At 42.1% G+C, this 57,671-nt stretch carries 51 protein-coding genes and 1 other RNA gene (1 of these 52 running past the window's edge); 35 read left to right on the top strand and 17 right to left on the bottom strand.

Annotated elements, in window-relative coordinates; translation table 11 throughout:
* Nucleotides 1-199, bottom strand: the 5' end (the start) of a protein-coding gene (locus tag ACW689_RS12225) for a patatin-like phospholipase family protein (protein ID WP_476291709.1). It extends 956 nt beyond the left edge of the window; 199 of the gene's 1,155 nt are visible here — the first part of the coding sequence; it begins with the start codon at nucleotides 197-199; the stop codon falls past the left edge of the window.
* Between the two features lie 158 nt (nucleotides 200-357).
* Between ACW689_RS12225 and ACW689_RS12220 the strand changes: the two genes are divergently transcribed.
* Both ACW689_RS12220 and ffs read left to right on the top strand, forming a co-directional pair.
* A complete protein-coding gene (locus ACW689_RS12220) occupies nucleotides 358-1,260 on the top strand; it encodes a DUF3014 domain-containing protein (RefSeq protein ID WP_476291707.1) in 903 nt (300 codons plus the stop codon).
* A 128-nt stretch (nucleotides 1,261-1,388) separates the two neighbouring features.
* Nucleotides 1,389-1,485: signal recognition particle sRNA small type (ffs, locus tag ACW689_RS12215), an RNA gene on the top strand.
* A 144-nt stretch (nucleotides 1,486-1,629) separates the two neighbouring features.
* On the opposite strand, the gene ACW689_RS12210 is transcribed toward ffs, so the two are convergent.
* The gene (locus ACW689_RS12210; protein ID WP_476291705.1) at nucleotides 1,630-1,752 is read right to left on the bottom strand and encodes a recombinase family protein; all 123 of its coding nucleotides are present in this window, start codon (nucleotides 1,750-1,752) and stop codon (nucleotides 1,630-1,632) included.
* A 159-nt stretch (nucleotides 1,753-1,911) separates the two neighbouring features.
* Between ACW689_RS12210 and ACW689_RS12205 the strand changes: the two genes are divergently transcribed.
* Both ACW689_RS12205 and ACW689_RS12200 read left to right on the top strand, forming a co-directional pair.
* On the top strand, nucleotides 1,912-2,463 hold the full coding sequence (locus ACW689_RS12205) for a hypothetical protein (RefSeq protein WP_476291703.1): 552 nt from the start codon (nucleotides 1,912-1,914) through the stop codon (nucleotides 2,461-2,463).
* Nucleotides 2,464-2,465: 2 nt separating this feature from the next.
* Entirely contained in the window at nucleotides 2,466-4,124 is a 1,659-nt protein-coding gene (locus tag ACW689_RS12200; protein WP_476291701.1) for a hypothetical protein, read from the top strand.
* Nucleotides 4,125-4,353: 229 nt separating this feature from the next.
* Here the strand turns inward: ACW689_RS12200 and ACW689_RS12195 are convergent, their stop codons facing one another.
* On the bottom strand, nucleotides 4,354-4,722 hold the full coding sequence (locus ACW689_RS12195; RefSeq protein ID WP_476291699.1) for a VOC family protein: 369 nt from the start codon (nucleotides 4,720-4,722) through the stop codon (nucleotides 4,354-4,356).
* A 175-nt stretch (nucleotides 4,723-4,897) separates the two neighbouring features.
* Here ACW689_RS12195 and ACW689_RS12190 point away from each other — a divergent pair, with 175 nt between their 5' ends.
* Nucleotides 4,898-5,767 (top strand): LysR family transcriptional regulator, encoded by an 870-nt coding sequence (locus ACW689_RS12190; RefSeq protein WP_476291697.1) that lies wholly within the window; start codon nucleotides 4,898-4,900, stop codon nucleotides 5,765-5,767.
* 58 nt (nucleotides 5,768-5,825) lie between these two features.
* Nucleotides 5,826-6,935, top strand: a complete 1,110-nt coding sequence (locus tag ACW689_RS12185) for a GGDEF domain-containing protein (RefSeq protein WP_476291695.1) — start codon at nucleotides 5,826-5,828, stop codon at nucleotides 6,933-6,935.
* 330 nt (nucleotides 6,936-7,265) lie between these two features.
* Here the strand turns inward: ACW689_RS12185 and ACW689_RS12180 are convergent, their stop codons facing one another.
* On the bottom strand, nucleotides 7,266-8,231 hold the full coding sequence (locus ACW689_RS12180) for a helix-turn-helix domain-containing protein (RefSeq protein WP_476291693.1): 966 nt from the start codon (nucleotides 8,229-8,231) through the stop codon (nucleotides 7,266-7,268).
* 227 nt (nucleotides 8,232-8,458) lie between these two features.
* On the opposite strand from ACW689_RS12180, the gene ACW689_RS12175 reads away from it, so the two are divergent.
* Together ACW689_RS12175 and ACW689_RS12170 are read left to right on the top strand one after the other, a co-directional pair.
* A complete protein-coding gene (locus ACW689_RS12175) occupies nucleotides 8,459-9,580 on the top strand; it encodes an efflux RND transporter periplasmic adaptor subunit (protein ID WP_476291691.1) in 1,122 nt (373 codons plus the stop codon).
* Complete coding sequence (locus ACW689_RS12170; RefSeq protein ID WP_476291689.1) at nucleotides 9,577-12,663, top strand: efflux RND transporter permease subunit; 3,087 nt, start codon at nucleotides 9,577-9,579, stop codon at nucleotides 12,661-12,663. Before ACW689_RS12175 ends, ACW689_RS12170 begins: the two co-directional genes overlap by 4 nt.
* A 355-nt stretch (nucleotides 12,664-13,018) precedes the next feature.
* On the opposite strand, the gene ACW689_RS12165 is transcribed toward ACW689_RS12170, so the two are convergent.
* Nucleotides 13,019-13,477: a hypothetical protein gene (locus tag ACW689_RS12165; protein ID WP_476291687.1), complete on the bottom strand. Its 459-nt coding sequence runs from the start codon at nucleotides 13,475-13,477 to the stop codon at nucleotides 13,019-13,021.
* Between the two features lie 434 nt (nucleotides 13,478-13,911).
* On the opposite strand from ACW689_RS12165, the gene ACW689_RS12160 reads away from it, so the two are divergent.
* The 7 genes from ACW689_RS12160 (at nucleotide 13,912) to ACW689_RS12130 (ending at nucleotide 21,189) form a co-directional block, all read left to right on the top strand.
* Nucleotides 13,912-14,637 (top strand): hypothetical protein, encoded by a 726-nt coding sequence (locus tag ACW689_RS12160; protein WP_476291685.1) that lies wholly within the window; start codon nucleotides 13,912-13,914, stop codon nucleotides 14,635-14,637.
* 337 nt (nucleotides 14,638-14,974) lie between these two features.
* Complete coding sequence (locus tag ACW689_RS12155) at nucleotides 14,975-16,801, top strand: motility associated factor glycosyltransferase family protein (protein ID WP_476291683.1); 1,827 nt, start codon at nucleotides 14,975-14,977, stop codon at nucleotides 16,799-16,801.
* A 27-nt stretch (nucleotides 16,802-16,828) separates the two neighbouring features.
* Nucleotides 16,829-17,722 (top strand): hypothetical protein, encoded by an 894-nt coding sequence (locus ACW689_RS12150; protein ID WP_476291681.1) that lies wholly within the window; start codon nucleotides 16,829-16,831, stop codon nucleotides 17,720-17,722.
* Between the two features lie 343 nt (nucleotides 17,723-18,065).
* Nucleotides 18,066-18,674: a hypothetical protein gene (locus ACW689_RS12145; protein ID WP_476291679.1), complete on the top strand. Its 609-nt coding sequence runs from the start codon at nucleotides 18,066-18,068 to the stop codon at nucleotides 18,672-18,674.
* A gap of 382 nt (nucleotides 18,675-19,056) precedes the next feature.
* Nucleotides 19,057-19,353, top strand: a complete 297-nt coding sequence (locus ACW689_RS12140; protein ID WP_476291677.1) for a serine hydrolase — start codon at nucleotides 19,057-19,059, stop codon at nucleotides 19,351-19,353.
* 434 nt (nucleotides 19,354-19,787) lie between these two features.
* The gene (locus ACW689_RS12135) at nucleotides 19,788-20,798 is read left to right on the top strand and encodes a sphingomyelin phosphodiesterase (RefSeq protein ID WP_476291675.1); all 1,011 of its coding nucleotides are present in this window, start codon (nucleotides 19,788-19,790) and stop codon (nucleotides 20,796-20,798) included.
* Between the two features lie 130 nt (nucleotides 20,799-20,928).
* A complete protein-coding gene (locus tag ACW689_RS12130; protein WP_476291673.1) occupies nucleotides 20,929-21,189 on the top strand; it encodes a hypothetical protein in 261 nt (86 codons plus the stop codon).
* Between the two features lie 55 nt (nucleotides 21,190-21,244).
* On the opposite strand, the gene ACW689_RS12125 is transcribed toward ACW689_RS12130, so the two are convergent.
* On the bottom strand, nucleotides 21,245-22,618 hold the full coding sequence (locus ACW689_RS12125) for a hypothetical protein (protein WP_476291671.1): 1,374 nt from the start codon (nucleotides 22,616-22,618) through the stop codon (nucleotides 21,245-21,247).
* Between the two features lie 168 nt (nucleotides 22,619-22,786).
* Here ACW689_RS12125 and ACW689_RS12120 point away from each other — a divergent pair, with 168 nt between their 5' ends.
* From ACW689_RS12120 to ACW689_RS12110, 3 genes are all read left to right on the top strand, one after another.
* A complete protein-coding gene (locus ACW689_RS12120; protein ID WP_476291669.1) occupies nucleotides 22,787-23,167 on the top strand; it encodes a HopJ type III effector protein in 381 nt (126 codons plus the stop codon).
* Nucleotides 23,168-23,316: 149 nt separating this feature from the next.
* Nucleotides 23,317-23,613 (top strand): hypothetical protein, encoded by a 297-nt coding sequence (locus ACW689_RS12115; RefSeq protein WP_476291667.1) that lies wholly within the window; start codon nucleotides 23,317-23,319, stop codon nucleotides 23,611-23,613.
* A gap of 119 nt (nucleotides 23,614-23,732) precedes the next feature.
* Nucleotides 23,733-24,224: a DUF1579 domain-containing protein gene (locus tag ACW689_RS12110; RefSeq protein ID WP_476291666.1), complete on the top strand. Its 492-nt coding sequence runs from the start codon at nucleotides 23,733-23,735 to the stop codon at nucleotides 24,222-24,224.
* Between the two features lie 48 nt (nucleotides 24,225-24,272).
* On the opposite strand, the gene ACW689_RS12105 is transcribed toward ACW689_RS12110, so the two are convergent.
* Entirely contained in the window at nucleotides 24,273-26,288 is a 2,016-nt protein-coding gene (locus tag ACW689_RS12105; protein ID WP_476291664.1) for a spermidine synthase, read from the bottom strand.
* 128 nt (nucleotides 26,289-26,416) lie between these two features.
* Between ACW689_RS12105 and ACW689_RS12100 the strand changes: the two genes are divergently transcribed.
* From ACW689_RS12100 to ACW689_RS12085, 4 genes are all read left to right on the top strand, one after another.
* Nucleotides 26,417-28,420 carry a winged helix-turn-helix domain-containing protein gene (locus tag ACW689_RS12100; protein WP_476291663.1) on the top strand — a complete coding sequence of 668 codons (2,004 nt, stop codon included), beginning with the start codon at nucleotides 26,417-26,419 and terminating at the stop codon, nucleotides 28,418-28,420.
* 237 nt (nucleotides 28,421-28,657) lie between these two features.
* Complete coding sequence (locus ACW689_RS12095) at nucleotides 28,658-28,969, top strand: cupin domain-containing protein (RefSeq protein ID WP_476291661.1); 312 nt, start codon at nucleotides 28,658-28,660, stop codon at nucleotides 28,967-28,969.
* A gap of 450 nt (nucleotides 28,970-29,419) precedes the next feature.
* The gene (locus tag ACW689_RS12090) at nucleotides 29,420-29,560 is read left to right on the top strand and encodes a hypothetical protein (RefSeq protein ID WP_476291660.1); all 141 of its coding nucleotides are present in this window, start codon (nucleotides 29,420-29,422) and stop codon (nucleotides 29,558-29,560) included.
* Nucleotides 29,561-29,771: 211 nt separating this feature from the next.
* On the top strand, nucleotides 29,772-29,945 hold the full coding sequence (locus tag ACW689_RS12085; protein ID WP_476291658.1) for a hypothetical protein: 174 nt from the start codon (nucleotides 29,772-29,774) through the stop codon (nucleotides 29,943-29,945).
* A 28-nt stretch (nucleotides 29,946-29,973) separates the two neighbouring features.
* Here the strand turns inward: ACW689_RS12085 and ACW689_RS12080 are convergent, their stop codons facing one another.
* Nucleotides 29,974-30,264, bottom strand: coding sequence for a hypothetical protein (locus tag ACW689_RS12080; RefSeq protein ID WP_476291657.1), 291 nt, complete (start codon nucleotides 30,262-30,264; stop codon nucleotides 29,974-29,976).
* Nucleotides 30,265-30,624: 360 nt separating this feature from the next.
* On the opposite strand from ACW689_RS12080, the gene ACW689_RS12075 reads away from it, so the two are divergent.
* Entirely contained in the window at nucleotides 30,625-32,646 is a 2,022-nt protein-coding gene (locus ACW689_RS12075) for a hypothetical protein (RefSeq protein WP_476291655.1), read from the top strand.
* A 74-nt stretch (nucleotides 32,647-32,720) separates the two neighbouring features.
* On the top strand, nucleotides 32,721-33,350 hold the full coding sequence (locus ACW689_RS12070) for a cohesin domain-containing protein (protein ID WP_476291654.1): 630 nt from the start codon (nucleotides 32,721-32,723) through the stop codon (nucleotides 33,348-33,350).
* An 82-nt stretch (nucleotides 33,351-33,432) separates the two neighbouring features.
* On the opposite strand, the gene ACW689_RS12065 is transcribed toward ACW689_RS12070, so the two are convergent.
* Nucleotides 33,433-34,548, bottom strand: coding sequence for an FAD-dependent monooxygenase (locus ACW689_RS12065; protein WP_476291652.1), 1,116 nt, complete (start codon nucleotides 34,546-34,548; stop codon nucleotides 33,433-33,435).
* A gap of 364 nt (nucleotides 34,549-34,912) precedes the next feature.
* Between ACW689_RS12065 and ACW689_RS12060 the strand changes: the two genes are divergently transcribed.
* The 6 genes from ACW689_RS12060 (at nucleotide 34,913) to ACW689_RS12035 (ending at nucleotide 38,971) form a co-directional block, all read left to right on the top strand.
* Nucleotides 34,913-35,857 carry an alpha/beta fold hydrolase gene (locus tag ACW689_RS12060; RefSeq protein ID WP_476291651.1) on the top strand — a complete coding sequence of 315 codons (945 nt, stop codon included), beginning with the start codon at nucleotides 34,913-34,915 and terminating at the stop codon, nucleotides 35,855-35,857.
* A 198-nt stretch (nucleotides 35,858-36,055) separates the two neighbouring features.
* The gene (locus tag ACW689_RS12055) at nucleotides 36,056-36,247 is read left to right on the top strand and encodes a hypothetical protein (RefSeq protein ID WP_476291649.1); all 192 of its coding nucleotides are present in this window, start codon (nucleotides 36,056-36,058) and stop codon (nucleotides 36,245-36,247) included.
* Between the two features lie 79 nt (nucleotides 36,248-36,326).
* The gene (locus tag ACW689_RS12050) at nucleotides 36,327-36,731 is read left to right on the top strand and encodes an ACT domain-containing protein (RefSeq protein WP_476291648.1); all 405 of its coding nucleotides are present in this window, start codon (nucleotides 36,327-36,329) and stop codon (nucleotides 36,729-36,731) included.
* Between the two features lie 29 nt (nucleotides 36,732-36,760).
* Nucleotides 36,761-37,381 carry a LysE family translocator gene (locus ACW689_RS12045; RefSeq protein WP_476291646.1) on the top strand — a complete coding sequence of 207 codons (621 nt, stop codon included), beginning with the start codon at nucleotides 36,761-36,763 and terminating at the stop codon, nucleotides 37,379-37,381.
* A 224-nt stretch (nucleotides 37,382-37,605) separates the two neighbouring features.
* Nucleotides 37,606-38,034: a GFA family protein gene (locus ACW689_RS12040; protein ID WP_476291644.1), complete on the top strand. Its 429-nt coding sequence runs from the start codon at nucleotides 37,606-37,608 to the stop codon at nucleotides 38,032-38,034.
* 103 nt (nucleotides 38,035-38,137) lie between these two features.
* Nucleotides 38,138-38,971: a DUF6279 family lipoprotein gene (locus tag ACW689_RS12035; RefSeq protein WP_476291643.1), complete on the top strand. Its 834-nt coding sequence runs from the start codon at nucleotides 38,138-38,140 to the stop codon at nucleotides 38,969-38,971.
* A 221-nt stretch (nucleotides 38,972-39,192) separates the two neighbouring features.
* Here the strand turns inward: ACW689_RS12035 and ACW689_RS12030 are convergent, their stop codons facing one another.
* From ACW689_RS12030 to ACW689_RS12020, 3 genes are all read right to left on the bottom strand, one after another.
* The gene (locus ACW689_RS12030; protein ID WP_476291641.1) at nucleotides 39,193-40,095 is read right to left on the bottom strand and encodes a transglycosylase SLT domain-containing protein; all 903 of its coding nucleotides are present in this window, start codon (nucleotides 40,093-40,095) and stop codon (nucleotides 39,193-39,195) included.
* A gap of 846 nt (nucleotides 40,096-40,941) precedes the next feature.
* Nucleotides 40,942-43,356: a YbcC family protein gene (locus tag ACW689_RS12025; protein ID WP_476291639.1), complete on the bottom strand. Its 2,415-nt coding sequence runs from the start codon at nucleotides 43,354-43,356 to the stop codon at nucleotides 40,942-40,944.
* A 10-nt stretch (nucleotides 43,357-43,366) separates the two neighbouring features.
* Nucleotides 43,367-44,905 carry an NADH-quinone oxidoreductase subunit L gene (locus tag ACW689_RS12020; RefSeq protein ID WP_476291638.1) on the bottom strand — a complete coding sequence of 513 codons (1,539 nt, stop codon included), beginning with the start codon at nucleotides 44,903-44,905 and terminating at the stop codon, nucleotides 43,367-43,369.
* Between the two features lie 97 nt (nucleotides 44,906-45,002).
* On the opposite strand from ACW689_RS12020, the gene ACW689_RS12015 reads away from it, so the two are divergent.
* Nucleotides 45,003-45,887 carry a LysR family transcriptional regulator gene (locus ACW689_RS12015; RefSeq protein ID WP_476291636.1) on the top strand — a complete coding sequence of 295 codons (885 nt, stop codon included), beginning with the start codon at nucleotides 45,003-45,005 and terminating at the stop codon, nucleotides 45,885-45,887.
* A 58-nt stretch (nucleotides 45,888-45,945) separates the two neighbouring features.
* On the opposite strand, the gene ACW689_RS12010 is transcribed toward ACW689_RS12015, so the two are convergent.
* The 3 genes from ACW689_RS12010 to ACW689_RS12000 form a co-directional block, all read right to left on the bottom strand.
* A complete protein-coding gene (locus tag ACW689_RS12010) occupies nucleotides 45,946-47,745 on the bottom strand; it encodes a choice-of-anchor I family protein (protein ID WP_476291634.1) in 1,800 nt (599 codons plus the stop codon).
* A 181-nt stretch (nucleotides 47,746-47,926) separates the two neighbouring features.
* Entirely contained in the window at nucleotides 47,927-49,195 is a 1,269-nt protein-coding gene (locus ACW689_RS12005; protein WP_476291633.1) for an HlyC/CorC family transporter, read from the bottom strand.
* A gap of 61 nt (nucleotides 49,196-49,256) precedes the next feature.
* Nucleotides 49,257-50,063, bottom strand: coding sequence for a cytochrome C assembly family protein (locus tag ACW689_RS12000; RefSeq protein ID WP_476291631.1), 807 nt, complete (start codon nucleotides 50,061-50,063; stop codon nucleotides 49,257-49,259).
* A gap of 166 nt (nucleotides 50,064-50,229) precedes the next feature.
* Between ACW689_RS12000 and ffh the strand changes: the two genes are divergently transcribed.
* Nucleotides 50,230-51,609, top strand: coding sequence for a signal recognition particle protein (ffh, locus tag ACW689_RS11995; protein ID WP_476291630.1), 1,380 nt, complete (start codon nucleotides 50,230-50,232; stop codon nucleotides 51,607-51,609).
* 17 nt (nucleotides 51,610-51,626) lie between these two features.
* Entirely contained in the window at nucleotides 51,627-51,962 is a 336-nt protein-coding gene (locus tag ACW689_RS11990; protein WP_476291628.1) for a hypothetical protein, read from the top strand.
* A gap of 266 nt (nucleotides 51,963-52,228) precedes the next feature.
* On the opposite strand, the gene ACW689_RS11985 is transcribed toward ACW689_RS11990, so the two are convergent.
* Together ACW689_RS11985 and ACW689_RS11980 are read right to left on the bottom strand one after the other, a co-directional pair.
* The gene (locus tag ACW689_RS11985) at nucleotides 52,229-53,536 is read right to left on the bottom strand and encodes a HAMP domain-containing sensor histidine kinase (protein ID WP_476291626.1); all 1,308 of its coding nucleotides are present in this window, start codon (nucleotides 53,534-53,536) and stop codon (nucleotides 52,229-52,231) included.
* A 43-nt stretch (nucleotides 53,537-53,579) separates the two neighbouring features.
* Nucleotides 53,580-54,299 carry a response regulator gene (locus ACW689_RS11980; RefSeq protein WP_476291625.1) on the bottom strand — a complete coding sequence of 240 codons (720 nt, stop codon included), beginning with the start codon at nucleotides 54,297-54,299 and terminating at the stop codon, nucleotides 53,580-53,582.
* A gap of 125 nt (nucleotides 54,300-54,424) precedes the next feature.
* Between ACW689_RS11980 and ACW689_RS11975 the strand changes: the two genes are divergently transcribed.
* Nucleotides 54,425-55,570 carry a hypothetical protein gene (locus ACW689_RS11975; protein WP_476291623.1) on the top strand — a complete coding sequence of 382 codons (1,146 nt, stop codon included), beginning with the start codon at nucleotides 54,425-54,427 and terminating at the stop codon, nucleotides 55,568-55,570.
* A gap of 626 nt (nucleotides 55,571-56,196) precedes the next feature.
* Entirely contained in the window at nucleotides 56,197-57,309 is a 1,113-nt protein-coding gene (locus tag ACW689_RS11970; RefSeq protein ID WP_476291622.1) for a hypothetical protein, read from the top strand.
* The last annotated feature ends 362 nt before the right edge of the window (nucleotides 57,310-57,671 follow it).

Here is a 57,671-nt window from a genome sequence, read left to right as displayed (position 1 = left end):
AGGCGTAACATGCCAAGGCGGCAGAATTAATCGCGCCCGCCGAGGTGCCATTGATCACTTGAAATGGAATAGGCGCAGTTCGTGGCATACTCAAAGCCAACGCTTTTAATACACCTACTTGATAAGCTGCACGAGCGCCACCACCAGTTAAAAGTAAGGCGGTTTTGGGTTGATTGGCCATGCGTTGTTTTAAATTCATAAAACCTCTAAAAAACAATGAACTTTTTTAAAAATCGCTCGTCAGTAAAATTAGCGCTGCTATCATCGCATTATAAGTGCTATAAGTTTTACTTTATGTTTTAATTTTCAAATATTCAAAAGAATATTGTTTTTCAAGCTAATTTTTATGGAGCAGCTATGTCAGAGCCTAGTTCAGAGCACAAAGCGAATAGCAAACCTTCTCGCAGCCAAATGCTACTTGCTGCAATCGTGCTTGTTGCGTTAGCGATTGTGGTTATTTTTGTACTTTCAAAACAAAATGAGCAACAACATACCACCGGTACCAATAATAAGTTCTCTCAAGATGTAGTGGCAGAGCAAACGCAAGTAACTGAGCAAATTAACACCGCGCAGTCACAACCTAAGGAAGAAGCAAAAGAAGCGCCTCAAGCCGTGACAGTGCCAGAACAAACAGCACGCACCGAGCAGCCTGTTGCGGTGGCAGTGGCAACGCCTAGTGAGCCACAATTACCAGAGCTTGATGACAGTGATACAGCTATTAAAGCAAGCCTTGCTGAATTAATGAGTGAAAAAGCATTGGCGCTACTTGTAAGCGATGACATGGTTCGTCGTGGTGTTGTATTTGTTGATAACCTTGCCAAAGGCAAAGTTGCTAAAAAACATACGCCAGTTACAAAGCCTGCTGAACCGTTCATGGCACTAGAGGGCGACATTGTGGTGACTGATCCCAATAGCTTTGAGCGCTACACCCCTTATGCTGATATGCTCTCAAGCATGAGCTCCGCACAGATTATTCGCCTAATGAATCAATTTGAGCCGCTTATAACTCAAGCATATGAAGAAATTGGCTACGAAGGTACCGATTTTAATGCAGTTTTAAGCCAAGCAATCGACGAGCTACTTGATACGCCAATTCCAGAAAGCAATATTCCGTTGATTAAAGATTCAGTAACTTACCGCTATGCATATCCAGAGTGGGAAACGTTATCGCAAGCGCAAAAACAGTTTTTACGCATGGGCCCAGAGAACATGAAAAAAGTAAAACAGCGCTTGGAGGCACTAAAAAAATCACTGAAATAACCCCATAAAGTAGACTGGCTGTTTGATGTTTAAGCAGTCAGTCAGCATTTACTGAGTTAACCCTTGCAACCCAAGGCGAAACTAGAGATAATCCTCACCGCGCCGAACAAGGCCCACTATGGTGGTCTTATTGGTCCTCTCGCAACAATAGTTCGTGAACCTGGTCAGGCCCGGAAGGGAGCAGCCACAGCGAATGACTTGTGTGCCGGGATGTGGCTGGTAAGACTACCACCCAAATTCTTTTCTTTTTACTAGTCTCAACGTAATTTTTATCTTCATCTACTAAAACTACACTAATTCACTTATAAATTTATTAAAAAACAAGTTTCTAGCTCATCAAAAAAATTAGTACTTCTTTTGAGTATAGACCTAAGTGTATTTACACGCCATATCGGTAAACACCTTGCCACAGCCAGTTTCCTCAAGTTTGGCTACTTGTAAATCTAAAGACTGATCTGTGGTCGAAACTCGCGCATATCCAATCTTACTCATGGCAATTGTTCATTTAGCATCTAGACTAAATAAACATAGTGCGTACTAACGCCTTAAACCACCCTAAATGAACACTTTTAAGCGGTATTGGTGATGTTCAAATAGGGTATACGCTATTTGAACTTGTGCTTTGCCGTCGCTTTAGGAAATGCCACCATAATGGACTTGCAAAACCCCGACCTGATTTTAGTAAAACGCCTATCAGAACATTCATGCTCCTACTTTGCAGTTGAAAGCGTTGCGGGAACTGATGTGGTGTTGACGGACATTGAAAGCGGCGGACGTTTTAATTTTGCGAAGCCAAGGCTTGAGCAACTGGTGTCAAACGGCCAGCTCAGAACCATCGCACGGCGTGAGCTACCAACCAAATTAACCTTTAAACCACTCAGTAACGTTAAAAAGCCAAAAGCTGAAACTGCGGAAGATGTTACATCCAAAAAAGAAATGGAGCGACGTTACAAGTATGTGCAAGGCGCAATTGAGCAAAGCGTACCAGCCTATACCGAGAAATGGTTAACCCCGTATATTACCCATAAGGCGGCGGAGATAAACGAATACCTGCGCATCCATACGTTTGTGAGGTATCAAAAGGTCTATAACCAGTTTCTTGAGCAACTTGATACGCTCAACGTTGAAAGGCGTGAGGCTGATTTAGTTGAGCGAAAGCCATGCAGTTATAGGTGGATAGTGAACAGGCTTCAGAGTAGATAGTAATGAGCGAATCAATTAGAGATTGGATATCAGACCAAACCTTATTTAAAGAGGCTATTGTTGCTTTTCATCCAGAGACTGGGAAGGAATACTATTCTCAAAACTTAGTTACCAAGCGCAGTATGTTTAAGCAACAAGAAAGCACAGTTAATGGTCGTTTGTTTGGTTATATCTTATTAGACTTCAAACTGACTATCGACTGGAAGTTGCCAAGGGATATTATTATCGAGCCTTCTATCGTGGTAAACCATGGCGTTAAAGATGTAAACGGTCAGGAATGCGTTAAGTCTTTTGTTTCACCTGTACAATTACCCGAGTGGGTCCCAGCCTATGGTCGTCAACTATTTGTTCAGGGGCTAGCGGCAGTAGTCTCGCTTTCGACATCTAGATGTGTTTATGTGCATGGAGGCACAATTGAAAGTGTAACTTTGGATGAACTAGTTTCGCTTGAGGATTTCATTGCTGACAATCGTGGAAATAATTTTGCAAATATCGAGAATGCTAAAGTAGTTATCAAAACTGCCCGTGGCGATATTTGGGGGCGCTTTTGTAAGTTCAGGCCAACCGAACGACCTGAAATCTTTCCTCGTTTAACCGCGCAAATGGATGATGTAGGTGAACAGTTTTTAAATGTAGAGCTCGACAACGACCTTAATTTCACAAGCTTACTCAATACGCTACCTTATAATGCTTCAACTGACGAAATTATGGTACTCCAAATAAAAGATCTCAGGCAAATGGCGGCTATACATCCAGTGGTCCGAGGTCGTGGAACAATAGTCGATATACATAAAGATGTGCTTGGTGAATGGAATCATCAGTTATCAGATGTGATCTCAAACTTGTGGCAACTTCCCTACAAAGCAGGAAGTAAAAAGTTTGATTACAGGAAATGTATGCAAGCTATTAGAATGGTTCAGTTGGCCCACCATAACTATAAAGAAGACTTCGATTTGTCTTTTTCTATGTTAGTTTCAGCGATAGAAAGTATTGCGCAAATTGCTATACCTGAACCCGAAAAGCATGAACTCCATAATGAATGGAAGAAATTAACGCAGGACGATCCTGAACTTAATGAACTTTTTCAACATTATTGCAGTTTGCAGAGTAACGATAAACGCTTGAAAGAACGTTTTGCAGGTTTCGTGTTTAAGTATTGCCCTGTTGAACAGTGGAGGAACTTATACGATGGCGGTATTCTTCAACACGGGTTTAATTCGCATTGGACTAGCGGTGTAGAATTCAGTAGAGAACAAAATGAATTTAGACCGGATCATTTTACGACTACTCAATTAGAGAATATTGTCAAAGATACATATAAATATCGGTCTATTTTTGTCCATAGAGGCGAGTCTGCTCCGCATAAGCATCCAGTGTTGTGCTCAACACAGCGCTTTTTTGAACTGCAATATAATCATGGTGCTATTGAAAGACTAGAACGAATTTTGTGCAAGGAAGACCGTGGGCGTATAGAAGATAAAAACACTCACCCCCATAGATGGAAATGTTGCAGAGGTAAAAAAATAAAGATCCACAGCATAACAGAGGACGAGTTGTTTTCAACCAAGCGATGCTTAATTAGCCGCGATCTTATGCGTCAAATTGCTATTAAATCGATTAGTAGTTACTTGGATGAGCAGTCTAAAACAGTTTTACTATAGGCTTCAATCAGGTAGGTAAAAACAACAGGTCGGCGAGCTGTCTTCCTATTGGAGCCTGTGATTTATGCAAACTTATGCTACAAACTCCATCTTTGTTGTTTGTAGTATTGTTACCTATAAAAGAGTTTAGGTGAAACTAGTGGTTCCACCAAAATGAATAAAGCTTTAAAAGTTATGTTGCAAAGCTTATATCATTGCAATGAATTTTGACCTTCTTTAAGGTTAGTACTTAAATTGAACTGAAAAAGTAGAGTTTGTTGCCATCCAAATCTCGAACATACGCACCATAAAAATGCTCACCTCTGCTTCCAGGAAGACCTTCATCTTTGCCGCCAAGGTCAATGGCCTTTTTGTATAATGCGTCAACCAACGACGGGCTTGATACGTCAAATGCAACCATGACACCATTACCTATGGTTGCAGGTTCGCCATCATAAGGTTTGATTAAACAAAATTTGCTCTTCTCTGGTTCTGTTGCCCAAACGATAAAACGTTCCTCTACCCAATATCTGGTAGCCCCTATCTCAGCAAAAACGGCATCATAAAAACGGCTACTTGTCTCAAAATTGTTGGTTCCTACCGTTACATATCCAATCATATTAATAAGCCTACCTATTTGTTCTTAAAAAATATATTTTGTTTCTGTTTTTTGTTGAAAGCTTTCAACTTACAGGTCTGTCACTGAATATCATTGAATGATAGAGGCAGTTCATATCTTTATAAATGCACAAACCTGCACTATGATTCTGCAAAAATACACAGCTCGAGGTCGTATGTTTAATTGGGATGATATGCGCTACGTTTTACAAGTAGCGAATACTGGTAGCTACTCTGCGGCTGCTAAAATACTTAAAGTAAATCACACCACGGTAGCGAGAAGAGTATCAGCGTTAGAATCTCAGATAGATTTGCGGCTTTTTACACAGACATCAGGGGGGCTAGTACTGACCGAAGAGGGGTTGTCTATTATCAATGATATAGAAACACTGCAAGACACTGCAAATTGTATATCGCGAAAGTTGCAGGGAAATGATCAAACACTGTCCGGCAGTGTAAAGATCACGATGCCAAACGATCTTTACAAATATCTTTTATCAGGCTCGATTGCCAAATTACTAGATGATTACCCGCATATAGTGTTGAATTTGAGCTTAACGGATGCGCTACATGATCTATCTGCACGAGAATCTGATTTGGCGATAAGGTTTACGATGTCGCCTCCTAAAGACGCGGTAGGCATCAAAATAGCTTCTTTAAGTCATGCAATATATGGGCACAATAGCAGTCCAATTGTTCGGGAAAACTCGGTCGGGCTAGTGGTTTGGACGCATGAAGTTGACGTGCCTATATGGGCGAAGTCGAACTTTGAATTTTGTCATATCGCTGTACGCGTCGATGATATTGAAGGGATGTTTGCAGCCGTAGAGTCTGGTGCTGGCGTTGCACTTCTGCCTTGCTACTTACCAAAGCTTATTCCTCAATCGAAAGTTATGAAAATCAAAGATTATGATTTGAGTGTTCCCAATTGGGAGCTGTGGATTCTTTATCATGTTGATGTAAGAAATTCAAAAAAGCTCCAAATTGTCAAGGAGCTCCTTGTTAGTGCCTTGAGAGAACACCGCTTCCTATTTGAAGGTGGATAGGCCTCTTGCTGAAAGTGAAGCTATTCTAGGTCTTCTATAATTATGGTAAGAAAAATATATGTTGGACAATTTGATGGTTAAGATTTTTAAGTACGCATACGACTACATAATTCATATTGGCTGTTATGATAATATGCATGATGTACACAAAGTTAAAGTCACAAATACTTTCGCTCTATTGTCGTTTCTGATTGCGGGTATTGAGGCTGTTATCTTGGCGATGTACAACCTCTTTTCCGTGTGCTTTTTGAGCTTATCGTTGCTTTTTATCTGCATTTTTTCTGCCGTTCTTCAGTACAATAAATACTATTATCTGGCAAGAATGATATTGTTTATAAGCGTCGTTATATATATTTTTTCACAAGCCTATATGATTGTAGGTAAAGACGCTGGTGTACAAAACACTTTCTTTATCTTATTAGCAATGCCATGGCTGCTTTTTGAGCAAAATCGTAAAAGCACCAAGGTACTTTTATCACTATTATGTTGCTTTTGTTATCTATTCATTCAATATCATTCTCCGATTCATCCTGTTGTCATTTTGGAATCAAGCCACCGAGAAATGTTGAGGTTTTTGTCTGACTCACTTGCAATGACAGTTTTAATTTTGTTGGCAATTACTTTTGATAATGGTCGTTATCATTTTGAAAAAAAACTAAAACAGTTGGCCATGGTTGACCCATTAACAGGGTTGTCCAATCGTGCAGAGCTTACATTAAAAGGGAATCGAGCTTTGTCAGAAGCAATACAAAATAATACCTCACTTTGCGTGGTGCTTCTGGACTTAGATCATTTCAAGCAAATTAATGATAACTATGGGCATGCTTTTGGTGATCTTACGTTAAAGAAAGTAGCTGAAATATTATTCAGTGGTTTGCGTAAGAATGATATTGTTGCTCGTTATGGAGGTGAGGAGTTCGCATTAATACTTCCTGGGTTAAACATGAAGGATGCAAAGAAAAAATTAGAAAATTTGAGAAGGAAAATCCAAGATGAACAGATATGCGATGATGGGGTTTTTATTAATTGTAGCGCGAGTTTCGGTGTAACAATATTAAGTGGAACGGGGCAAAGCCTAACCGATTTATTTAGTCAGGCAGACAATGCACTTTATCAAGCAAAAAGACTAGGCCGAAACCGTGTTTGTGAATATACAGAGAATAGTTAGTCCATCCTGAAAGCAATTTAATTCTTTGAATTACTTGAAGATCTAAATAATCTTATTGCGCTCAAATTGCAGCTATTTTGATTCACATAACGAAAACATTGCAATTTAAGTGTAACAAATGGAACTAAAACCGACCTTTCATACGCCACAAAACAATTATTTGATATTGAGCGAAATATCATCATTGGATATTGAAGGGGTTACAACGCTCTATTTTGAGTCATCAAAACTCTTATCCGCAGCTAAGGTTAATTAGCGCTTCATTGTATGAGCGGTTATATTCTTGTGAAATTTTCATGCTATACCTTTGAGGTCGTAATTTATATCTGCCTATTCCTTAAATTGCTTTAGCGTTTCAGAAGGGAGCTCACCAAAGCGGTTTTTGTACGCAAGAGACATTCTGCCTAAATGGGTTAGCCCAACAGACATGGAGAGATCCAGTACTTTTGAATCAGGTTTAGCCGTTAATAATGCTTTTCTTAGCCGGGTGAGCCTGAGATCAAGCAAGTAATGCATTGGTGTCTTTTGCGTATGTTTCTTAAAACTGTAGGTCAGGCTTCTTGCACTGACTTGCGTTATCTGTGTTAGGTCCGCCATGGTAATTTTTTTGCTTATATTTTCATGCATATAGGTATCAGCACATTTCAAAACTTTAGGCAAAGGAGGATGGTTAGAAGCATTGATCAATGCGTGTGCGCTGTTATCTAGTACAGTCAGAAGCAGTGTTTTAAGATACTGATCTGCGTATTTGGCGTATTGAGCCCGTAAATCAGCACTTTTTATCGTTTGCAAACTTTGTATTATTCCGCTTAGTGCTGTTTTAACGCACTTCACAGCGGCTTGATCCTCAATAGAAATGGGAAAACACAAACCTTTTTTAGTTTTAAAACCTATCATCTTACTAAGTGCTGATTCTAAGTGCTCACTACGGACCTGCAATACCAAAGCTGTTATCCCTTCAGGCAAAGTAAAGTGCGGATTCATACCCGGTGAAGTGATGAACACACCTTGATTAGCCACTTTCTTTGTCTGTTCTTTTGACTTAACTAAGAAATAACCTTCCTTTGGAAAATCAAACTCGTAGTTGTTCGGATTTGAATAGTGCTTTACTTCGGTTGAACCCGTGATACTGATTTCAATCAGTTGAAAATCCCCAAATTGATAGATTCTGTCCGAATAATTGAAAGCGGATTTTTCTGTATTCAGGTGATGAAAACCAAAATGAGTTCTTAGCTGAGTAGAAGCATCAAATGTGCTCTGTGTTGCGTACTCTTTTGGCACATATGCTTTGTTCAAAAATTGCCCCCGAGGTGTTGGTATTTGGATGTGTTTGTTGTTATTAGGATATATGTGTTGTTTCATCAAGTCTATTATTGGTGGCCTGAATTTTAGTTCCTTCAAGAAGTGGTCCCTCAAACTTATTTCCTTTAGAGATCACAATCGCACTTGTGGAAAACAACATAGGTCATTTAATGCAATTTGTTAGTACTTCACTTCAATGTATCAGAAACAGTTGGAGGCATATGATGTCAACTCTACTAAATAGAAACAGCATGTTACTTGGACTTGCTGTGTTGATTGGTCTCATGGGATGCCAACCGATAGAGCGTTTGCCGATAAAGACTATAAGGCCGATTAAGGTTATTCAGGTTGGATCAGGCGAGCAATTAGCCGCAGAGCAACTACCAGGAATTGCCAGAGCGACTCAGGAGGTTGAGTTGTCTTTTAGGGTCTCAGGAACATTACAAAATATGCCAGTAAGAATCGGTCAGGAGGTGAGGGTAGGTGATACATTGGCTGAACTTGATAAACGCGACTTTGAAGTCGCGGTAGATAATACGAAGGCGGCGTTAGCAAGTGCTGATGCCCAGCTTAAAAATGCCAAAATTGAGTATGACCGAGTAATACGAATTCAAAAAAGGGAACCAGGCGTGGTGAGTCAATCAACCGTTGACCTTCGTCATACAGCCTACAACAGTGCAAAGGCGAGTTATGCAGCTGCAATGGCCCAATTAAATGCCGCTGAGGACAGGCTTAGCTACGCAATGTTAAAAGCGCCATTCGATGGTGTAGTTGTTCAACGTTATGTGGAAAATTACCAAGATATAAATGCAAATAGTCCAATCTTCCGATTGGTTGATATATCTAAGATAGAAATGGATATTAGCATTTCGGAAAACCAGATTTCTAATTTACCCTATGTAAAAAAACCAAGAGTTGTATTTGATGCATTTCCGGATATTGAAATTCCGGCGCGTATTAAAGAGGTTAGCAGCGAAGCGTCTCAAACAACCAGAACATACAATGTTAGACTAATCATGGATCCACCTCCTGGCGTTGATATATTGCCTGGCATGTCAGGTGTCGCGATGGCTGATGTTGATCTGCCCAGTCAGGAAAACCAAGTCATTATACCTGTGAGTGCTGTGTTTAGCTCGGCAGATAATAAAACCACCTATGTTTGGCGCTACAACCAAGAGTTACAACAGGTGAATAGAGTAGCAGTGAAAACTGGGGGTATAGGCAATCAGGGCTTAGTTATTACAAGTGGATTGGCATACGGTGATCGAATCGCAACTGCTGGGATACATTTTTTAACCGAAGGGCAGACAGTACGTTTACTCAATGAGCAAGGAGCCAGATGATGAATCTTACTGAGTTTTCGCTTCGGCACAAAGTCATTACTTGGTTTTCAGTTGCTTTACTGGCCATTGCTGGGGCTCTGTCATTTTTTAAGCTAGGGCAATTAGAAGACCCCGTTTTTACAGTTAAGACGGCGTTAGTGGTGACCCCTTATCCAGGAGCAAACGCAGAGCAAGTTGAACTTGAGGTCACTGACAAAATAGAAAATGCAATTCAGGAAATGCCGGAGCTGAAATCTCTGCATTCACGTTCGACTCCGGGCCTGTCGTTGGTTACCGTCGAGATAAAAGGGGAATATTGGTCCGACCGTTTGCCGCAAGTATGGGACAAATTGCGTCGTAAAGTTGGGGATGTTCAGGGGGCTTTGCCAACAGGTACTATGCCCTCAAAAGTGATAGACGAGTTTGGTGACGTGTATGGCATGTTAGTTGGTGTGATCGGTGATGGTTATAGCTATCAGGAGATGGAAGAATATGTCAAAAGGCTAAAAAAAGAAGTCAGTCTGGTTAAAGGAGTAGCGAAAGTCGGGGTATGGGGAAATCAACAATCAGCTATTTATCTCGATGTATCTGAAGGTAAGTTGTCAAACTTTGGCCTGTCATCTGCAGAGGTCACAGAGCTTTTGAAGAATCAAAATTTAGTAGTAGATGCGGGGCACATTGAGTCAGGGGGCCTGCGGCTCAATATTCATCCGACCGGGAACTTTACTTCACCGCAGGATATTGGAGACTTACTGATACATGTAAAGTCGCGAACTAAAGCCAATGAATTCATTCGTATCAATGACATTGGCACGATCAGAGAAGGGTATATCGAACCTGCTGAAAGGATAATGCGTTTAAATGGCCGCCCAGCGATTGTTTTATCTATTGCTCCGCTTGAGGGAACTAATGTTGTAGAAGTCGGTAAGTTGGTGTCTGAAAAGATAGACAAGGTGGCAGCTCAGTTTCCTGTTGGGCTGGAAATTGAAAAAATCCACTGGCAGCCACAAGTTGTAGATGAATCCGTGCACTCTTTTTTGGTTAACTTTGGCCAGGCTGTGTTAATCGTACTCGTTGTGTTAGCAATTGCGATGGGCTGGAAAATGGGAGTCGTTATTGGCTCAGCGCTGGTACTGACCATTTTGGGCACTTTCTTTTTTCTCGCTATATTGGGTATTGATTTACACCGGATGTCACTAGGAGCCTTGATTATTGCTCTAGGTATGATGGTAGACAATGCGATTGTTGTTGCAGAAGGCTATGTAGTAAAGCTGCAAAAAGGCGTAAGTAAAACACAAGCGGCCCTTGAGTCTGCGCAGGTACCGTCTATGCCCCTATTGGGAGCAACGGTGATTGCCATCATGGCATTTTACCCGATTTTTGCATCTGAGTTAGATACAGGTGAATACTGTAGAACGCTTTTTATCGTGGTGGCAATTTCGTTAATGGTGAGTTGGTTTGTTTCACTTACGCTAACACCCTTACAATGTATACTATTTTTGGATGCTCAGGCTAATGAAAATGAGCAGGAAGGTAAGTTACTGTCTTCTTTCCGCTCATTGCTTGAACTGGCTTTAAAACAGCGTCTGATCACAGTAAGTTGTTTAATTCTATTGTTAACGGTAGCACTTGGCACATTTGGCAATGTCAAACAGATTTTCTTCCCTAACTCTGCAATGACCAAGTTTATGGTTGATGTTTGGAAGCCCCAGGGCAGTCGTTTACAAGCTACAGCAGATGATATAGCAAAGATAGAGCAGCACCTGCTACAGGATGAGCGTGTTAAAACTGTCTCGAGTTTCATTGGAGAAGGGTCGCCTCGATTTTATCTTCCAGTATCACCGGAAAACCCAAACTCAGCATTCGGTCAACTGATTGTTAATGTTCATAAGTATGAAGATTCTGAAGCAGTTACCAGCGAACTGCGTGATTGGCTCGCAGACAATACGCCTGATGCCATGACACGGGTCAGAAGGTATACAGTGGGTCCGGCAATTACCTGGACATTTGAAGCGAGGTTTATCGGCCCTGCTGATGCTGATCCAGCTGTTCTTCGGGAGCTGGCCGAGCAGGGGGCGGCAATATTGCGTGATTCTTCGTTAGCAAAACACATATCAACAGATTGGAGGCAGCAAACACTTAGAGTGGTCCCTGAATACAGTCAAATTAAAGGCAGAACATCTGGAATATCCCGGTCCGATCTAGCGAGTACAACCAAGCGCTTTTACGACGGTAATACTGTTGGTACATATCGGCGTGCAGACACACAACTACCCATAATCGTGCGTGAAAATGTGGATAACCGGCATAACAAAAACTTAGAGCTGCTTCAGATTGAATCTTCTATACCCAGCGCCGCAGTGCCTCTGGATCAGGTCGTCGATGGTATTAGGGTGGAGTGGGAAAATTCGGTAATTTGGCGATATAACAGACATCGGGCAATTACCGTTCAGGCTTCTCCAATAGAAGGCGTGACACCAGCTGTATTGAGGCAATCCGTGCTAGAAAAGTTTGAGCAGATTAAGCTTCCTGATGGATATAAGTTACATTGGTTTGGGGAGCATAAGAGTACAACGGATTCAAACGAAGATCTTAAGCCCGGAATGCTGCCAATGTTTGGCGTGATTTTACTTATTCTGGTCGGCTTGTTTAATGCAATCAGGCCTATGCTGATAATTATGCTTTTGCTTCCCTTTGTGATGATTGGGGTATCAGCAGGGCTACAGCTAACCGGTGCTGCTTTTGGGTTTGTTGCAATTCTGGGTGTCATGAGCCTTATCGGTATGATAAGCAAAAATGCAATCGTGTTGATTGACCAAATTAATTTGGAAAAGGAGCAAGGAAAAACACCACATCAAGCGATTATCGATGCGGCAGTATCCAGAGTAAGGCCCGTGTTTTTAGCTGCAGCGACCACAGTTTTGGGGGTAATTCCTTTGATCCCAGATCTGTTTTGGCAAGGTTTAGCTGTTTCAATTATGGCTGGTCTTTCATTTGGCACAATTTTAACTATGGTTCTTTTACCTGTGCTTTATTCGCTATTTTACAAAACACAGAATAATCCTACTGATTCTCAGCATAAATTACATCGCTCTGACGCCTAAAATAAACGGGCATTGACATGATCTGACAGTTATCGGGTGTCATCGGTGGCTGTTAGATCAGTTTTCCCAACCTTAATCAACGAGTCATTCAATTCGTTTTCAGGCGAGTATGGTCCTGCGCATATAGCTTTGTGATCCACGGCACTAAACCTGGACACGCCACTAAGCAATATTCTCCCGCCAAATGCTTTCAGGCTAAGATAGCCATTCGCAGTGCCTTTTCTATGTAGTTGTAATCAAGCTCAAACTTTGCTGCATTAATAGGCTTAGATCTCATGTTAGTAATATCATTGCGCCCGACGGGGTGGCGGACACAATGAGTTGCTCATTATTTATGGTTTTAGATTGGTGGCGTTTATGCTGGTTTATCTCTGCGCACACCCAGTCGCGGATCACAAATAAAGACTTCGCCCGTGAGTGTGTCTTTTACCCAGACTTCTAAATACATTTCTTCTGAAATGTCACCGTCGTCAAGTTGAACGCGAATGCGTTTGTTGGTTTTTCGTTTTAAATTCACATCTTGCGGCGCGGTGCTGGTGATCCACCTAAATTCATAGCGCCCGTTTAACTGACTCGAAAAACGGAAGATCACTTCACGGTTTGTTGCGTGCTCGTCAAAGTGCAGTTCATCAGGGGTGTATTGATAATAGTAGTTGACCCCAGACTCGGAGATTTTAGCGTCTAGCGGTGGCACTTCATCGGGTGCCCAAATGCTTAACGTAAAAGTTTGTATGTTGTTGTTGGCAGATACACTCACAGGCAGTACAGCCAACAGCATGACCAATGTGCTGATCAGAAAGGTGAACTTTTTCATCGTATTCCTTTTGCTAAGTTGAGTAAAAAAATGCTGGTTACAGTCATCACGTCGGTGTATTTGTTCACTTAATAAAGGTAGTGAAGGGGCGTACTTGGGTGACACGCAGCGTGATGAAGAGCAGCTAAAAATATACAATGTGTGGGTATAAATTATTTCATATAGGGACAGGGGCTGCGGCAGTGTGGTGGTCAATTTATCGACTTTTCATAGCGTGATACGCCGCTAAATAAGGGGTGACCAACCTGCGTCTGAAACCATTTTGTTCACTTGTCTTAAAAAGAGAGGTATAAAGCCCTTGTGAATACTGCATTGATGAGTGAGCGATATGGCGACAGCTGGTGAACTAACGTGGAAAGTAAATTAAGGAATTAACACCGAGCGAGTATCAAGCTAGTATTAACTGCTTAAATTATATGGAGTTGGGAAAAACTATGGGAAAAGCGCTCGTTTTTATTAAAAAGTCTAATCAGGTGTTATTTTTTATCGCCGCAATACTATTCATTATTTTTATGTCTATAGATATTGTTTCTGATTTATTCAGAAACAAATATGAGCCACCCAAAATAGAGCTAGTGGATAGCTCAGATCCAAACAGCACAGTTAAAAAACCGGTTTACACGGTAAATTTTTTAACAAGGTTAAAAGATACGCATATTTTTGAGCTAAGTTCTAAAGTGATTGATACAAGCCATACCCATAACAGTGAGGTTTATGAGATGTTTTCATCAGCTGAAACTTCATATGATTTATCTGGTGGATCATACCTGTCACGCAATGCGGTTAACTTGATGTTTGTTAAAGAAAATGGAACGCAGAGCATGTTGTTGAAGCAGGATGGGCTTGTAATAGAGTTTTCTAAAGCAAAGCTTGAACCTAGTGAAGGTTCATACAGGTTAGATAAAAATCTATACCTGATCATTGATGAAGATTCGAACCAAAATGGATACCTTGATCACGATGACTCAGCCAAGCTTTTTACATCAACGTATGATGGCCAAGGTCTAACACATATTTTGTCTGACGTGGGGTCATTTAGGTTAATTGACGATAACAAGCTGATCATCTCCAAAAAAGGCGACTTTCCGAGCTTTTTCACGTTTAATGTGACTGACTCTACGCTAATAAACTTAAATACAGCGATTGATGTAAATCGATGAGAGTTAGGTTAAACATGTTGGCTCGTTTGCGCTCAACCTGAGCTATGAGCCGATAGCTGCTAACACGTGTTTGTCCCAGCACTCGTAGCTTGCGGGTTAAGGTTATTTGTGAAGGTTATTACTCTGTACGGGCACTCAAAAAAGCACAGGATGTAGATAAAGTTGACTCACTGTTAGATGCTTGCAAGCGTCAAATAACAAAAAATATTGGGCTGCGATAACGGAACATAACGGAAAATATTATTCAATATTAATCAATTATAGAGACGTGTATAATTGACGGAACAACTCAACTTTGCAAAGATATGCAACAGAAGTGGAAATAAACCTAAGTCAGATGGAACTATATAATTCAAACTTGGCATTTTTAAACTCTGCCAGCAACTTGCACTTTGCCACACACGTTAACTCTCAAGATATTCACAGCAAAACGTTAGACTTTTATGGTAGTTGTGCAAAAACGTGTTGCGAGCAGCAAGTACAGTTATTTTTAAAGCATCCCCAGCATTTAAGCATGCGCTTTACAACAAATGAGCAAAGTGATTATGTTCATCAGTTAATGATTAACAAAATGAACGAGGTGGCGGACAATTTGGGCCTTAATCCTAATTCAAAGCCGCAACGCGGTACTTTGGTTGTTTTAGGTTTAGCCGCTGGCTACCATATCGAAGCTTTGATGAAGTCTATTCATTACAGTGACGTGATCATCGTTGAGGCATCGCAAGATATGCTCAGCATGGCCGCAAACCATATCAACTTTCAAACACTACAAAGTGAATGTGAAAACAGAGGCGGCAGCCTGCATGTGATCCAAAGTAAAAGCTATGTTGAATTTGAGCGTGCTCTATTTTCAATCTCGAAACAGGTTGGGGCACACATTGTTGCGGATGTTAGTTTATATCGACATTACTCAACCCCTTTGTTTGATGAAATATATGAAAAGTTTAAAACGTGGCGTAATCGCCTAGCTAGCCTTTGGGGATTTATGGAGGATGAACTGGTTGGTTTATCCCACACTGTAAAAAATAGTACTTCTCACGAAATTGCAGGCCACAATGGGGTTTTCTCGCAATTGGGAGATACACCCTTAGTGATAGTGGGTAACGGACCTTCTTTAGATAACGACATAGATTATCTTGTCAAAAATCACCAACACTTTCTTATTGCATCTTGTGGTACGTCACTTAATCCGATGTTAAACAACGGCATAACACCCGATTTTCATATAGAGATGGAACGGCTTCCTAGTAATCTGTATATCAAAGAAGAGCAGGTGAGAGATCCAAGAATGAGGGGGGTTGTTTTAGTCGCGCTGAATACCGTTTACCCAAAATATGTCAATCTATTTGACCACCGTTTGCTATTTCCAAAGGCAAATGATTTGGGTGCCCATGTTTACGCCAAAAACAGTGAAAAGCTTGATTTGTTGTATCACTGCAACCCAACCGTTACGAATATGGCGCTGTCGTCTTTAACACGAATGGGCTTTAAAAACATCATCTTAGTCGGATGTGATTACGGTTATATAGACCCTAAATACCACCACAGTAAACATTCTGCCTATTTTGAAGCAGCCAGCGCGTTGTCTAACAGTGTCTACAGTCCTGAAATAGAAACAAAAGGTAATTTTAGAGCATCAGTCTTTTCAGACCGCATATACAATGAGTCGCGGTTAGCTCAACAAAATCTATTAAAAACTAAAAAGGCTGTCAGGGTTATTAATAGCAGTGATGGGGCGTATATTGAAGGTACCTTGGGGCAAAAAATTCAAGATGTTGCTCGTCAAAAAATCGATAAGCACTCTATTATGTGCCAAGTTAAAAAACAGGCTGTGTGCCATAACCCTAAGCCCGTTAATGCGCAAAACACCATTGTGCAAGCGTCTGATATTTTGCTCAATTTGCAGCAAAAAACAACACAAGCTGATAGCGCACCGCAATTGCTGAGGTTGTTTGCTAAGGCGTTGGCAAAAATATCGAGCGAGCCGGACTATCAAGCAAGCCATTATTTACTCAGTGGTACCTTAAAGTACATAAGCACTGCCATTGCGAGCCATATAAATCATTTGCCACCTCAAAATCAGATTGACTACTTCATACGCTTAAAGGAAACGCTGAGGGAGTCTTTTAATCTGGCACAAGAAAAACTCAAAACAATGTCATAACACCTAAAACGATTATAAGGAAAATCGATGAAGTTTAATTTATTCACAGTGTTGCCTCTTGCAATAGGAACAATGCATGTATCAGCCTCTCTTGCAAACACAGTTGAGTCTTTAATTAAAGACAACCCTCAACACGCACAAGGTGGTTATCATAGCTCAGGTGCAAATACCGCATTTGCGGCAGGTGATTCATTCGGTGCAGGTGATTCATTCGGAGCAGGTGATTCATTCGGTGCAGGTGATTCATTCGGTGCAGGTGATTCATTCGGAGCAGGCGACTCATTCGGTGCAGGTGATTCATTCGGTGCAGGTGATTCATTCGGAGCAGGCGATTCATTCGGAGCAGGCGACTCATTCGGTGCAGGCGATTCATTCGGTGCAGGCGATTCATTCGGTGCAGGCGATTCATTCGGTGCAGGCGATTCATTCGGTGCAGGTGACAGCGCCTCAGCTGAGCCTCGTCCAATTGATTTTGTGCCTTTCCCTACAACTGAGCGTAATACAACACCACTTTATGAAAGACAGCATAACGGTGTTTTATATGTGGAAGCTAAAGACGCATCTGATCCGTTTGCACAGTACGAATTAAAATACACCATCTGTACCAAATCTAATCGTCGCTTCATTATTGGTACTAATACTCAAGCTGATTTTCTATTAAAAGATCACAGTTACTTAATGAAAGGGACGTATAAGAATATCGATGGAATGGAGGGTAAGTTCAACTATCTAAAACTTAACCTACAACATGCAAATAAGCCTGGAACTACCAAGCTGCAGTTATTTTCGCACTATGCTGGTAAGTATGAGTTCTATGGCCAAGGTGCAGAAAAGAACGAGGTGAACATGATTATCAGAGCATATTATAAAGGCTTTGATGCTTATGAAGCTGAATATTGCCGCGCACATTTAGGCGATTAATAGTTAACCTAGCTATAAGAAAACAACGGGCCAACGACTGAGTTGGCCTTTTTGATCCTACCACTTCCTTTTATTGATACATTGCGGGAGCCAAGTTCTTCACGCTTGGCCAGTAAATGAATGGCAATGTCATCAAGCCTTTTTATAACCTAATAAACAAGGTGAGTTAGATCAAACAACTCACTTTTAACCTGCTTGCAACTTGCTTCGTGACTCTTTTTAACTAGTTTTATTGGGGGCATGCTGTGTGCTTGATGTTTGGTTGGCCATGCATGTCACAATAAAGCTTAAATTGATTGCACAATTTTATAATGAATAAAGTTTTGATAAAGGATTACATACCATGAAAAAAACACATGCATTGATAGCATTCGCCTGCACAACATTTGTTTCTATGTCGGCGTTTGCGGTGCAAGGCACTTGTACCTTACACCTAGTTAAAGAAGATGGAAATTTTGGACCTGCTGATTATGATGCAAATGGCAGAGCTACTTACAACGTAACTATGCCGTTTACTGATGGCTACTACCCCAACCCTTGGACAAGCACGCAACCAAGGCCTCGTTTGCCTTTTAGCAACTGCATAAAGTATTTAGGGGCGCCGTATAACGCCACAATTAACAGCGTGAGTTACAGCTATACGTTTGAAGAAGCAGTGTTGGTGGCAAATTATGAAATATTACTCGGCTTTTTTACGTCGCCTAATCGATTTTATAACGAGTCAAAAAGAGGTGGAGGCTTTCGTCGAGGCTCGGGTATTCCACTAAACGGAGCTAACGTGAGCACCTTGGTAAATGGCAAGTTGTTGAGGGATGTCGAACTTGAATTAAGAAGTCGCGTTATAAACCCTGAAATCAACAGTGACTGCCCTTCGTATATTCCTAGAGATGAGTGCAGAACTAAAAACTCACGCCTGACTTATTTTACTGTTAACATTGCTTGGTCTAATTAATCGCCTCCTTTGTTAGCAAATCTTAGTTACTCCGTCGCTGCTAACGGTGGTGGAGTAACGTCAATCACTGTTATTTATTGAAGATTTAGGACAATATCAACTCACTTCTGTTCCTGGTGATCACTACCATTATTCAAACGTGGGTACTGTGCTTGTCGGGTATATTTTAGAAAGGTGTACAAAAAGCCTCTCTCAGCGCTAGTTGCTGAATTTATTACTAGTAAGTCGAGTGAAGAAGAGACAAAGTTTCGCCGTAATAGGCAGGACCTAACACAGATAACAAAAGGTACAGATGCGCAAGGAAGTCGACAACCTTTATTGAGCCGGTATTCTACAGCCGAAGGCGGTTTGACATCGACAGTTTCGTCCATGTCTGGCTTATATGCGCTATTTACTCCATGCATCTTCTGAGGAGGTGCGCTTATCTCAAACGCTACTTGCAGGCAGCGGCAGAAGTCATGGTCATGCATTCTTTTGGAATACATACCAATATAGCTTAAACGAACCGATGTTCTATCACAGCGGAGGTTCTATGGGAACATCCAGCTGGATTGCACTTTACCCAAAACAAAAAGTGGGCATTTTTATGGTGACCAATTTAGCGGCGGGTGATACGCAAGCTGTGTTAAATGATATTTCTAATGCGATTTTTGAGCGATACGAAGGCGCGTTGAAATGAGTGCTCTAAGCTATTCCTAACTAGCTAAAAATAAGTTAGTTGGCTCGTCATCGATAGGTTAGGGTCTGGCTTCTTGCTCGCGTTCAAAATCACGACTAAGCACGCGGTTGCAAGCTTTTTATAATTTACACCAGCACCACGCCTATTCGTTAATTAGTGCTATCGGGCATAGCCACTGTTTTGGGGAGAATTCAGTTATTTTCGCCAATAGTTGTTGTCGCTCACTGCCCGTTATCAATGCATGTATTAGGTAAATATATATCTACCTAATACATGCTTACCCGTTCAAAAAGCCATAAAAAAGCAATATAAATCAAAGAAAGCTTCATAAAAAATGCGCTTTAACGCAATTAAACCGACACGTTTTATCATTAGATTCTTGCTCCTAATTTCACTCTTTATGACTAAAAAATAACACAGGATTGGAGCTGTAAATGAAAATAAAAATAACACTAAAGCACATCTTGCTCAGTTCGTTGATGCTGGTAAGTTCGCAAAGTATGGCAGACTCACTCAAAGTGATGGCGTATAACATTATGCAACTGAGTGTTCAGGACTGGGATCAAGATAATAGGGCGGAGCGCTTACCTGCGGTGCTTACATCATTAAATGACAGCCCCGATGTTATTCTTGTCAGTGAAGTATTTAATAGCGAAGGTGAACAAGCACTGGCAGCTTTGGCTGCACAATATCCATATCAAACACCAAACGTTGGCCGAGATTGCAGCGGTAGTGGTTGGGATGGTTTAACGGGTAATTGTTCAAATAGTCCATTTGTGATCCGTGGTGGGGTGGTAATTATTTCTAAATACCCGATCTTTTCACAAAAAGCGCACGTGTTTAATCACAGTTTAAAAGGCAGCTGGGATTACATGGCAAACAAAGGGTTTGCTTATGTCGAGATCGAAAAAGAGGCACAGCGTTATCATTTAATTGGCACCCACTTGCAAGCCACGCACGATGATAATACCCAAGAAGAGCATCGTGTTCGTATGGGACAGCTGAGCGAGATCCAGTCTTTTATTGAGCAGGAAAATATACCAGCCAATGAGCCAGTTATTATCGGCGGTGATATGAATGTGGAGTGGAGCAAACAAGGTGAAGTGTCAGATATGCTGAGCACGGCGTGCGCAAATTTAAACTTTGAAACACCACTGATTGGCTCGTATTCAGCAAAACATAACTGGTTTACTAAAGCAAATGCCTACTATTTTGAGTACAGCCTAGATTATAACGACACACTCGATTATGTATTTTGGCATCGCGACCACAAGCAGCCAGTAAACAACCCCAATATGCAAGTTCGCTACCCAAAAGCGCAAAACAATTGGTATTGGAGCTATTTGAAGGGGAACTGGAATTTAAGCAGTGGTCGCTATTATCACAATGGTTATTACAATGAGTTATCGGATCACTATCCAGTGCAAGTTAACTTTGAATTTTAAATATCATTCACTTGAGTGGTGTAGGGACACACTGCTCAATACTATCAGCCCTGTTTTTGATTCTTATCATGAATTAGTTTGAGTTTTTTGATAAGATTCCCCCATATAGATACACTTCAATTAGAAATCAATGGAATTATCGGCGATTGTACCTCTGTTTATGCTTTTAGCTTTTTCGGCCATCTCATTTAAGGTATGGAGAACGAAAGAGGATACTGAGCAAGTCTTTACCATCGCCCTATTTTGGTCGATAACTGCAGTGTGTAGCTTCAGCTTTAGTGTGATGTTACTGATTGTCGGTGATGTAGCTTTATCTTTGTTCTTATTTTGCTTATCTCCAATTTCAGCGTTGTTAGCAAGCCAATTTAAAAACTTGTTACGTACGCTATAAAGCTTGATATAGGTTGCCCTAAGCTCAATAAGTAGGGCACAAGTTTAATCCTCCGTTACTCTTCTTTAATTTCCCCTTCCATCAGTTCAATGGCCACAATTTCGGAGCGATTCATGGTTAACTTATATCGCTCAAGTTGCGTGCCTTCGTTAGTTGAAAAGCGTAATACCAAGTTAATTTGATAGCGGCGTTCAACCGACTTTTTCGACACTTTTTGGCCATCTAACGTGTAAAGTTTACCAGCTCCTTTTTTTAGGTATCGCACAAACGAGGCCATATTAAAGGTTATACGTTGCTGTATCTCATCATAGCCCGGCAAAAATTCACTTAAATGAACATGATTCTTACTGCAAAAGTGCATGAGGTGTGCCGCTTGCTTGTTTTGCTGCCTTCTTTGTTTTAGGAGTTTTACAACGTCCTTAGGCAGGTCTTTTTTACGAATATGTTCAAGCCAGATGGTTTGCATACAGACCATTTCATCGCTGACGGAGCTTTTAAACTTATTACGCCATTTTGGACGACCGCGCTGAATAAGTCGCCAAGCCCATTGTGTAAGATCTTCTTTAAATGTTTCTCTAAGCCCGTAAATAACACCAAGTAAAGCAATTAAGGCGAGGGTTACTTCTTGAAAGTTTGAGCGCGCATTGAGCACGATAAACATCACAAATGCCATGATCACGCCAGTGACTAACCCTTTCACTAAGCGTTTTAAATTTAAAGTTAAATCAATTGTTTGTTTATTAAATACCACACCATATTCTATTAGTCGCTCGAGTAGCTTCATTTTATTGGTGATCCGATTTGGATCATCCAAGGTAACTTGAGAGTTATATGTTTGTTCGACTCGGTACTGATTTTCTTGCTGGCAAAACTCAATAAGCACGGCACGTTCGTCACTATATTCGCTTGATTTGGGTCCGCTTGAAAGAAGTTTTAAAAAGGCTTGTTCAGTATGCCAACTTAAGTAGTTATCAGCATTTTGAAAATAAGATTTAAGCTTGCTATCGGGTGGCGTATAGCGTCTGAGTTTTTTCAGTAGCCGGTCTGTTTGCTCAACTAATAGGGCTGCCGCAGGAAAAAACTCTTCAGGCTCTTTGAGTTGCAGTGTTGCTTTTACATCGGCGTCTAGTGCAATGCGAATTTGATAACAAAACAGATTTAAATTAAGTCGATAACCCGTTTTTTGCCCTTTGTTTTGACTGATAAAGCGACTATGAACGAGTGGTAAATGCAGTTGTTCAGAATAGTAAGCGCTATGGCTTTTAATATTTGCGTTAAAAAAATCTACTTCATTGAGCGTATTTTCATTGATCCCCATGTCAGTAGGGATAGAAAAATAAAGGTCAAGTTGGGTTGTCTCTTTGGGAAGGAGTTGATAGTTGATTTTAAAAGATAAGTTTTCGTCTTGACTTAATGTTGCTCTGCTCACTCTTATGTGCGACCTCCTGAGTTAATTACTTTGCTATTGTAGCACAAACTAACCTAGCTCGATTGGCTAAGTAAATGAAAATGTTTAAATAACAGCGCTATTGATGGGAAAACTTCGCCATTAAGATTGATAAATGCTAGTGTATTTTCTTTTATTGAGTGCGTGACTATGGCAAACCAAAATCCACAAGCAGAGAGCAGTCAATTTATTGAGCTGCTTAATACTAATGGGCAAAGTGTTGAGTTTGAGCAAACCATATCACTGATAGACCGTTTTTATGATTTTTCGCCTGTGGCTTTTAACAATGAAGAGCAAGTTAATGAAGTTGGCACGAACTTAGGCTCATGCAAAATCTTGGCATTTGCTATGTTGCACCAGTTGTCTGAGCAAGCAACCTTAAATTGTTTTGGCCGATTTTGCCGTGAAGATGTAATGCAAAATCCTGAAGGGAGCGATCACGGTAACATTCGAAACTTTATTCAGTTTGGTTGGCAAGGCGTGTTGTTTTCGGGCCAAGCGCTTGAGTACACGTCAAAAAGTGACGAATAGTCGCACATGTCAATGAAGAAACTATTTTGATTATGCTGAAAGTACTCACTATCACGCCACCCCCTACAGAGCATAGTGTTGAGATACCTAAGTAATGGTATTCAATGCGGTGCTTCAAGAATAATAAGAGCTGAATTAAGGAAAATGACATGCTGCATATGGAGATTATTACCTACCCCATTCAGTTGTTGGCCGAACTACTCATACCATTTCCATTTATCGCGTTTTTAATGTGCGGTATTTTTGCTTTTTTGCATAAATTCAATCCCACAAAAACAGCAAAGCTGAGTGTTGCTTTGTGGTTCGCCTATGGTGTGTATGAGACATTGATGAAATATGGTTACCTGTGTCCTGAGGGTTGTAATATTCGCCTTGAGCTGTTTCTAATCTATCCCGTTTTGTTGTTTGTTAGCACTTTGGTGATAGCCAAGCTCATTGACCGGTAAAGCGGGTTTTTGGGTCGAGTGGTTTGTTTAGTATATCAAAGGTAATGTGGACTGTTTATTTATACAGTGTTGTGTTAGTGTTCTCGAGAATAACAAAAAACAATACAACAGGAATATGTATGCTGATTCATTTAGAGCCTGACGAACCAAAAGACTTTGACTTTATTATGGGTGATTGGGAAGTTAAACACCGCCGACTAAAAGATGTGTTATGCAACTCAGATGAGTGGTATGAATTTATGGGCCAATCGTCAACGGTTAAAACTTTAGGTGGTTTGGGCAATGTTGAAGATAACCACTTACACATGCCAAGTGGTTCTGTGAGAGCCAAGGCAATACGCTCATATAATGCAGATACGCAAGAATGGTCCATTTGGTGGTTAGATGGCCGCAACCCAAGTGTGCTAGACACGCCAGTAGTGGGACAGTTTAAAGATGGTGTGGGGTGTTTTTATGCTGATGACATGTTTAATGAAATACCCATAAAAGTGCGTTTTATTTGGGATGCAACTCAACCGGAAAACCCAACGTGGCAGCAAGCTTTCTCCAAAGATGGCGGGCAAACATGGGAAGTGAATTGGGAAATGGTGTTTTCACCAAGAAACACATAAACTAAACCCCAAGCGCGTTTTTGAGAGAGGTGCGCTTGGGCTTTAATTTTAAAGTTTCAACAATGGCAACAGACTATGATGGTCATCAGTCCATTTAGTGAGTAGCAAGTTATCGATGGCGTTGAAATCAACTTTATGCTTTTCTGGTAAGCTTTTCATAAAAGGTTTGTTGTTGGTGAGTAACACCCATTTTGAGCCTAGCTTTGCTCGTTTGTTACCTTCATAGTTAAATACCATCAATGACTTATCAAAATGGTCGCTATGACTATATATGATTGGCATTAAGTCGATGTGATTATTTGAAATATGGATAATAAGCACCCCTTTGTCATCCATACGCTGCCAATAAAGCTCAAGCGCTTCTTTGGTGAGCAAATGGGTGGGGATCACATCACTTGAAAAAGCATCAATGACCAAAGCGTTCAAAAGTGGCACCTTGGTGTCGACTTCATGCTGAATGAGTGTTCGGCCATCACCAATCTTAACATCGATTTTTGCTTTACTATTTTGCAAGTAGGAAAAGTAGTTTTGGGCCATGTAATGTACCGCCGGATTTAGCTCATAAAAGGTCATGGTATCTTGTGTGTTAACGAATTGAGCAAGCACACCTGCGCCAAGGCCGATCACCCCAATGTTGACAGGATCTTGGCTCTTTAAAGCCGCAAAAGCTTGAGCGACACCGGTTTGCTTGTGGTAATAACTACCGCCAAGTTGCAGGGCGCTTTTTAAAGGTTCTGCGCCATGAATGGTTGTACCATCGACCAGTCGCCTTTCGCTAATACCAGCTTGGTTGATGTCTTTTACTGAGACAAACCCATAGAAGTTTCTGATGCTGGCAATATTGAGTTGGGTGTAGGCTTGGTTTAACCATACAAACGTTGTAGTGCAAAGCAAAAAAGCACAGACGTAACTTACTTTCGCGAAATTTGAACGGCTCGACTTTTTCTGTTGTAACGCATACAAAGCAATGATGGTGAGTAAAGTGATTGGATACTCTAGCGGTTGGTTAAAGATAGAAGGTGAGACAACACTACTTATAAAACTGCCTATCACACTGCCAAATGCAATACACAAATAAAATGAGGTCATTGAAAGGGTATTGGGTGCCAGTCGTTTAAGAGAGGCATGACAAAAAAAGCAGCAAATAAATAGTACAAGCAAGTACATACTCAGCTGAGATTGCGTATTGAACTGTCCGCCAAAAAAATACATCAACATGCCAGCCATAACGGCGAATAAAATAATCGGTAATGCATATACGCTATTTTTTAACGGTGGCAGCCAAAAAGCGAGGATGTAAGTCAGCAGATAAACGGCTAAAGGTAAAATCCACACTAATGGCATGGGTGGAATATTGATACTGATCATTTGCGTCGTTGATACTAGGCACATAGAGCTACACGCCGCGAGTGCAATACACATAGTGCTGTTTTTCCCAAATGTATCCGTCAGTTTTCCGGCTGTGTTAGGGTGAGAGGATGCGGTTGAATAATGTGATATACAAAGCACGAGTAGGCCCATCATCACAATGATGCCCATAAGTCCAACAAGCCACATTTGTTTTTGCTCGGTTAAACTGAAATGCACCTCGAAAAAGAAAGGAAAACTCAGCAGAGCAAGTAAAGAGCCAATGTTAGACAAAGCATACCAATGATAAGGAACCTGTGTATTGAACGTTGAGCTGTACCATCTTTGCAATAATATGCTGGTGGCACTCATGATAAGAAATAGTGGCCCAATTTGTAGTGTCAGGTTGCTGATAATCGACCATGAAGGTGATAGTGCCGCGAGCTGATTTTTGTTAATTGGGGAGAAGGTAACAGAAGCTGCGATTACCATTAACACTAGGTGTATTCGCATCTGTGCTGTTACTGGTAATTTACTCATAAGGTGGGCATACAGATAGCCAAGTAATAACAAGGTCTGATAGAAGAATATACTCGTTGACCAAACGGAAGCGCCGCCGCCAAACAAGGGCAATTGCTCTTTGGATAAAATAGGTTGGACCTGAAATAGTAAAAAGGCGCTGAGTATGATAATTAACGTAAATAGAACCGATATCATGAGTGTTTATTGTTGTTAAATGATGGGGCACCTTGTCACTTTTTTCGTATAAGGCTCAATGGAGTTTGCCTAGAGTTTCTCTTAAGAAAACTTTAGTATATGAATAATAAGCTTATTATGGAGTTGGCGTGGATAGTTTTGAGATTGGTGTTTTTAGTGTTGATGTAAAACGATGTCAGATCTCAGGAAGGGGCTTGGTACATTCCGTCGAGCCCAAAGTGATGGATGTATTGGTGCATTTATATCGTCACAGAGGTGAAGTCGTCAGCCAAGAAGCGATTTTTACTGCTGTATGGCCAAAAGCTATTTTTAATGCCAGCTCTGTTCAACGATGTATCGCCATACTGCGCAAAGCATTAGATGAAGATGCTAAAAATCCCGTTTTCATCGTTACTCACCCCAAACGTGGGTATAGTTTGCAGTTATCAAATAACGCTAAGACAAAACGCAAAGTCATATTGGGGAGCGCGCTCTTTTTGCTATTGGTAGTGATGGGCGTTGTCGCGTTTTTCCAGTATCAGCCAGTCAATAAAATTGAGTTTTCTTCGTTACGCCCGCTTGGCGCAAATGACAGTAATGACTTTGCTTTTGTGCTCTCAGCAGATGGGAAGTTTGCGGCTTTTATTCGTCAGAATGACGGGCAAAAGCATATTTGGATTAAACACTTAAAATCAGGGCAAGAAACACAATTAACATCGAAAAGCGGTGAATATACAAGCCTTGGTTGGAGCCCTGACGGTAAAAGTTTGGCAGTTGCTAGCAAGATAAATAACGGCTCACAGCTTGTTTACCTGAACTTGGCGCAGGATACGCACCTTCCCATCAATCAAAAAACAGTGTATCTGTCGAATGAGTATTTGGTCACTAGCCCCAGGTTAGATTGGTCTAGTAATCACACCGTGTATTTTACCGAAAAGCAAATAGACAAAAGTGAGACACAACTGGCATCTATAGATATGATAAATGGTCAAAAACAGGTGCTTCACCAATCCCAAGGCCAAGATTGGTTGCTAATGCAGTCGCTTGCTCCGGATAATTCGCAAATAGCACTGGGTTTTGAGGCTGGACAGAATACCTACCGAATTGACTTGCTTAACTTGCGTGATGGTACGTTAAAAACGCTAAAGACTATCGAAGATGGTTTGGCGGGTTTGAGTTGGCACCCTGATGGAGCGCATTTGTTGTTGAGTAGAGGGCAGCAGGTTTTATCGGTTGCTTTAAATGGCGACATTGAACCCATTGCATTTAAAAACTATCAATATGTACGCAATGCCACTTACTCAATGGATGGCAACGAGATCATGATGGAACTGGTTAATGTCGATGTGGATATCGTTGGCAGCACGCGGGATAGCCTTAATGAGCTAACAACGCTCGTTGACACCACTTCGCTCGATTTCTTACCTGTATACTCCCCTGACTCTTCAAAGTTTGTATTTGAGAGTCACCGCTTTGGTCTAAAGCAACTGTTTTTATATGACCATGGGCATGAAAGTTTGTTATTCGAAAACCTCGATAACGACGAATTATTTGGTGTAGCTTGGTCAAAAAATAGCAAAGAGATATATACAGCCAGTAAGAATGCCGTATTTCGTATTGATATTGCGACTAAACAGGTAGTTAAGGTCGAACATAACCATCACTCATTTTATTTGCGCGAAGCGTTCAATCACGCTGACGCCTTACTTGTTTCTTATCGTGCAGACGATGGCACGACTTTTAATGTTGCCAAGTTTGATTTAAATACCCATCAGCTCATACCCTTTGAAGCTTCTGGTGAGCGCCTTTCATGTTATTCAATGAGTTTAGATGACCAAGACAATGTTTATTTTTCGAATAACTCGCAAGTATTTAGGCTCAATCAGTTAGGGGAAGTCGACAAGCTTTGGCAATCTGGAGCGAAAAATGGTGAGATCATCGGTGTGACGAATCTTAAAAATACGCTGTTTGTGACTTTGGAGCAGGAGACGCAGTACACACTCGTCGAGTATGATTTATTGCTAAAAACTGCCAAAGAAACCTTGATTGGTAACAAGGAGCAAAAGATGTTGATCAATGCAGCCCACGACTATTCTCAGTTCTTGTTTTTGACGCAACCGAAGAGAAAGATCAGTTTAGTTAGATTGAAGTAGTGTGATAGGTGAAAAGCGTAGAGCATAAGCTTATTGTTAAGCGTGTAAGGTAATGAGACTTTGAAACAAGTTCAGAATGAAGATACTGGCTTAACGATAAGACTCGTCAGTGCAACAAGGCTAGTGAGTACGGCTGATTTATATGGGCGCATGTTCCAGCGCATACCGAGGCGGCATAAATCACAGCAACGTAACTGAAAACGAGTTATAAACGCGTAAATTTTAAAGGGGAGTAAAATGCAAATTATCAGAAGTAAAGAATACAAAGCTCAGTGTGCTTGGGGTGCAATGGATATCGCCAATATGAATGGTATTACCACACGCCTACATTGGACTGATAAACCCTACAAATGGCATATCAATGAGGGGGAAGAAGTATTCGTTGTATTGGATGGCATAGTAGAAATGTTCTTTAAAGTTGCAGGTGAGGAGAAATCTACCTTGCTCAATGCTGGCGATATTTTTTATGCATCTGTTGGTACAGAGCACGTTGCCCATCCTCATGGTGAAGCGAGAATATTGGTGATTGAAACGCAGGGGAGTGTTTAACACGACATACTTTGTATGGTTTATGCCTACGACTATGGATAATCCCCTTGCTTCAAATAGCGCTTTGCGAGTCAAACATTTTATAGGGTGGGTTGTGCCCATTTTTTCTTTTCAGTAGGCCTCTTAGTCTTACCCGACAGTTGTCGTGTAAACCAAAAGCTTGCTTACTGTTGGGTTTAGAAGAGATAACAAATAATGAGACAGAAAATCAAACTTGCGGTACATTTTTGTCAACGCGATTAGAAGCAGCTGGCTTCAAAGTAAAAGTTGAGCAGACAAGTTTTCAAGGTCAAGACAACACACTTTGTTATTCTCAGGTGAGGCTTCCCAAGTCATACATGCGTTACTTGATCTACTGCCAAAGACAATCAAAGAAGAGTATTTGAACGAGCACAGGGCTATGTAGCCACAGATGACAATAACAAATTTCATCAAGGCCGCACAGAAGCTATGTCAAAATGCATCGACAAAGTGTCTTCCGCGTCAGCAAACGCTATAGTTACAGGCGACGCAAATGAAGGTAAGGTCGTTAATGGTGGCTTCGCATCAATTGATAACTGTATGCTTGTTCATGGCTTTAGAAGACTGTAATTCTTGCTTGCATTTATTGTATTTAGGAAATGGGTAAGATCTAACCGTATGATTCAAAGAGTGGAAAATGGCCTAACAGGCCCTGTTTTGTGAGCGAAGACATATTAGGTTACATAGAGTCATTAGACACTCGATCGGCGATATGATAAGAATATCTTAAAAGTAGAAACAAGCTGACCACCCAGTGTGTAAAACACAGGAACATAAAAGTATGAAAACATTATATCGCTACTTAATTCTTCTAGCTCTACTAGCTGCCGCATTAACTAGCTATAGCTATGGTGGGCAAACAGGGGCTTTTGTGTTTATTGTGCTCGGCTTTGCGTTTGAAGCCGCATTTTGGCTAAAGTTGTTTCCTAGGAAAAAGAAAAAGGCCAGCGCATAGCTTAACTTTTCAGTCTAATGTATTACTTTTATAGCTTTTTCAATAAATTAACTATGCTTGGCCAGCATTGCGTAAAGCGCCATGGCTCTTCCCAAAAATAGCATGCAGCGTCTAAGTCGATGCATAGCATAGTCGCAAAGTTTTTTGCTGAGCCTTGATAATACGCAGTGTTTTTCAACGCGTTTAACGCCTCTAATACAACTTGCTCATTCACTTCATCTTGTTGATAACGAAGAACAATATTAGTCAGTTCAGATAATGCGGCCCGTATGTGCTTGGGGGCACAGGTGTTGTTTGGCATAGAGTCGTGTTTATCCATGGCGGTGCTCTTTGGTGTGTATGATTAATTTATAATCCATATTACATGAGTCGTATGACAATGTGGCAGAGATTGTTGGCTCAAGTAAAGAATGTCTCAGTGATGTCCTTTGGGGTTATGTTCGTTCTGACCTTGCCTATTTGTTGCGAGTTTTGACTCTTTGCATTGGGCGTTCGTGCGTTGGACTCAGTGACTTTGTAAAAAGGGCATAGAATAAATTCAATATGATTTTGTTTCTTTAAAGTGTACAATCAGCCACTTGCAAAGGATGCTGCAAAATCGATCTCAAGGTGCTTTTGGGTAACCTCTGCAAACCACACAATTCATTTTTAATCATAAAAAATAAAAGGATTATTACTTATGATTTTTTCTAATAAACTACATTTTATTCCTGCAATTGCTCTGTGTGTTATGGCTGCGACCTCTCATGCTTCTGAGCTGGTGCCTGTAGGGCCGGAGTATAGAATATCAGCAGATGATGCGGAAGTTGTTGGTTCTATACGCCCTGAGATAATTGGACTCAAAAATGGTAATTATTTAGTCGTTTGGGTTGATGACAAAGATGGACGTGAAAATATGCAGATCCACGCTCAACGCTATGATGCCTCAGGAACGAAACAGGGAGCATTGATCACGATCGTTGTAGGAAAGGCTTTAGATAGAGTATTTGCAGCAGAGTTATCTGATAATTCCTTGCTATTTACATGGTATTCTTTGGCAGGAGGAGTTAAGGCGTACGCGAGGCGTTTTTTGAGTAGCGGACAAGCTGATGGAGAGAAGTGGCTTATTAATCCACCCTCACAAACAGTCGCGGTTTGGCCTTCGATTGGTGTGTTCAATACGGGTGGTTATATTATCACGTGGGTAAATGCAACAGTAGCGCCAAGTGCTGATGAAACTTATGCTCGAGTTTATCAAAATGATGGCACACCTCAAGGTGAGCACTTTCTTGTGAGCCAAAATATCAAAGGTACTCATACCCCTTATGCACATGTGTTGGAAAATGGAAGCTATGTTATTTCGTGGAGTGCTGAAGGAGTGATATATAAACGACTGTTCAGTCAAGCCAATACGCCAGAACCGATTGTTCAAGTTGGCGAAGGTTATAACCCCCAAATAATTCAGCAAGAGGGTGGTAACTATTTGTTGATTTGGAGTAGTGATAGTACAGACTTAGGAGGCCATTCAGTCGCACAAATGTTTAGTGTCGATGGTACACCTGTTGGTGAAAAGCACATTCTGCTAGATCACATTGATTCGGTGGATGTTAGCTCGATGCCAGAGGGGGGCTTTATTATTGTAGGAACTCGTACTGATGCGGTCAGTGGAACTCAACATTTGTATGGTCAAAAGTTTAATGCTGATTTGACTAAAAGTGGTGACATTATGCAGATCGATAGCCTAGAAACGGGAAAATATGTAAAAGGCGCGGTTTTGGGCGGAGAATATGGTGGCTTCATTACTGCTTGGGGAGCCACTAGTGTGGTAAATAATGATAACAAATCTCACATATATGCTCGGCATTATTCGAACGGAGCAACCCCAATCGCTCCGCAAATGACATTATCAGCCCTACCAGAATCTCTCTATGTTGGTGAATCTGTGACATTTGATGTGAATGTATCAGGTCAAAATCTGTATGGCTTAGATGGCGTTCTGACTTCAAATAACCCAACGGCGGTGCAATTGACGGATGCACAATATGGCGAGTTCTTCCCTGACGGGGAGCGATTGGGTATGCCAAGTTCAATCACAGACACACAGTGGCAAGGGGCTTTGAGTTTAATGGCGCCTGCAGAGCCTAAAAGTGGCGCGGGTAAATTTGCAAGCGTGATCTTAAAAGCACTTGCTGCGGGAGAAGTGACGCTAAGCCTCAGTAGCCAAATTACAGACCCTAATGGTGTTTTACTATTAGACGATAACACCAGTTACTCAATCACGGTAAAAGAAGCATTGAAACTGACAGGCCGACTTGCTGAGTTTGGTGTTGGGACGGATTACACATCGGTACGTATTTACATCAATGGTGAGCTTGCAGACGTTGCACCAGATGGCAGTTTTGAGTTCAATGCGCTACCAGGTGAAGTGATAGTACGCATTGAAGCTGATGGCTTTTTACCGGCCGAAAAGCGTTTGCAATTAACAGACGCGGACCTTACAACGGAGCTTGGCAATACCACAATGGTTGCGGGGGACAGCAATGAAGATGAGACAATCAACATTGGTGATTTAACCAAGCTACTTGCAGCTTATCGCAGCTCTAAAGCGCAAGGTGCACCATATACTCCGTTAACCGACTTTAATCGAGACGATGTGATTAATATTCAAGATTTGACCATTTTAGGTCGTAATTACGGGAAATCGGGCATACAAAGCTGGTAATTTTTAGTGGTTAATAATAGGCTCTATGCATGCTGTATTAGGGCCTTTTTTATTTTATTGGTATAAATAACGTTATGAAAAATATTACCTTTCTTTTTTCTTTATTACTTTTCTATGTTATGCCTACTCAGGCACAAGAAGCACGTGTGTATCTGTCTACACCGAACACGCAAATCAAATCTGGCAGTGAGTTTTATGTGGACGTGTTGGTCGAAGGTTTACCAAAACTGTATGGCGTAGAACTGAAAATGGAATATGACTTTAAGGCGACTGAAGTCCTAGATCAAGATGTTAAAAAAGAAGGGGTACAAATTGAGAGTGGCAATTTTTTCAAGAATGAAACGCTATTCACATTGAGAAACTCGGCCGACCCAAACATGGGCAATATAGAATATGTGGTTAGTCAAGTTGCACCCGCCAGTGAAGTGGCGGGCGATGGTAGGATTGCCCGCCTTAAACTTAAAGCGATAACAACTGCACCGTCTGGGACTATTCAAATCACCTCGGCAGAATTTGGCACACGTGAGGGTGAAGTAATGCGCTTTCCAATCGGTCCGGCGTTGAATTTATCCTTTGGGGAGACTTATGAGGTGCCTGAAAAACCGAAAGCGGATATCGACAGAACAGCGATACTGGTTTTAGTTATCAGCGTTGTTATTTTGTTCTTCAGTGCGCTGATGGTGCTAAAAGTGCGCCGCGCTTAACAGCGCACAAGGTTGCAACAGAGCTGCAAAGAACTTGAAATAGGTGTTTGTAGGGGAGCGAATAACACCTATCGCAACTTTTTTAACTCAGTAGTTTACGCCAACCAACGACGTTCGCTGGGCCTTTTCTGCGAATGATAGCATTACGTAGAATACGCCCTAAAAAAGTCTGGCCTAAACTAGCTAGTTTGATAATTTTATTTGACTCGTTGACGGTCCAAGTCACTCTCTGTTCACGCATGTTTTTAAACTGCTTTAATATGCTGGGTACATCATCTCCACTGGCGATTAAACTTGCTAAGCAATCAACATCTTCTAAAGCCATGCCTGCACCTTGTTGCAAACTTGGTGGACAACCATGCAGCGCATCACCTATTAGCACTACATTGCCAAAAACAGGGTTTGTACACGCAACGCTTTTTAGCTCTCCGGTGACAATGTGTGTGTTATCGCTTAGGGTGTTGATGCATTGCACCACGGGTGATGCATAATCAGAGAATATTTGTGTCATTGCGCTTTTTGCTGTCATTGCATAGTACTTACCAGTCTTATCAATGATATGACCGTAGCAATAAACCTCATTATTGCTCATTGGGTAGATCATAAATAGCGCGTCGTTGCCAACGTAATATACGGGCTCTGTGCTTGCTTCAGGTCTTGTAGTAATAAAGCGCCAATTTGTCACCGATGGTTTAATTAGCGGTGTATCGGGCTGTACAAAAGAGCGAACTTGAGAGTTAATACCATCTGCAGCAACGACTAAATCGTAGTCCTTTTGCTGGCCGTTATTAAATGTGACCTGCGCATGAGTGGCGGTTTGTGTTAGCTCGGTTAGCCATGACCCAAGTTGAATATCGTGCTCAATGCCATATCTAAGTACTTTCATCAGCGAGTCACGTTTCAATGACACAAACGGGGCTTTGTTAAGTGGCGGTTCGTTTAACGAGGCTTTCGCTAAAGTTGTGCCATCTGCTAATGCATATTCAATCTCATTGACTTGATGTGCATGTTCTTTGATTTGCTCACTGAGGCCCAGCTTTTGTAGTTCCAACATAGCATTGGCCGGTAGGCAAATGGCGGCGCCTTCGCTTGTTAATGTGCTTTCTTTTTCTATTATATCGACTTCAAAAGCTTGTTCTTTGAGGCGTCGATACAAACTACAACCGGCTATTCCAGCTCCGACTATCAAGATGCGCATACAAACTCCCTGAGTGTGGTAATTAAGTTGATATTTTTCTCGGGGCACAATAGAGGGCTTTATTGGTTTTGACAAGTGATAATACCATACAGGGTATAAATGGCGGTTCAGGGCATGTGTGTTCGGCATGCGCGATTAATAATTATGGTGTTCATATGTTTATGAATCATCATTTTAGTGTCACTTATTGGGTTTCTTGGTGTTGGTTTTTGGTTGCCAATTTGTAAATTTAATTTGTATATTATGCAGGCGATGCAGGTTGTTTGTCGTCATAGCTTAAATAATCTGACTTCGGGGTATCGACGTTGTAGGCTTCATAGTGCTTGTCGTAATCGTGATTAAACATGAACAAGGAACGCAAACTATGATTAAAAAAATGGGTATGGCTTTAGTTGTTTTGGCCTCAGTTTTATACATTGCTTATGTACTGACCCCCTCTGAAAAGCTCTTTAATTTAATCGTTAATCTTGAGCGAACGATAGCGGGTTTTGAGGTACAGCAGACTCAAATTAACGGTTTTGATATTGAGTACCAGCGTGGCGGCGAAGGTACGACCTTGATACTTTTGCATGGTTTGGGTGGTAATAAGGAAAATTGGAACCGTATTGCGCCTTACTTAACAGGTAGCTTCGATGTTATTGCCTTGGATTTACCTGGCTTTGGAAATAGCAGTAAGCCGATAGAAGCGGATTATGATGTCAGCTCGCAAGTAGCACGGCTAAAACAGTTTGTGGATGCGCTGCAGCTTGAGCACTTTGTATTGGCTGGTAATTCTATGGGGGGATATGTTGCTGGGCATTTTGCGGCGCAATACCCGCAGCAAGTCGATGCATTATGGCTACTGAATCCATTTGGTGTTGCCGGAGGACAAACGAGTGAAATGTTTGCTCGCGTGGTAAATGGAGAAAATGCCATGGTGTTGCCACGAAATGCTCAGGAATTTAAGGCATTGTTTGACTTTTTGTTTGTTGAGCCGCCTTACATGCCAAGAGCCGTTATAGAGCACTTAGCGGCGCAAGCCGTGAAAGCAAATTCGATCAATACAAAAGTGTTTGAACAAATTCATTACATTAAAAATGGTCGAGTGCAGCCTGAGCTACCTTTAGAGGAAGCGCTGAGTGCATTTAATGCGCCGGTGCTTGTCATGTGGGGGGATAACGATAGAGCTTTACATGTTTCTGGTGCGCAAGTGTTGAGTAAACAAATTGCAAAGGCTCAGGTGGTGATTATGCCCAACATTGGTCATTTACCTATGATTGAAAGCCCTAAACAAACGGCACAAGCGTTTGTTTCTTTTATGCGCTTATAGGTGCTCAGCCAGCATATAAAGTCAAAAATGTGTTTAATAGGGCACTCATACCGGAGAGTGGAGCACCTCAAGGCCATTGAAAGCTCGACTTGTTGACACCTCGTTTGTGGTCAATTAATCTTGCACTACATTTCAATGAAGTGAGGACGACCTCACCGCTCTATCTCATTTGGGGACGGCCCCACAGGTGGAGTGCATATGTCTTGTTTTTACTTACTTGTTGCAGCCTTCTCACGCTATGTTTCGTTGGCGATTGGCTCAATGGCCATTGGACTCTACTTGTTTTCTCATCACTTAAAGATATTCCAACAACCCTTGCTTATATTGTTTAGCTCGGGTGGGTACTTTTGTGTGATGGTGATTAACGATGGGTTGCTTGGTAAAGTATAAGCGCTCAAGAAGTGTTTTTATCCATCATCTTAATAGGCATGTTAGGCCTCAAACACAATCATTAATCGGGAGTATTTTTATGTCGGGAGAGACCAATTTAGCGGTATTGCTTAATTCAATGCAGCCAACGTTATTGGATGGCGAGTATGTTTTTATCACTCTTGCTAACGGGCGATATGGCGATGCTCAAGAGCTGGAACCAATTGGTATGTATTTAGAACAAGAAGGTATGACCTTGATAGTCCCTAAGGCGAAGGCTGACCAGTTTGCTTTTAAATATGATTTGGTGTTTAACTGTATTACATTAGAGGTACATTCAAGCTTGGATGCGGTTGGATTAACGGCGGCATTTTCTAACAAGCTAGCACAAAAAGGCCTAAGTGCCAACGTGATTGCGGGTTTTTATCATGACCATATTTTTGTGCAAAAAGACAAAGCCGCACTTGCGCTCGCAGCATTGCGTGAGTTTGGCGAAAAAAGTTAACGTGACAGTACAACAAATAAGGAAACGCAGTGAGTATTGAAGTTTTATTATCTTTTATCTTAGCCTCAATGGCTTTGTGCTTTACACCTGGGCCAACGGTATTTTTGGTCATAAGCCAAGGCTTGATCCATGGCAAAAAAGCGGTATTGCCCACGGTATTTGGGGTGATTTGCGGCGACATTATTGCGCTGACAGGTTCCTTACTAGGTGTAGGGGCGATATTAGCAACTTCAGCAACTGCGTTTGCTGTAATGAAATGGTTAGGGGCGATTTACTTGGTTTACTTAGGCGTAAAGGCATGGCGAAGCCCAGTGTCAGAAGCACAAGATACGCCCATGTCTTTGTCGACCAATCGATTAAAAGTATTTAAAGATGCTTTACTTGTGACGGCTTTGAACCCAAAAGGGCTGGTGTTTTTTATGGCTTTCTTCCCGCTGTTTATTGATCAAAGTACCAATGTGTTGACACAAATGGTTACACTGGGTTGTACTTTTATCGCTGTTTCTATGGCAAGTGTTTGTTTTTACACTTTCTTTGGCGGCTATATTAAAGAGATGGTTGTCACTACTCATGCGCAACGTATATTTAATCGCACCAGCGGAGGTTTGATGATAAGCGCTGGCGTGGTGACATCTTCTTTAGAAAAGTAATTAACAGTTTAGTGACTTTAACTGGCTTTACGCTCGTGTCTGAACATGAACTTGAAGTCGTGTGAACAGAGCTAATAACCCTATTCAACTCATCTAAGTAAACTTAGCTGCTTACACAAAGTGCGGCAGTCTTTGCGGTTTGATATAGATGTATATGAAACGTTTTTAGACATTACACCATTAAAGGCGCTCTGGGGGCGCGTATTAAATTAAGGGGAGAGCACATGCTAAGTGGACAGTGTTTATGTGGTGCGGTTAAGTTTGATATAAGTGGTGAGTTACCCAATCTTTATCAGTGCCATTGCTCTTTGTGTAGAAAATTATCGGGTTCAGCATCGGATACGGCAACTTTCTTGAATGCACAGCAATTTTCTTGGCGAGCAGGGCAAAACAACATCAGCTCTTGTAAATTACCTTCAGGTTATCGCTCTGACTTTTGTAAAACGTGTGGCAGTACGGTGCCACATCGAATGGAAAATGGGGAACAGGTATGGGTGCCTGCGGGTTTGCTTGATGAGGTAAGCAGCGCGGTTGTTGCACACCTTTACGTTGATTCAAAAGCACAGTGGGATTGTATCGCAAATGATGGTGAGCAATTTAGCGCGATGCCAAGCATGGCAGAGCTGAACGCACTTTTACAAAATAAATCATAAATCGTATTTTGATTTATTTTGAAACAATTTCAGACACTTTCTTAATCCTCAATGAGCAAGGAGACGTATAGACTAAGTATTCACCGAGCAAATAGGAACCATAATGAAAAAAATAATTATCCTGATCGCACTACTGACCATGACGGGGTGTTCGACCAAGTTTGCTTATCGCAACGCAGACTGGCTTATTCATTGGTACTTAGATGACTACATTGAACTGACCGATGAACAAGAGCAACAGTTTGATATACATTTTCAACAATGGCTTGAGTGGCACAAAACACAAGAGTTGGGTAATTATATTAGCCATTTGAATGAGCTAAAAGCGGATATTCAAAGCAATGATATCACCCTTGATAGGGTCGCCTACCACCGCCAAAAAGCATTTACACATTGGTTAAGGTTTAGAGACAAAATTGCGCCAGATCTTGCCGCTATGGCGCCCATGCTCGAAGCCAAACAAGTGGATGAGCTCTTCGAGTCTTTAAAAGAGCAAGAAGACGAACGGGCAGAGCAACGCGCCAAATTAACACCCGAGAAAAAGCAGCAACGATGGGTGAAGCGCAACAAGAAGCAGCTGAAAAGGTGGCTCGGCAGGTTAACCGATGAGCAAGAAGCCATGGTTGAAGCGCAGTATAGCAAGTTACAAAGTACCGCTGACCTTTGGTATGAGTATCGACTCACTTATCAAGACCAATTGCTGAGTTTATTTGCTACACAGAGCCGTGGCATTGAGTTTGAAAGGCAGTTACTCGCATTATTGAGCGAGCCTGAAAAATTTCGCTCAGAGGAGCTAAATCAGCGAAACGAACACAATGCTACAATGGACTACCAGCTCACCGTTGCATTGTTTAACAGCTTAACGAACAAGCAACGCAGACATTTGCTTGAAGAGTTAGATGATCTAATCGCCGATTTAACGTCGTTGCAAAATTGAGCGATTAACCGACATTGGCAGTACTCACATATGGACAAAGGCGAGTTATATACATAACCCGTCTATGGACATAAGTATTACTATCTCTACGTGTTGATCAGTGACTTCACCAACTCTTACAAATGTCTCCTTATTAAGAGTCGCTAGGGGCACAACTAATGAAGCATTGCGGTTGGAGTTGTGTGAAAACTGTAATCATTTTAATCCCCTATAATTTTCTTTTATGACTGCAGCTCTTGAAACTTCTGGTGTTTGGCAAAAATCTTTCTGACGTATTGACGTGTTTCACTGCCTCGGCAATAACCGTGTCGCACAATAGGTCGCTTATAGTAAGCAGCTTTTTCGAGCAAAACGATGTAGTCTTCAACCCCCTTGCTGTTTGGCGTTGTAAACCACTGCTTAGGATTAGCACCGTCCTCCGCTGCTAAACGTTGGGCATCAAGTACATGCCCTGCCCCCGCATTGTATGAAGCAAACGTAAAGGCTAAGGCATTTTGTTGTGAAAGGTGTTTCCAACGCTTGTATTGTTTTAGGTTGTAAGCCGCGCCGCCGCGTATGTTCTGGTCTGGATTGAAACTATCGATGACACCAAGTTCTTTGGCGGTTTCTGGCATTAGTTGCATTAAGCCCTGCGCCCCAGCTCGCGATACCGCATTAGGATTAAAATTAGACTCAATAGCCGACTGCGCCGCTAACCATAACCACTCAAATGGTGCAGTCGCATGGCATTTGTATAAATCATCCCAAGGGCTCAAAGATCCTTGATTAGAAATAACTTGTCGTTTGACGTGACTGTGTGGTGAATTGGCAAGGCTTAAGGCCTTGAGCTCTTGTTCATTTTCGACTTCTAGACCTAACCCCCAACGCGCTTTATCAACCACATCTTGGTTAAGTAAGCCGCCACTTTCGTAAATGTATTCGAGAGCATTGGACAAGCGTTCATTTTCAGCGTCTAATTTTTCGAAAAGAGCTAGTTTTCTAACCAACTCTTGAGCAACGTCCAACGACACATTGATCCCAACAGCATTAAATTCTTGCTCCTTAGCGTGAGACAGGTTGCTTTGCACTTGCTCGACCATTTCAGCTAAAGAAGTGCAGAACTTTTTGTAATCGTCGTCATACATATTTTCCACCTCCATAGGTTGATTTTGAATAACTCTGCAATACTTTATTCAGTAAAGCTTAGAGAGCTTACCAGAAAACTAAGATATTGAACCCACGTAGCTCATTCCATTCTGAGAAATCAGCTTAATACGATGGCTTTTCAGAAGAGACTCACGCCGCTTCGCTTTGTTCAAATCGTTGATGGCAAAAGTTGAAAAGCCACTTTCACTACAGCGATTTCCAGATTTTTAAACATGTAGGGGTAATCTTCCCCTTATAGTGGCATAGTGAATTTGGCCACTTGATTAGAGGTGGTAAGACCCCAGAACTCTATACACTCTCAATAGGTGCAAATACAGTCAGTGTTGGAGCCAGCTTTAATAGCAGAAGTCAGTCGCAGGATTTGTCGTAGTTCTTCACGTACCATTCTATGAATTTGGTAATTTGTGCAAGCTCACGAATCAGTTGCAAATTTTACAACTGCTAAGGACTCTTCCGTAGCTGCTTGAAAACCAAAGAGCATGATTTGCACATTAACTCATTCGATGATTAGCGCTATGCTTTCTGAAATGTTTTGGGGCCGAAAGAAGTTAAACATGAATGTCTGCAGTTAGCACATATGCGACTGGCAGAGTTGCTTGAGTCCGACAAATCAATCTAGTAGTTCAAATTAAACGCGGTAAGTCGGTTGTTTTTGTGTCAATTCATCATTTTTGTCGGATGGCGGTGCTGTGCACCTTATACTGACCTACGTTAAAAGGTAGGTTGGTTAAGCCGAAGGCGCCACCCAACGAGTGTCTGATGAACGTGTTGAAGATCTGCTGTCAGCATATCTTCTGTCAGTTTTTTTATTGTGTTAACGACAGCTATGACAGTCGTTTCCAGCTACCATCACGCCACTCATGCATACCTTCGTCAGACCATTGCCATAAATACAGCCAACCGTTTTCAATCAAATGTTTTACATCGGGATGTTTGTTGATGATAGATTGTATGGCGCTTTGTTTTGCATGCACGATCACCGTTAAACGCATGGGCTCATGCATCCATCGCTTGCCATTGTGCACCGACTGCAAGGGTAGGCCAATGCGTAAATCTCCCCCTTGACCTTCAAATACGCCGATGTGGCCGCCAACGGCATTGTGCAGTATCTTGTTGCCACTACCGAATTTTAATGGATCAGTGACGGAGGTGTTGTATTGCATATTGATCCAATTCGTTACCAGCATAGGGGCGGTGAGTAACAGTTCAAGGGTTGAACCATCCTCGTCAAGCGCTTCATCATAGCTATGTAAAAATGTACGTCCGGCAAAATCAATGTGTTTGGTCAGCGCTCTGGGGGCGATAATAAATGCTGCGTTGTTGGCAAGACCCCACTCTGGTCGAGTTTGTGACCAATCCACCTGTCTGCGCGCTAAGCTTTTTGACCAATGAGTTAATGATTCCGGTGATTGCTCATGTTCCCTGATGGCGCGCTCTTGCTGCGCTTGTGTAGTTGCCTGTGAGAACCATAAACTAACTTCCTCGGATACATCATCCAGAAACCGCACTTCATCGCTGGTTGTGTTGTGCAGGGCTGGAATGAATTGACAGGTGTCGGGGATATTTAGGCCCCGTTGTTGCAGCGCATTACGCACATGCTCATCATTGAGTAAATAACACAGTACTCTTACGTTCACCTCACCGCTTTGGCCGCCGCAAGCACCGCAGTCTAAACTTGCCGCATGCAGGTTGTTTTCATTGTGGCTAGCGTGGCCGACCATGAGTACTTCAGGTGCAAACTGAGTGATCCCCATTAGATGCAGTACTTTTTCAGCCAGATCAGCTTTTTGCTCCGTGGTTAAAAGCTGGTTATCTTGTTCTAGTGACCACTGTTGTGCTCTGGAGGCTTCCGATAATGTCGTTTTAGTCGCTTTGGGCATGAGTGATTTTTTAAGTAATTTAATCAGTGACAGCCAACCTGCGGATTCAACAATGGGCAGTGAGCTAGTTGGATGTTTATGTATTTGCTCCCAATGCCCCTTTTTGTGACCGCATGCCAGTGCATTGGTGCCGTCAACCGGTGATACCGAAATGACAGGCGGCAAGAGGCCAGGGAGTTGTGGGCGTTTTAATGGGCTGTCTTTGAGGTTAAATTCAATGGGTAAACCAAAAAAACCTGCAAAGCCAAACGTTTCAATATGTTGATCCTGTTGCTCTAAGTGGCGACGCAGTACTTCGGAGCGCACATCAATACAAAATACCGCTTGTAGGCGTGCAGAATGAGGCTTAGCGAATTTAGTTTGCGCGCAGCTTAGCTTGGTTCGTAAATCTGTTTGGTATTCCAATTCTTGTGCACGCCACCATACCAACTGACGTGCTTGATGAATTTGCGTTACGGCTAAACGTTGCTCAACCAGCGCAAGCGCACTCTTCCACTGTTGTTTTGTGTGATTGTATTGTGTCTTATCCGTTGACTTTAGGTGTTGTAACAGCACATATTCCCAGCCTAACTTTATGGCGATAAGGTCAAGGTGCCAAGCACAGGGTTTGCCATATAAATTGGCTTGCCAGTTTAAGTAAGCTATCCAACTTGCCCAACCATTCAGCTGGCGCAATAGGCTTTGAGCATAGCGTGGCCAAGCTTGACTTGGTAAAGCAAAGTCCTGCTCGCAGGTTTGAATGAGCGTGCGAATATCCGTAGGTAAGTTGGCATACATTTTATGTAGTCCCTTTTTATCAAGCAGCAGTGAGATCCCAGGATCTTGTTTAGTAAATATCTGATATTGCTGATACAAGTGTCCTGAGGTACTGCCGCTCGGTTTGCTGTCATGATGTTGAAAATACCAAGCACAAAATTGACTGATATGAGAGTTTATCTCATCGCAAATATTCAATTGTAGCGGGCTACTGTGAAGCACCAGCTGCTCAGCGATGGTCAGAGTTGGTTTGGTGATTTCGTCTACGCTTTCACTTTGGGCGATGAAGATGTCAACAGCATCGTTTTTGAAGTGAACGCTTTGCGCGAGTGCTTGCTCAAGTGCTTGGCGAGAAATATCTCCATTTCTAAATAGTTGTATGTAGTGTCGACACGGTAACAGTAAATCAATATCGCTGGTGGTTTTAAGCATTGCGGCGACGTTAGCGATGGGGTTGTCGCGCATTTGCCAACATGGGTTAACAGCAATCATTTGATCAAGCGGCCAGCTTGGAGCCACCGAATTGCTTACATGCTTTAAAGCATTTAGTAGTACATCCGTCGCATCATTCGCCAACGGGATAGCGTGTTGTGCAATGTTCATGATTTACTCCTTAGTGACCGCGAGTTGGTGAGGCATGTTGCGATGTTTTAACCAAATTTGTTGGCCAAATACGTTGCGTGAGACGCGTTAACCACTCATCAAGATAAAGCCCCGCGAATAACGCATACTGAAGTTGTGAATTTGACTGCGGTGCGCGCTGATTGTTTAGACGATATGCAGCGAAAGTAAGCATAAAGATCAAAAAGAATAAAAAGAGTTCTAGCGCCAAACTAGGGGGGGCAACTTTAGGTAGGTTAAACCAAATAGGCGCAAATGATTTCCATATGGTAATCAACGTTACCATCAAAACGATGTTAAAAAACACCACTGTATATGCTTTGATGCTGGGTTTTGTCGTGGCTAAGTAGTAGGTCATCGCGATACCTAGCAAAGTCCATAAAGCGAGCGACCCCTGCACGAAGTAGGCGGCAGCGCCAACAACAGCGGCAACAATGAACCCACTTGCGATGAGTGCATAGTTTGAGTGTTTGTTGTGGGCCACAAGCAAGTTAGCTTGGTGTTGTCGCACCGCATTACCAGAGAACAAAAATGCGTGTGCTTTGTAGCATGAGTGTGCGATTAGATGTAGTAATGCTAACTCGTAAAAACCAAGTGCGCACTCGACGAGCATAAAGCCCATTTGTGAACTCGTTGACCAAGCCAAACGTACTTTTACACTGACTCGGGTTTGCATGATAAGGGCACTGAGTAACAAACTGAATCCGGCACTTATCAATAACATGATGTTTGCAACGGGCGCGTGCTGCATGATGGGGGCAAATAAAATAAGTAAGTAGCCGCCTAGGTTGATCACTCCTGCGTGCAGTAAGGCACTCACGGGTGTTGGTGCATCAACGACTTGTATCAACCAGCCGTGCAGAGGGAGTTGAGCGCATTTTAAAAATGCAGTTAAGCCTATTAAGCAGGTGGCGAGCACAAAGAGTGGACTGTCAGTGGTAGACTCAAGTGAAAGAGTTTGCAGTATCTCAGTAATATTGCTGCTGCCAGTTAAGGAATGAAGCGCCAAAAACGCGCCAGCAAGACTTATCTCTCCAACACGCGCGATGATAAATTTTTTATGCGCTGCTAATTGAGTACGGGGGCGGTGAGGGTAAAAGGTTAAAAGGCGATGCAGTGACAAACTGATGAGCACCCAGCCGACAAATAGTAGCAGCAGATTGTTGGCTAAAATGGTGAGTAATACCGCGGATAAAGTCATCAACAACCAGCGGTAGAAGTAGCCAATGCGGGGTTCTCCAAGCATATATTGCTGACTAAACCGAGTAACAACCCAGCCAATTAACAGCACTAATGCCAGCATGAGCCAAGTTAACGGCGCTAGGCGAAAAAGCGCGGAAATGGTTGTATCTGGGGGAGCTAGATTAAGCGTGGCAAGTGTCAGTAATGCAATAATACTGGTTTGTATTGCATAGAGGGAATTTTTGGCGATTTGCTCGTCACTTTTTAGTGTCCAGCCAGCCCAAAACCCTATCAGCATGGGGGCTACGGGAATGGCTAACAGTAAGCTAGTAATGAGATAATCAAGCATGTCGTGTCTCCAAGTTAGTTAACACATTATGCCTAAGCGCTATTGATAAAATAAAATATATATATTTTAATTTAACGTTCTATATAAGAGAACGGTTATGGGTAAGTTAAACTATCATCATCTGTATTACTTTTGGCGAGTTGCCGTTGTAGGCAATTTGACGCAGGTAGCGAAAGAGTTACATTTGTCGCAGTCGGCTTTGTCGACTCAGATCCGTGCACTTGAGCAACGCTATGAAGTGGCGCTGTTCGACAGAGTTGGGCGCACTTTACGCTTAACCGATGCAGGTCAAAGGGTGTTGAAGTATGCACAAGAGATATTTAGTACCGGTGACGAACTAGAGCAAGTACTTAAGCAAGGTGTTGTGCCAATTAAACAATCAGTCTCAATTGGTGTATTGACGCACTTGTCACGAAATTTTGTTGAGGGTTTTATCGCGCCATTACTTGCGCAACACAATGTTGAATTAAAGCTCGCCACACGAGGGATGGCAAACCTGCTTGATGGATTGGTCAATCATGAGTTTGATTTTGTACTCACAAATCGCACCGTAGGAAATGAGAACAGCCAGCAGACATGGCAACATCAACTGTTAAGACGCCAGCCTATTTCCATCGTTGGTCCAAAAGGTAAAAAGCCAATGGAGAGTTTCCCAAACGGGTATGAAGGCGTTAAGTGGGTGTTACCGACCACGAATACGGCGATACGCTCGGCTTTTGACTCCATTTGTGCCATTAATCAATATAAAGCCGATGTACTTGCACAAGCGGATGATATGGCGATGCTGCGGTTGTTAAGCCGTGACAGTGGGGCATGTTCAGTGCTACCGCCGTTGGTTATTTTAGATGAATTGAAAAGTGGTGTATTGGAAGAGTATCAAGAACTCCCGAGTGCTTACGAGCATTTTTACGCGATTTCGCTACCTAAAAAGCACCAGTCGGAGGTGGTTATCGAGTTATTAAAAGGGCACCATATTGCTTAAATTTGCCAGCAAAAAATGCGGCTAGGGCCGCATTTTTAAAAAGTGTGCTTGTATTAAGTTACGCGTCTTTTTCCGATATTTCCCAAACAGCAATAGAGCCTGAGATTTCATTACCAATGATCAATAATGGCTTACCTGTAGCGCTTTGCTCCGCTGGTACAAATGCCATGCCTTCGGGCGCTAAGTCACCCGTAATATCAGCGCCTTCCACAACACCTCGGTTGTAAAAATAGTCAGCAAACTTTACGTTGTACGGGTTAGTAATATCGTACACCATCACACCGCCCATGCGCTCAAGGCCTACGAAAGCAAACAGGCGTTCGCCTACTTTACCCAACGCAAGTGCTTCTGGCTCTGGGCCTTTGGCGTCGGAACGGGTATCGCCTTCATTAGTATCTTCATCGTTATTGAATGCTGCGCCATGAACTGACGCGGTAATGCGCTCAATCTCATCGCCAGAATCAAAAACGACTAAACCATTGCTATCCCAAATGGTGAATGAACGTGCACCGTAAGTATAAAGTTGCTCATATTCACCGTCATTGTCGGTGTCACCTTTAACAGTGGTGACTTTTAAGCGACCGATGTCGTCATTGTCATTGTTAAGGTATGAGAAGTTGTCAGCAAGCGTTAGATCCTTTGTACGTGATTCATCAATGTATGCTAAGCAACCGTCATCTTCGTCAAATTCTAAGCCACCTTTGGCTGTACAATCAGCTTCGTCAGTTGCATCAAAAAAATATTCTCTGCCGTCACCTTCGTTGGCGGTGACAATAAAGTTAGCGCCTTGCCAAGTAAAACTTGAAATGGTGTCTGGCTGATACATGCCATAAAGGCCAGGGTAAGTACGCAAGTTAATTTTGCCATCTTTGTCAGAGGCATCCATCTTCAGCTCAGACCAATCTTTAAAGCCAAGGCCCATTAATTTCACGCTGTTATCAGTCAAATCAACTACGGCGAGTGCGTTGTTTTCTTGAATAGATACATAGGCATAGCGATTATCTTTTGAGATGCTTACATACTCAGGTTCTAAATCCATGGCCACTGTGGTGTTAATGAGCTTGCCGTTGATGGTACGCCCAGTTGGGTTAGCAAATACTATGCCTTGTGCCTCTAGTTCTGCTTGCTTATCGTTGAATGCTTTGAAATCTATGTGTGTGGCAGTGTTGGCTACTACACCGTCGTTTACGTCAATGATGCTGATGCTGCCTTCAGGGTCAATGCTGTAATCGCCAGCAGGTTCACCTTCGTTGGCAACAACGACTTTCTTACCATCTCCAGAGAAGGTGACCATGTCTGGTAACGCGCCCACTTGTACATTTTTAATGAATGATGGCGTATCGCCAGAAATATCGTAAAACGCAATGTGGCCAAGTTCACCCGTTTTTTCAGCGGCCATTGCCACAGCCAAAAGCTGATTATTTTCATCAACGGCAATGCTGTTTGCATCACCTGCTGTGTGCTCATTTAGCTCCAGAGTGATAGCGCTGGTTAGGTTTGTAGCAGTGATCACGCCTTCATTATTTTTGGCCAGTGCTGCGGTGTCGAATGACGTTGCAGGAATAATATTAACAATGGCTTTGTCGCCAGAGCTATTAATGGCATAAATCCACTGTTTACTTGCTTGGTATGCAACAATCTCCGCGGCACCCTCTGGGCTTTGCGCATTCAATACAGCACGGCCAACCAAGTTAATGTTTAACAGTGCATTGGCGTCTTTGCCATTTTGTCCGCTCGCACCTTGCTCACCTTGTTTGCCTTCAACCCCTTGCGGTCCCGTAGCACCGTCGTCACCATCTAGCGCACAGCCAGAAAGTACAGAGATAATGGATAGCGTGATCAGAGAACGTTTTAACATGGATAACCCTTTTAAATTGCTGTAAAAATGGGAACAGTCAAACACAGGTTGATGATATCTAGGTTACTTATTTATTTCATTTTTGTTTCTTTTCCAAGAGGGAGGCTACATTGGAGGGGGTTAAGGAGTCTCAATGGCCCACACAACACAGCATTATGTGGGCACAAGGGGAGCGCTAAATTTAAGCTTTGCGTTTTACAGGCAGTACCTTTACTAGCTTGACCATGTTTTCTTTGAGTTCAACGACTTCCATGCGGTAGTCGGCAATGATCAAGCTAAGTGGTGCATCTGGGATATCCTCCAAGTGCTCAACAATCAAACCACTGAGGGTTTTAGGGCCTTCGGTTGGTAGTTCCCAGTTCATTTCTTTGTTGATGTCACGAATGTTGGCTGCTCCATCGACTAAAACTGAACCGTCGCTTTGTACATCAACTTCATCGCTAGCGGCTGGAGTTTGCGTTGTGGTGAAATCACCAACCACTTCTTCGAGAATATCCTCAAGTGTTACCAAGCCTTGAATATCACCATATTCGTCAACCACTAAGCCGATGCGCTCTTTGCTTTGCTGGAATTTAAGCAGCTGCGTGTTCAGCGAGGTGCCTTCAGGAATGTAGTAAATTTCACGCACTGCACGTAGCAGTGATGGCTTATCAAATTGCTCTTTAGTTAGCAGGCGCAAGGCGTCACGGGAGTGAATAAAGCCAACTGCATCATCAATTTGGTCACGGTACAACAATACACGTGTGTGTTGCGCGTTGGTGAGTTTACGCGAAATATCTTTCCACTCATCATTGATATCAATGGCATTGATCTCGTTACGCGGGATCATGATATCTTCAACGGTCACTTGCTCAAGGTCTAAAATCGATGTCAGCATGTTTTGGTGATTAGACGGCAGCAAGGCACTTGATTCATTCACCACGGTTTTTAGCTCTTCTTTGCTTAAGCTATGTTCTTCAATTTGCTTGGAAGAAATACCAAATAACTTGAGCATACCGTTGGTGATCCAGTTTACGGTGATCACTAAAGGAAAAAGGACTTTTAACAAGCCTTTTAGAATAATTGAGCTTGGAAATGCCACTTTTTCAGGGTAAAGCGCTGCCAATGTTTTCGGCGTCACTTCAGCAAAAATGAGTACCACTAAGGTCAATACAAATGTCGCAATAGCAATGCCCATATCGCCATACAAACGTAATCCGATGATAGTAGCAACTTGAGCTGCGGCAATATTAACTAAATTATTTCCGATGAGGATCAGGCCTATGAGCCTGTCGGGACGGCGTAACAGCCGACTTACACGTTTTGCTGCACGGTGGTTTTCTTTTTCGAGGTGACGCAGTCGAATGCGGTTGATTGACATGATCCCCGTTTCAGAGCTAGAAAAATAGCCTGAGATCATGATTAGCAAGCCCAATATTATAAATAAGGTGCTTGTTGATATGTCGTCCAACAGTGGATCCCTTTCTTTCTTACGAACGTGTATTAAGCGTTAGCCAGCGCTAAGAGTCAAGCTAAAACTTACCCAGAATAACTTCTTGAATAAACCGGCTGCCAAAGTAAGCCAACGTGATTAAGCCTGATGCGCCCATAATTGACGATACAACCGCTTTACCACGCCAGCCAAATTGATGATGGCCAACTGCCACAGTTGCGAAAATAGCCCAAGCGATTAACGATAAAACCGTTTTATGAATAAACTCTTTGGCAAACATACCTTCTAAAAATACAAAACCGGATAGCAAAGCTAAAGTAAGTAGCGCCGTACCGACAGTTAATAGTTGATACAGCTGACGCTCTACCTGCATAAGCGGTGGAAGGTGACTATGCATAATTGCTAAATCTTTTTGCTTCAAACGCTTATCGATAAAGTAAAACTGAACGGCGTAAAGCGTGGCAATGATCAGCACACAGTAAGCCAGTAGTGACAGCGAGATATGAACGACTAACCCTAAATCAATGTTGATGGTTTGCATCACGATGTGATGAGGAATAAAGAGACTTGCGGTCAGTAAAATAGCAGCAAAGCCATATACAACGGGCAGTAATAGGGTCGCAGGAAATTTCAAGGATACGGTGGTCACGCTGACCACGATGACCCAGCAGGTGAGTAAGGCTACATTAACCGTGCTTAAATCTTGTCCATCATGAGTAAACACCGAGTTCACAAGCAACAACATGTGCGACAAAATTGCCAAGGTGCTCAAAATAATCGTGAGCTTTTGGTTTGGCCCTTCTTTATGGAATAGTCGCGATAAAACGTGGCCAGTGGCGAGCACGTAAAATAGGCTGGCGAACAAAGACAAGCTAATAATCAACATCAAAGTGTGACCTAATAATAAATTTCCCTTATGAAGCTATTGTATTTTAAGCATTGCTCCTTGCAAAGAGTTTCCAAAAAGAAACTTTGTATGCACTTGAACACTGTATTAGTCGGGGCCATATCAGTATAATGCCCAGCAATTACGATTTATTGGAACCTAATACATGTTTGAAAACCTCCAAGAACGCTTAGGTAAAACGCTTAAAAACATCAGCGGCAGGGGCCGTTTAACCGAAGATAATATAAAAGATACACTGCGCGAAGTACGTATGGCGCTACTTGAGGCCGATGTCGCTTTACCTGTAGTTCGTGAGTTTGTTAAGCAAGTAAAAGAGCGTGCCGTAGGCATTGAAGTAACAAAAAGCCTAAGCCCTGGTCAGGTTTTCATTAAAATTGTGCGCGAAGAGCTTGAAAAAGCCATGGGTGAAGCAAATGAAGAGCTAAACCTAGCTGCGCAGCCGCCAGCCGTTGTGATGATGGCGGGTCTTCAAGGTGCGGGTAAAACCACCAGTGTCGGTAAACTTGCCAAGTTCTTAAAAGAGCGTAAGAAAAAATCTGTATTGGTAGTGAGTGCTGACGTATACCGTCCAGCGGCAATCAAACAGCTTGAAACACTAGCGGGTGAAGTGGACGTAGAGTTCTTCCCAAGTGATATTTCACAAAAACCGGTTGATATTGCAACGGGCGCTATCAGCCACGCGAAGAAAAAGTTCATTGATGTAGTGCTTGTGGATACCGCTGGTCGCTTGCACGTTGATAGCGACATGATGGACGAAATTAAAGCTTTGCACGCTGCGATCAATCCAATTGAAACATTGTTTGTTGTTGACTCTATGACGGGTCAAGATGCGGCGAATACAGCTAAAGCTTTTGATGAAGCATTGCCGCTTACTGGTGTGATCTTAACCAAAACCGATGGTGATGCCCGTGGTGGTGCTGCACTGTCTATTCGCCATATTACTGGCAAACCAATTAAATTTATGGGTGTGGGTGAGCGTACCGATGCGCTTGAACCGTTCCACCCTGATCGTATTGCATCTCGAATTCTTGGCATGGGTGACGTGTTGTCGCTTATCGAAGAAGTGGAGATGAAGGTTGATAAAGATAAAGCCGCGAAAGTTGCTGAAAAAGTATTTAAAGGTGACGGTTTTACTCTAGAAGACTTTGCCGAGCAGTTACGCCAAATGAAAAACATGGGCGGCATGATGTCGATGCTTGAAAAGCTGCCGGGTATGAACAACTTACCAGATGCAGTGAAAGGCCAAGTCGGTGACAAAACGTTTGTGCAAATGGAAGCCATCATTAACTCAATGACGCCAAAAGAGCGTGCACGCCCTGAACTTATCAAAGGCTCTCGCAAAAAGCGTATTGCGGCAGGTTCTGGTACTCAGGTGCAAGACATCAATAAGTTGCTGAAGCAATTTACGCAAATGCAAAAAATGATGAAAAAGATGAAAGGCAAAGGCGGTATGCAAAAAATGATGCGCGGCATGAAAGGCATGATGCCACCGGGCATGTTTGGCGGCGGTGGCCCGAAGTTTTAATTGTTTGGGAGAAATAAATGTTTAATAAGTTAATTAAGTTTGGAGCGGTCATCAGCTTAGCAGCCTCACCTTCATTTACATATGCCGAGACGATTGGTTGGACAGGAGAAAGGGAAGTAGTTGAAGTTGTCGCCGTCGTCAATGGGGGGATCAATGTAAGGTTGTCTCCAGATTTGAGTAACTGTGTTTCTCAAAGCGGCTATGGTGATAAGTATGCGTCAATTAGTTCTGACCATGCAGGATTACAAATTATACAATCAAACCTGTTAGCTGCCATGATGTCGGGTAAAAAAGTGTCTTTACACTTAGGCGATGCTAAGTGTTATGTCACCGAGATGCGAGTATTCAAATAGTCGAGTGCACATACGAGTTTTAGGTGTAATCTTTACATCAAAACACTGCCCGATGATAAATACCTATCATCGGGATGTGTAATATAACGTGTTATAAAATAAATAAAAATAACATTAAAAAGCTAATTACACTTATCTTATTGTTAATTGTCAGCGAAGCAACTTTTGCAGGTGCCGTGTGTAATAACTGCACGGTGACAGGTGTGCAGCCAGATCCAAGACGCAATGGCACTTATATTTATGTAATAGGAGACTGGCTGCAACGCCTATTTGCTGTTGACTGTGGGCAGTACGATTGTGAATAAAGCGCCGCCTAATATGTTACTGGTTCCAACCCTGACCGTACCTTGATGTTGTTCGCATATCTTTTCAACGATAGACAGCCCCAAGCCATGGCCACTCAGGGATTTGTTGCGCGCTTTATCGGCGACGTAAAAAGGCTCAAAAATGTGAGTCTGATGTTCTTTCGCAACGCCCGTACCATCATCATGTACATGAATTTCTATATTATTGCTATTAGATAAGCATTCAATCAGTATTTTACTGCGAGCAAATTTAAAGGCATTGCGCACTAGGTTATCCAACGCTCTGATTAACAAATTTTTATCTGCGATGAGAGACATACCTGACTGGCTCATGCTGAGGGTTAGCTTGATGCCGTGTTGTTGGTCTTTTTTCCAGCGGTGCATGGCTTTTTTGAAAAAAGTATCGAGCACGATTGACTCAAGCTCGAGTGCATGGTGATTATTTTCCATTTTGGTGTAGTGCAAAAGCTCCTCCACCATCTGTTCCATTTCTTCTGTATCTTCAATAATACTGTCAATGGTTTCTTGTTGGTTTGTGTTTAACTGGGTTTCTCTTAATAGCTCACTTTGCCATTGGATCCGAAAAAGGGGAGTACGTAATTCATGTGCGACGGCATTCGTCAGCGCACGGTTACTTTCAATAAGATGCTTTATGCGTTCTGCCATTTCATTAAAAGACTTATTTAATGAGCCTAGAGAGTGGGCGCTAGACTCGTCTGCACGGCATGATAAATCCCCTTGCGCAAACTTAATGGTCGCAGCTTCTAACTTTTTCGCACGCCTTAAAATAAGCAAGACATTGACCAAGTTAAAGAGAATAAAGCTGACGGTGAATGCCACCCAAAGCATATTATCTTCAAACGCTATTTTTTGTCTTACAAAGCTTTGTAAGTCTCTAATGTAACTGAAAATAGCTTGGGTCCCATCAAGCCTAATCCACAGGCACCTGTCGTCATCAAAATAAATCTTGTGAGCTGGGTTTTCTAAGAAGAAGCTGCGCGCGTCATCGGGCACTGCAGCGATAGACTCATGTACTGAGAATATATGATGTGTTTGCCTTGCATAGTCTTTCATTGCTTCTAACGCTGCGACCATGCCTTGTTTATCGGCGATATTTTGGATTAACTGTCGGTGGGCTGACGCTTTATCATCTTCCAATACAAATTCATAATCTGTTGGTATTTGATACACCAACACTTCATAGGCGAATATCGTGGCGATAAAACACACAAATAGTATGGTTAATGACTCTAAAAATATGCGCTTCATGACTTTGCCTACTTTTGTGTTTGTGGATAACAGGTAGCGTTGACTACCAAGCCTTACTAACAAACAAGTAGCCTTTGCCTCTTATGGTCAGAATTTTTTGTGGCGTATCTTGCGTATCGTGCAATAACTTTCGAAGACGAACAATTTTGTTATCAACCGTTCTGTCAATGCCATCGTACTCAATACCACGAAGTGCTTTTGTCAGTGTATCGCGAGACATAACTTCATCGGGCTGACTTGCTAAAGTCCAAAGCAAATCAAATTCACTGTCGGTCAATTGCACAGTTTCACCCGATAACTCACAACGTTTGTAGTTGTTCTCAAGTTTAAGTTGGCCAAAAAGCATAACATCAACGTTGCTGTCCGCGGTTTCGCTGGGACGGCGCAATAAAGAACGCACACGAGCCAGTAGTACCCTTGGCTTTATCGGTTTAGTTACATAGTCATCTGCACCGATCTCTAAACCGGCCACATGATCAAAGTCATCGTCACTTGCTGTTAGAATGAGTATTTTACCTCGAAACTGTTCTCTTGTTTGTCGGCAAATTGTCAGGCCATCTGTGACAGGGAGCATTAAATCCAATAGCACAATATCGGGTTGAAGGGTGCAAATCGTTGTGGCAGCTTCAGCGCCGTCGCTGAGTGTTTTTACATTAAAACCTTGATTTTCAAAATAGTCTCCCAGCATATGTCGAAGTTTTTCATCATCCTCAATGATGAGCATGTTTTGTTGAGTCATGTTACTAAGTGTCTCATCTCGCATTTATCTTCATTATAGACTGAGTTTGTCGCGCTCAGAAATACAATCTAATACATTTTTATGACTGAGCGCCTAGGAGGGCTGCATTAAAATTGGCTCAACAAATTATTCTTGTAAGCGGTATAAATATGAAATTTACTCAATTATTAATGATCAGCGCATGCGTAGCCTCTATGGTGGGCTGTGGCTCAAGTTCAACAGGCCCAAGCACCAAAGTAACTAAAACGCCAATTACACCATCGGTGCAGAAGGCTCCTTTGGCTGATTATGCATTTTCTGATGCACAGTTGGCAGATACATTAAGCAAGAGTGCTGAGCTCCTCGATTCTGTTAATTTGAGCTTTGAAGGTCGAGTCTATAATAAAGCGCTGTTTGCCGAAGGTATAGATGAGGGGCGCTATGTCATCAGACTACAAAATGCGCAGGGTGAGCAGGTTGACCTGATGATAGATGATCATGAGAATCGAGACTGTTTGATTGCTAAGCCTTCAGGATACATCGACGTATTTAACTGTGATAGCCTAAAACGGTCCACGACCGATGACACCATGTTGATTCAATCCACATTAAGGGGCAGTCGAAGTAACATTCAAGTTGAGTTTGCCACTGACGCGATTGAGATGATCAGTGTTCTTGAAGCACCCGTGATCACGACCATAGGTAACACGCAGCTCACCACCACGGTCAATGATAACCATGTGACGATTGCCACGTCATTTGCTTTTGAAGACTTTTTTAAAGAAGTACTTAAAGTGGACGATAGCGAAGAGGATTTCGAGTCGGCATTAGGGGTGACAACATATCTACAAATGAAGGATATTACGACACAATACGAAGGCTCTAGTATGACACTCAACTTTGCGAATCATATCGCTGGTAGCATGGATGATGACATTAATATGTACACTGGTTTAATGATCAAAGCACATAATATGGCTACGGTAGTCGCTCAAACGGGTTCGGTTTTTTCTGGTGGCACAGATTTATTTGCTGCAGGTTACCCACGCATTTTGCAAAGAGCGACCAAAACGGAGTCATTCGAAATAAATAGACAGATTGGTATACATAGCTGGAGTGATGGTGAGCTTTCAGCACGCGAAATACCGTATACGCATGAAAGTCATCGTAAACAAGCCACTTACTTTGATAAGGTACTTGGTGAGCAGGGCATTGACTTTTACCTCTTTACGCTAGATTCAGCCCCGTTTGATGGCGAGTACTTTATTACTAAAGCGGACTCTGATAAATATGGATTAATTACGACCATAGAGTAACTGAAAGCCCCGATTTAGCGCAATTTGGAAGGTGGTCAATCAGCTTTGTTGACCACCAATTCACACAAGCAAACCATTCAACCTTTCATATTCGTGAATGACAGATGCTTCTGACTTTTGATTAATCGAATGTGATACCTTGAAACCCGGAAAAGTCTTTTGCGAGCGAGCAAATATTAAGAGGCATCAAACTACTATCAATCATCCAATTATTCACTTTACGGTTGTGCTGACAATATCATTCGGCTAGACAGTACATACGGACTCTATACTCACTTTTATTGCTTGCTCAGACCCAATGCAACCGAGACTGATAGTTTTGTGGCATCTTCATATTTGGTCTCTTTGTAACATGGCTCGCTATTACTCATTCCTACCTCGTGCTGAGAAACGCTTATTGTGTCAATTTCAGCACCGGCTAGTGTTTTTAAGTTTTCATTGGTTAGCTAGATGCCATTAGCAGAGCAAGCTCGACATCGCTGATTAAGCACAGTAGTGAGCGTTTACGTAACAGTGCGCTTTTTGTCAGTGACGTACATACATTCCCATACATATCGATGACTGAAACCCCAAGATGTGCTGGTTAAAATACGCTCATCAAATCATTCTTGTGAGAAGTATAAACAATGAAACTATTTAAATTATTACTGATCAGCGCCTGTGTGGCATCTATGACTGGGTGTGGTTCAAGCGCTAGCACTAAAACAACGCCAACCACAACTACACCAACAGTGCAAAAGCGCCCGCTTGCTGATTATGATTTTTCAGAATCGGCATTGGCTGAGGTACTAGACGACCGTTTAGACATTTTGGCTTCTGTTAACCTTACATTGGAAGGTAAATCGTACAATAAAGCGATATTTTCACATGAGTTAAACGATGAGCTGCTTGCTGTTAGGTTACAAAACGCGGATGAAGAGTTGATCGATTTGGTGATCAGTGTTAGTGAAGATCGTGACTGTGTAATCTATAAGCCAGCTGGAAGTTCCGATACTTTTAAATGTGGTGATGCAAATATCACAGAAACTGATGACATGGCGTTTATCCAATCAACATTAGAGAAAAGCCAATCTAACGTACAGCTTGAAGTTGAAAAGGAATTTTTAGAGGAGTTAAGTGATGCCGGAAACACCTTACTTACCGCGACTCTTAACGGTAATAATGTGACGATTACCACGTCATATGCCTTCGACGGTTTATTGAAACATGTATTTAATATTGATAGTAAAGAAGACAGTGTTAAGTCAACACTGGGCGTTACGACTTACTTACAAATGAAAGAGATCACTGAGCAATACGAAGGGTCAAATATGACACTTAACTTTGCTAATAAAATTGCTGGTAGTGCAGATGATGACATCAATATGTATACGGGTTTGATGATAAGAGAGCACAATATGACTACGGTAGTTGCTCAAACAGGCTCGGTAGAGTCGGGGGGAACAGACTTATTTGCGGCGGGTTACCCACGTATTTTAAGAAGAGCGACCGATATAGCCTCTTTTGAGAAAAATAAACAGATTGGTGTGCATAGCTGGAGTAATGGTGAGCATTCAGCACTGGAGATTCCATACACCCATGAAAGCCACCGCAAACAAGCCACTTACTTTAACAAAATGCTAGGTGAAAAAGGGGTCGACTTTTATATCTTTACTTTGGAGGCAGCACCATCGGATGGCATGTACTTTATTAGCAAAGCCGACTCAGATAAATACGGGTTAATCACGAAGATAGAGTAACTGTATTACCCGATTTAGCGCTATTTAAAAGTGGTCAGCCTCCTTAGGTTGGCCACTTTTTTATGCTTGGTTCTTTTAATGGGGCCATTTCAAATGATAGACGAAGTTGGCGATGTTATAGGCTGCTCTTCGATTTTAGAGAGACACTACTCTAAAGCGCAACAATTAAGCCTAAGTTGAAGGCTAAACCTTAAGTGAGAGTTATGGATGTTGAAGCAGAACAAGCATTATTGCCATCAAATTAGCAAAAATGGCCTTCCGGTGAGGGCGTTCAGAATTCTGTGTCAGCCTAAAAAATTAAATATCTAGTGCGCCATCCAGCCGACCTTCGAAGTGGATGGCGAACTGCGACAGTGCCAAGT

The organism is Pseudoalteromonas sp. ABE4_541 (assembly GCF_056312285.1).
Note: the sequence above shows the minus strand (reverse complement) of the source record. Positions and strands in the feature narration are given on the sequence as shown.

What these genes read in the sequence shown, in the direction of transcription:
- ACW689_RS12220 (WP_476291707.1), top strand. Translation starts at nt 358, where the DNA reads ATGTCAGAGCCTAGTTCAGAGCACAAAGCGAATAGCAAACCTTCTCGC.
- ACW689_RS12210 (WP_476291705.1), bottom strand. Translation starts at nt 1,752, where the DNA reads ATGAGTAAGATTGGATATGCGCGAGTTTCGACCACAGATCAGTCTTTA.
- ACW689_RS12205 (WP_476291703.1), top strand. Translation starts at nt 1,912, where the DNA reads ATGGACTTGCAAAACCCCGACCTGATTTTAGTAAAACGCCTATCAGAA.
- ACW689_RS12200 (WP_476291701.1), top strand. Translation starts at nt 2,466, where the DNA reads ATGAGCGAATCAATTAGAGATTGGATATCAGACCAAACCTTATTTAAA.
- ACW689_RS12195 (WP_476291699.1), bottom strand. Translation starts at nt 4,722, where the DNA reads ATGATTGGATATGTAACGGTAGGAACCAACAATTTTGAGACAAGTAGC.
- ACW689_RS12190 (WP_476291697.1), top strand. Translation starts at nt 4,898, where the DNA reads ATGTTTAATTGGGATGATATGCGCTACGTTTTACAAGTAGCGAATACT.
- ACW689_RS12185 (WP_476291695.1), top strand. Translation starts at nt 5,826, where the DNA reads ATGTTGGACAATTTGATGGTTAAGATTTTTAAGTACGCATACGACTAC.
- ACW689_RS12175 (WP_476291691.1), top strand. Translation starts at nt 8,459, where the DNA reads ATGATGTCAACTCTACTAAATAGAAACAGCATGTTACTTGGACTTGCT.
- ACW689_RS12170 (WP_476291689.1), top strand. Translation starts at nt 9,577, where the DNA reads ATGATGAATCTTACTGAGTTTTCGCTTCGGCACAAAGTCATTACTTGG.
- ACW689_RS12165 (WP_476291687.1), bottom strand. Translation starts at nt 13,477, where the DNA reads ATGAAAAAGTTCACCTTTCTGATCAGCACATTGGTCATGCTGTTGGCT.
- ACW689_RS12160 (WP_476291685.1), top strand. Translation starts at nt 13,912, where the DNA reads ATGGGAAAAGCGCTCGTTTTTATTAAAAAGTCTAATCAGGTGTTATTT.
- ACW689_RS12155 (WP_476291683.1), top strand. Translation starts at nt 14,975, where the DNA reads ATGGAACTATATAATTCAAACTTGGCATTTTTAAACTCTGCCAGCAAC.
- ACW689_RS12150 (WP_476291681.1), top strand. Translation starts at nt 16,829, where the DNA reads ATGAAGTTTAATTTATTCACAGTGTTGCCTCTTGCAATAGGAACAATG.
- ACW689_RS12145 (WP_476291679.1), top strand. Translation starts at nt 18,066, where the DNA reads ATGAAAAAAACACATGCATTGATAGCATTCGCCTGCACAACATTTGTT.
- ACW689_RS12140 (WP_476291677.1), top strand. Translation starts at nt 19,057, where the DNA reads ATGCGCTATTTACTCCATGCATCTTCTGAGGAGGTGCGCTTATCTCAA.
- ACW689_RS12135 (WP_476291675.1), top strand. Translation starts at nt 19,788, where the DNA reads ATGAAAATAAAAATAACACTAAAGCACATCTTGCTCAGTTCGTTGATG.
- ACW689_RS12130 (WP_476291673.1), top strand. Translation starts at nt 20,929, where the DNA reads ATGGAATTATCGGCGATTGTACCTCTGTTTATGCTTTTAGCTTTTTCG.
- ACW689_RS12120 (WP_476291669.1), top strand. Translation starts at nt 22,787, where the DNA reads ATGGCAAACCAAAATCCACAAGCAGAGAGCAGTCAATTTATTGAGCTG.
- ACW689_RS12115 (WP_476291667.1), top strand. Translation starts at nt 23,317, where the DNA reads ATGCTGCATATGGAGATTATTACCTACCCCATTCAGTTGTTGGCCGAA.
- ACW689_RS12110 (WP_476291666.1), top strand. Translation starts at nt 23,733, where the DNA reads ATGCTGATTCATTTAGAGCCTGACGAACCAAAAGACTTTGACTTTATT.
- ACW689_RS12105 (WP_476291664.1), bottom strand. Translation starts at nt 26,288, where the DNA reads ATGATATCGGTTCTATTTACGTTAATTATCATACTCAGCGCCTTTTTA.
- ACW689_RS12095 (WP_476291661.1), top strand. Translation starts at nt 28,658, where the DNA reads ATGCAAATTATCAGAAGTAAAGAATACAAAGCTCAGTGTGCTTGGGGT.
- ACW689_RS12090 (WP_476291660.1), top strand. Translation starts at nt 29,420, where the DNA reads ATGTCAAAATGCATCGACAAAGTGTCTTCCGCGTCAGCAAACGCTATA.
- ACW689_RS12085 (WP_476291658.1), top strand. Translation starts at nt 29,772, where the DNA reads ATGAAAACATTATATCGCTACTTAATTCTTCTAGCTCTACTAGCTGCC.
- ACW689_RS12080 (WP_476291657.1), bottom strand. Translation starts at nt 30,264, where the DNA reads ATGGATAAACACGACTCTATGCCAAACAACACCTGTGCCCCCAAGCAC.
- ACW689_RS12075 (WP_476291655.1), top strand. Translation starts at nt 30,625, where the DNA reads ATGATTTTTTCTAATAAACTACATTTTATTCCTGCAATTGCTCTGTGT.
- ACW689_RS12070 (WP_476291654.1), top strand. Translation starts at nt 32,721, where the DNA reads ATGAAAAATATTACCTTTCTTTTTTCTTTATTACTTTTCTATGTTATG.
- ACW689_RS12065 (WP_476291652.1), bottom strand. Translation starts at nt 34,548, where the DNA reads ATGCGCATCTTGATAGTCGGAGCTGGAATAGCCGGTTGTAGTTTGTAT.
- ACW689_RS12060 (WP_476291651.1), top strand. Translation starts at nt 34,913, where the DNA reads ATGATTAAAAAAATGGGTATGGCTTTAGTTGTTTTGGCCTCAGTTTTA.
- ACW689_RS12055 (WP_476291649.1), top strand. Translation starts at nt 36,056, where the DNA reads ATGTCTTGTTTTTACTTACTTGTTGCAGCCTTCTCACGCTATGTTTCG.
- ACW689_RS12050 (WP_476291648.1), top strand. Translation starts at nt 36,327, where the DNA reads ATGTCGGGAGAGACCAATTTAGCGGTATTGCTTAATTCAATGCAGCCA.
- ACW689_RS12040 (WP_476291644.1), top strand. Translation starts at nt 37,606, where the DNA reads ATGCTAAGTGGACAGTGTTTATGTGGTGCGGTTAAGTTTGATATAAGT.
- ACW689_RS12035 (WP_476291643.1), top strand. Translation starts at nt 38,138, where the DNA reads ATGAAAAAAATAATTATCCTGATCGCACTACTGACCATGACGGGGTGT.
- ACW689_RS12030 (WP_476291641.1), bottom strand. Translation starts at nt 40,095, where the DNA reads ATGTATGACGACGATTACAAAAAGTTCTGCACTTCTTTAGCTGAAATG.
- ACW689_RS12025 (WP_476291639.1), bottom strand. Translation starts at nt 43,356, where the DNA reads ATGAACATTGCACAACACGCTATCCCGTTGGCGAATGATGCGACGGAT.
- ACW689_RS12020 (WP_476291638.1), bottom strand. Translation starts at nt 44,905, where the DNA reads ATGCTTGATTATCTCATTACTAGCTTACTGTTAGCCATTCCCGTAGCC.
- ACW689_RS12015 (WP_476291636.1), top strand. Translation starts at nt 45,003, where the DNA reads ATGGGTAAGTTAAACTATCATCATCTGTATTACTTTTGGCGAGTTGCC.
- ACW689_RS12010 (WP_476291634.1), bottom strand. Translation starts at nt 47,745, where the DNA reads ATGTTAAAACGTTCTCTGATCACGCTATCCATTATCTCTGTACTTTCT.
- ACW689_RS12000 (WP_476291631.1), bottom strand. Translation starts at nt 50,063, where the DNA reads ATGTTGATTATTAGCTTGTCTTTGTTCGCCAGCCTATTTTACGTGCTC.
- ffh (WP_476291630.1), top strand. Translation starts at nt 50,230, where the DNA reads ATGTTTGAAAACCTCCAAGAACGCTTAGGTAAAACGCTTAAAAACATC.
- ACW689_RS11990 (WP_476291628.1), top strand. Translation starts at nt 51,627, where the DNA reads ATGTTTAATAAGTTAATTAAGTTTGGAGCGGTCATCAGCTTAGCAGCC.
- ACW689_RS11985 (WP_476291626.1), bottom strand. Translation starts at nt 53,536, where the DNA reads ATGAAGCGCATATTTTTAGAGTCATTAACCATACTATTTGTGTGTTTT.
- ACW689_RS11980 (WP_476291625.1), bottom strand. Translation starts at nt 54,299, where the DNA reads ATGCGAGATGAGACACTTAGTAACATGACTCAACAAAACATGCTCATC.
- ACW689_RS11975 (WP_476291623.1), top strand. Translation starts at nt 54,425, where the DNA reads ATGAAATTTACTCAATTATTAATGATCAGCGCATGCGTAGCCTCTATG.
- ACW689_RS11970 (WP_476291622.1), top strand. Translation starts at nt 56,197, where the DNA reads ATGAAACTATTTAAATTATTACTGATCAGCGCCTGTGTGGCATCTATG.